Source organism: Polynucleobacter sp. Fuers-14 (assembly GCF_018882045.1).
In the GTDB taxonomy this organism is placed as follows: domain Bacteria; phylum Pseudomonadota; class Gammaproteobacteria; order Burkholderiales; family Burkholderiaceae; genus Polynucleobacter.
Genome location: NZ_JACVPG010000026.1, coordinates 1 through 54,656, shown reverse-complemented (window position 1 = coordinate 54,656; position 54,656 = coordinate 1). Strand labels below are relative to the sequence as shown.

Below are 54,656 nucleotides of genomic sequence, written 5' to 3'. Positions count from 1 at the left end.
CTTAAATATGGGGTTTAGGAATACGACATTAGCGTATAAAGTTGGGCTATGAAAACGCTTGTACTATGCGCTATTTCTGTATTAATTCTATTGGCGATTTTACCTTCAGGGGCTTACGACTTGAAGGGGTTGCCTCAATAGCTTCATTAACGATTTTATCTACATCAATAGCGATTCACGACTCTTGTCGACCAAGAAAATAAATTGTTAGCGCCATGAAAAAAATAATGAAATACCCCACCGTGCTTGAGCCCGTTTATATTGCCGTAGCCGATGATAGGCAATTTCACGTCCTTTATGAGGATGCTTCCATGAGCTCACACAATTCAATTAGTGATGCAGTACTGGCGGCAGCAGAGCAGTGTGCACTTGGGATTTCCGGCAATATCCTAGATTGGGAAGTTTTGGCTTTAACTGTTTAATGATGACGATTACTGCAGTTGGGTCACATAATTCGCCAAATTAATACGATAAATTATCCAATATCAGCATTTAATAAACGGCTTTGCGGTCTTGGCAGCGCCGATATTAATAAATCATTGAGCATTTTCTTGGACTACGTCAGTCCATCATTAGTCCATCAGAGTAAACTGCAGGTATGGCTATTAACCCAGTACGGTTATTTTTAGCATCCCTGAGCATTATTTACCCTCACAGTCCAGTCCTAAAAATTAGGGCGCATAAGATAGGAAACGCTCTATTGCTTGATGTCAAAATTTTCCTCATATGGACCCTCATTTAAGTTAACCGTAAGCGTCCTTGCTAAACATTTTGAGGCTTTAAAAAACCAAGCCCTTGCATCGCTTGAACCAAATGATTACGTAAAGACATAAAGCCTTTAAAAATTACCATTTAATATTATTAAGCAAGCATTTAGATGCTGCCCATCTCCCGCAAATAAGGGGTTAACTTTACTATTACCATCAATTAATGTCTTGGTATGAAATATATTCTTGTTCATCAAAATAATGGACAGCCCGTCTATATAGCACTATCAGATAGGATGAGTTTTGAAGTTGTTTATCTAGGGCAACCCAGAAGCTCTCATAACTCTATTGGCGCTGCTATTCAAAGCGCTACTAACGAATTCCTATGCAATAGTATTACGGCAGAGAGTGACTGGATGCTTATGGGGGATTAACTACCCCATCATTATTCTGAGTCACCCCAAACACTGGAGAGTTGCTAGCAAAAAAGGGGTTGAGAATCCCCTGCATCCAATAGAATCAAATGCAACAGGAGCTTTATTCTTCAATTTGGCTTTAGGGCCTTATTCATAATGCGATCTAAATTTTTACAACGTTCCAATGCTAGCTTAGTCAAAATAACCTGTTTTATGCGACCATCTGTCTCATGATGTTGAGTTGCCAGTAATTTTTTATCCAACAAAAATTTAAATGTCTTATGCAGTGTTGCTTGGGATGCTAGACCCCTTTGAAGAATTAACTCACCAACAGTAATAGACTCGTTAGCAAAGTACCTTCTTGCGGAAAAATCTAATAGCGCTATTTCATGGTGCGTGAGGCCGTATTGAGCATTAATTTTCTGAATTTTCTCTACAAAATATAGGTATTTTTTCATGGTTATTTTGTTTTAGCTAGCAAGTTAAAGATTAAGGCCGGCAAAGTCTTCCTAGAAAATTCATCAATATCTTCTTGACTCCTCCCTCTACTGACAACAGCCAAAAAAAAGAAACCTCCAAATAATAGGCCGATGACTAAAAATCTATTGCGTCATTTAATAAACTTCTTTTAGTGTGATTAATAGATACATCTACACTTATTGTTGCCACTCTATTAGCCCATTAAATAACATGAAATAAAGATATTCATAAGGGAGCCTAAGGATTCGAACACCGCAAATACAGAATTTATCCGCATTTTTAAGTAAGTTAAAAAATCCCCCAACTTTTTAAGGCTGGGTAAATTAAAATAAAGGCCAAAAAGAAACATCGACACATTGTGCGATCTATTATGGTCGTAGTTTTTGATTTAAAAAATCCCTTGAACAAGGGATGTCTGCTTGAAATGCATTCCAATATGCTTTAGAGAGATATCTTATAGATAGGAATGCAAATTGATTAAGACTCTCAAGAGCGTTGCAGCTTCAAGTCCATTTTATATTGCACCATCTAATGATTTGAGTGTTAGCGTTTTTCATGTGGGAAGATTATTAAGTGAAAATATTTCGACTAAGGGGCTTCTTAGGCTATCCCCATTAAACACTAATACATATCCTTTAATCACGCGCCTCGATTGAACACACTTAATTCGAGAGCACTCAATACACTCGGTATACACAGAACTATGGGGCAACCGTTTACTTCTTGTTGACAATTTTTCGGCTTACACTTTAAACACTTAAGTCCGGCGATAGGCCTATGCGAACCAGAAAAAACTACACCTGCAACAAATGTCAAGCTCCGATATTCAATGATTTGCTATTTTGTAAAGTATGCTTAGCATCAAGGCCCAAAGATCTTTTAAGTAGCGAAAGATTGTTTTTTGTATTCATTATTGTATGGGTGTGGGCTATGATCTATTTATTCTGCTAACCCTATTTTAAGCGCGAGATTGTTAGGGAAAGAGTTTTCAAAGAAGCTTTTGATTAATGCCTTTACTAGTATATTTTTCAAATAATAAATAGAGTTTTTTATGGCTGGGGAAATTAATTTAGACCTTCTCCAAAAATATCGATATAAATTTTGCATATCAGGAAAGGATGGTTCCAAAGGTTAGGCCATAGATAAAAAGGTTTTCTAGGTTAATCGCGAAGTAGAGGTTCCCTGAAGTTTATTTATCTCATAACCTGCATATGTTTCGCCTTGCATTGCCACCCTAAATATATGAGAGCAATTTAGTCAAATTGTATGAATTAAATCTGGGGGTATTTTTGGGGGCACTCTTCGAAATTCGTACCTTTTTAGTGGCACTTAACTGTATGATTTTGGGCTAGAAAGTAAGATTTGGTTCGATTCCCGCCGGTCCACCATTTTGAAGTAACAGTCAAACGCCACCTATCTGGGTGGCGTTTTTCTTTGCTTTAGGAATCCATCATTCTTATTAATTGAATTGATAGCTCATGCCAGCTTGGAAATTGAGAGGTGCTCCAGCAAAAATTCCATCAGGACTCCGGCTGGAAATATATCTCTTATTAAATACATTATTAATCACTCCAAACACTTTCCAATCTTTGTTGATGGCGTAGTTAGCACTCCAATTGACTGTTGTAAAGGCAGGAACCTCGCCTAAAGTTCCAATGGCATTTTGCGCAACCGTATTTGCCGAATCCGCATACTGAGTAGAAACATAATTCAGATTGACTAAAGTATTGAAGCCATTCTTTTCGTAGCTAACACCCAAATTTGAGGTTAATTTAGGCGTGTACGGAATGCGATTACCATCTCGCCCCAAAGAGCTCGTGCCAACAAACTTAGCCACCGGGATATAAGTAGCATTACCATTAATGCCCCATCCCCCTCCTAGCGCATAAGCCAAGGACATCTCAGCACCTTGATGCAAACTTTTACCGCCATTGGCTTTAGAAATTCCGGCAGCCAAACTTTGGTTCACAATTTGATTACTGAAGTTCATGCTAAAAATAGCTGAATCATAAGTAAAAGCACCCGAGCGACCACGCAGACCGAGCTCCGTATTGGTTGAGCGTTCTGGGGCTAACTGCTGATCAACCCCTTTGTCATCAATTGCGGTGGCTAACTGTGCTGGCGCAAAACCTTTATAAACACTACCGTACGCCTGCACTTGGGGAACAAGCTGCCAGGTAGCACCAATTTGTGGAATAGTTTCTACATTCTTGGCGCTACCAGCTTTTCCAATAGCGGCATTTGAACGGGTCTGGTTATAACTTTCCACTCGTACCCCAGGAATAAGGGCAAAGTCTTTGCTCAGCAAGAAACGGTTTTGCGCATAGACCGCCACTGAATTAGCCTTGTTATCTTCCTGCGAAGTGAGTCGACCAGAATAGGCTAGAGTTTTGGAACTCACTACTTGATTGATTTGAGATTCGGTATGCATGCGCAATCCAAACTCTGCTTCATTCGAAATCCCCAGAGCCTTATAGGCATGACCTACCCGAGAATCGATACCTAACATTTGAAACTCTCGATTTCGTCCAATCAGACAATCAGCACCTACGTTGCAGACTCTAAAGACTGTCGATTCCTGTGTACGTTTAACAATACTTTGCCGCCAATAATCTCTAGATAACCTGCTCCAATACATCAAAGTATTGATTTTGGTCTCAGGACTAATTTCGATAGCATGATTGAGATCTACTGCATTTCTTTGGGTAATAAAGCGGTCATTTGGCGCTGGATTATCTCTTGAGTGAGTGCTGTACTGATTTGGGCGCAGACCTACATATGAGGTATTGATATTGTTATCGTAATGGGTATATTTGAGACTTAACCACTGATTCTGTGCAATCTCCATTCCCCCTTTCACCAAGATGTCATACATCTTGAAACCATTGCCTTGGTATCCATTGGACTCAGATTGAATCAGATTAATTCCTCCAATGGCGCCATTCGATGATGATTTTCCCCCTGCCTCAAGCTCTGCTAAACGATATCCGTAGTTACCCACTTTGCCGGTTAACTTAAATCCTGGAGCAGGTGTTTTGCTAAGGTAGTTCACCACGCCACCAATATTGGATGGGCCATATTTCAGGCCCGATGCGCCCTTTAAAACTTCAATCCCACCGATTTGCTCTACAGGTGGGCTGTAATAGGAAGCATTGGAAATGAAGAGACTTGGTTGAATGGGAGCGCCATCCTCCAGAAGAAGAACCTTGGAGCTGCGACTGGGATTTAATCCCCGAATACCAATATTCGGAATAGATCCTAGGCCACCCTCATCTCCACGGACATTGACACCAGGAACTGTCTTTAATACGTCTTGTAGCGACTGAGGCTGTAACTCCTCCATCCTCTGTTGGTTGATGACATCAACCGTTCCTGGAATTTTATAAAGGGCATTTTCCTCTCGCCCAACAATATCAATCCTAGGTAACTCAATATCTTGAGCATTAGCCCAAACTGAAAAAGATCCTCCATATAACAATGCAAACGATGAAAACCAGGCCAACCGAATTCGAGGACGAACAACTTCTTGATGCTTCATATACCATCTCCAGTGATAAAAACAAAAAATCGCTGGCTATATGCATATGAAAATGCTCTTGCTGGCTAGTAAGTTAATTCATATTTACTTCGTCAAAATGAGCTTCCCTAATTTAGTGATGCGCAATTGATATGAATGCCCATCATGCAAAATGAAGATCTGTTTTGTTCGCCCCAATAAGATTTCGCTTGGAATTGTTATGGGAAAAATCTGGGTTGATCGAATGCATTTTGAATCAATATCTAAGATATTTTTCTCGCTCAAGTACTAGCCTTCCAAGGTAAATTGAATTGGTGTTTGAAAGCATTGCAAAGAAAGCTGGGTGGGAGTTATTGCAATAGGCGCAAATCTCCACTGAGCCAAAGCCTTGATGACTGAACGATCTAAACCCTGAAAGCCCGAGCTCTGGGTGATGCCAACTTCTTGCACAAGGCCTTGATCGCTGACACATAGTCTTGCAATGACCAAGCCTTGTTCCTTAAGCTGTCTGCTGACTAAGGGGTAATGTGGTTTAGGGCTGTGTATGGCCTGTCTAGCTGCGCCTGCTGCTAGAAGCCCAGCCCCCTTGCTATCACTATGCGCATGGGATTCATTTACAGCACTGGAATTATCAAGCTCACTTTTAGGGGGTGTTTTGACTTGGGATGCAACCAGAGATTTTTGCTGCTGAGGTGACGGGGCACTTTTACCCACAAGATTTACCATCAGAAAATCTGGAGCAGATAAATTAGACCCCGCAAATGATCCCGATAAAAGCATCAATAGCGCTAATAAATGAGAGAAAGTTACCCCCGAAATTAGCAATACATTTCTAGACAATGCACCAGAAAGCAAATGACACCCTTAAAAAATAAATGAGAAAAACTATATTCAACTTACCGAAAAAATGTGTAGTAAGTTAACTACTGCTCTCAATGATTTTAGGGGTGATGTAGTGGATTAACAACCATGATCCCAATGGGGGCGGGGCTTGTAGGGCTATTTAATGTGGTACTACTTTTGGGTTAATCGCCAGAGTGAAGTGACTTCTTTAGATCTCGCCGCATGCAATGCATCAGCTTTATCAAATGCTTTTGGATGTGTTGGTTTGGTATCTAAATGCGCAATCACTTTCAAGCCTGCATGCTCAATCCAAATTAAAAGCTCTTCTCTCGTTCTCAATCCTAAGTGCTCTGCTAAGTCAGAAAGAATGAGCCAACCCTCACCATTTGGTAGTAGATGATCCTTTAATCCACTCAAGAAACCCTTCAGCATCTGACTCTCAGGGTCATATACAGCATGCTCTAGCGAAGAGCTTGGTCTGGCTGGAAGCCAGGGTGGATTACAAACAATGAGTGCAGCTTTTCCTTGAGGGAAAAGATTGGCTTTGTGAATTTGAATTTCAGAATTCAAACCTAAGAGATGAATATTTTCTTTCGCACAAGCAATCGCTCGATCACTTAGATCGGTCGCAATAATTTTCTGAACATCTCGTAGGGCCAAAATAACGGCCAACACTCCGGTGCCCGTCCCAATATCAAAAGCTATAGAGCCTTGTTTTATTGCTTCTGGTAACGGAGCTTTCAGAATCAAGTCAATATATTCACTACGCACAGGAGAGAAAACACCGTAGTGCGGATGAATGCGAACCTCTTCATCATCCCTAGTTAGAACTTGAACACCTGTCTTGCGCCACTCATGAGCGCTAATCACGCCAAGCAACTCACGCAAAGAAATTACATAGGAAGTTTCTTGCGTTCCATAGGCCTCAAGGCAGGCCTGCGCTACATCTGGGGCGCGTCTCAAAGGTATCGTATGGTCAGCATTCAAGTGGATGAGAACCATGCCCAAAATACGTGCGCGCTGAGATTGGGTGAGACGATGTAGATTAAATGCATCCAAGGGACTTTTGATTTTCTCTTTGGAAACTCTGTCAGCTCTAGTAGACTTCTTGGAGGGCTTATCTACCCTTCTTACCAAAGCCTGTAAGAGTTGCCGCGCATTCTGAAAGTCACCCTTATAGAGCATCGCAGTACCTTCACAAGCCAAGCGATAAGCAATATCAGCGGTCAGCGTGTCATCCGCAATCTGAATTTTTTTATGGGGGGCAATGCCATTTTCAGAATGCCATTGAGCACTATGAGTTTGTCCAGCATCCTCCCATTGAAGGGTTGTTGATTGAGTCACCTAGGCAACCACAAACCGATTGTTTTGATAATCATCGATGGCTTGTTCAATTTCAGCGCGAGTATTCATCACAAAAGGGCCGTACTGAACGATGGGCTCATGTAGCGGCAATGCTGCTAGCACGATGAACTGTGCCCCTAGCACTCCAGACCTCGCCTTTAAGCGATCACCATCCCCAAGAACGATGGCTGCCTGCTTTGGGGCAGGCATCATTGGCCCACCTATTTCTAGGGCGCCCTCGTAAACATAAACGAAAGCATTTAGCTCTTTTGGAATACGGTGTTCGAACTCACCATTAGGTGGTAAATGCACATCTAAAAATAGAGGTGCAGTGGTAATCCCCTGAATCGGGCCTTGAACTGCTTTACCGACATAATCGTATGCGCCCGCAATGATCTTGACTGAGCCCCCATTTGCCAAAGCAATCTTCGGAATATCTTCAACCTGGATATCTTTATAGCTAGCCGGCTTCATCTTCTCTTTTGCAGGTAAATTAATCCACAACTGAAAGCCGCGCATGGCACCGCTCACTTGCTGTGGCATCTCAGAATGAATAATGCCGCGCCCTGCGGTCATCCATTGCACGCCACCAGTTTTCAGGTGCCCTTGATTTCCCAAATGATCCTCATGCAACATGTGGCCTTCCAGCATATAGGTCACCGTCTCAAAACCCCGATGGGGATGTGCCGGAAAGCCCGCTACATAATCATTTGGATCATTAGAGGAAAACTCATCGAGCATTAAGAAAGGATCTAATCTGACTTGATTTTGACCGCCCAGACTACGACGCAATTTCACACCCGCACCATCAGAAGTGGCAATGCCAGGAATAATGGTTTGGATGTTGCGGATCATATTGATGAATGCTTTGACTTGGCTTTGGCTAAGTTTTAACTTTAAGCCGGAGGATGATCTTCAGGATTGACGTCGAGGGCTATCAAGAATCGAGAAACCATGTTGTAAGCGGCGATTACCGTGACTAATTCCACGGTATCCGTGCTTCCCAAAGCCTTTTGCAAGCGCTTCATTAATTCAGGATCCACTTTGATATTGCGTGTCATCTGAAAAGTGAGTTCGGCAGCGTCGTTCTCCACCGGGGAGTACAGATCTTTTGGAAAATTCGGTTGCCCAATAAGTCGCAAACCTTGAACCTGCTCCTCAGTGCCACCCGCTTTCTTAAAAGGTGGCGCATGGTGAAAGAATTCATACTCAGCACCATTCAAGACTGCTACACCACACATGGCTAACTCACGCAACTTTGGATCCAAAGAGAGGTTATTTCGAATCTCACCAATAAAGTGATTCCAGCCCTCTGCAATTGGAACGCTATGCAAGAGCATGCGATCTAAATTAATAAACTGACCGCCTCGTCTTTTGCGAATAGCTGCAACCAACTCTGCTGGCTCTGCCAAATCCATTGGCTGATACGGAATTAAACGTTCTGACATGCTTACCTTTTATCAATACTGCTTATCAACAACTCTTACTGAGCAGTTTCTTTAATATTATTTTCAATCACAAACTTGCCCCAGATACCCATTTGCTTGCCGATAAAGTCTTGTGCAGCAACAGGGGTGCCGCCAACAATTTGAATGCCTTGCATTTTGAACTTCTCAGCAACAGCAGGCGTCTTCAGGGCTTTATTTAATGCCCTGTTCATTGCATCGATCACTGCCGGAGATGTCTTACCAGGAGCCAATACCGCCCACCAAGCTGGCGCACTAAAGCCTGGGAAGCCGCTCTCAGAAATCGTCGGCACATTAGGCAGGGATGGTGAACGCTTGGCAGTTGTAATCACTAGCGGAATAACTCCACCGTTATCGATATGAGGCTTCACCAAAAATTCTGAGCCAACAGCCAACTCTACTTGACCGCCCAAAGCATCTTGCATTAAAGGACCGCCACCACGATAAGGAATGTGATTCCAATCAAAGCCCGCTTGTTTTGCCAGACGCGCCATTGCTAAGTGACCCAAGCTACCAATTCCAATGGAGCCGTAACTAAATTGCTTGCCTGTCTTGGAAAGATCCACTAATTGCTTAAAACTGGTGATACCAGATTTTTTGCTGGCAACCAATACCATCGGTGATGTGCCAACCAAAATCACGGGAGCAATATCTTTTATCGTGTCATAGGGAAGTTTGTCTTTGAGACTAGGGTTAACACCATGGGTATCAAATACTACTGCAAAGGTATAGCCATCCGGATCGGACCGAGTCATTGCGGAGGTACCAATTACACCAGAGGCGCCACCAACGTTTTCCACAATCACGTTTTGCTTCAACTCTGCTTGCAAAGCAGGTGCCAATATACGAGCAACCTGGTCAACTGAGCCACCTGGCGGAAAGACCGCAATCAAACGAATTGGCTTTTGGGTGGGCCATGTGCCAACACCCGCATTTTGCGCCAGAGCAACACCGCTTACTCCTAAGGCCATCAAAGTGGCTAATAGGCTGTTTTTAATGGCTTTTTTAGCCATTTTCACTAAATCCTGCATGGACTTGTCTCCTCTAGATAAGACCTCAAGATTAACACCCCCTCAGCCTATTTGCTCGATAATGCTGCTGTAGCCCAGTGAGAGAAAAATGAAGTCGATTCTAAATATTGCCGCCTATTTATTTGTCAGCCTAGATGGCTTGCCAGAGCTGCGCGCCAAAATGCTGGATGAATGTACTGCGCGCCAGCTGAAGGGAACAATTCTTTTGACTGGTGAAGGCATCAATATGTTCCTTGCCGGTAAAACAGATGAGCTACGTGGATTTATGGATTGGCTCCGTACCGACCCCCGTTTTGCCCCACTTCAAGCAAAGGAGAGTTGGTCTGAGGATCAGCCCTTCAAGAAGATGTTGATCAAACTCAAAAATGAAATTATTCGCATGAATCACCCAGCGATTCGTCCTGAGGAAGGCCGCGCTAATTTCATTAGCCCCAAAAAACTGCAGGAGTGGTTAGATCGCGGCACTGACGATATAGGTCGCCCTGTAGTGATGGTTGATACTCGCAACGCCTTTGAAGTCGACTACGGCACTTTTGAGAATGCATTGCATTTCAATATTGAAAAGTTCACCGAGTTTCCAGCGGCAATTTCTGCACATAAAGATGATTTAGCCGATAAGACGCTGGTCAGCTTTTGTACGGGTGGTATTCGCTGTGAAAAATCTGGCTTATATATGCGGGAAATTGGCATGGAGCACAGTTACCAGCTAGAGGGAGGTATTTTGAAATATTTCGAGGAAGTGGGTTCCGCACATTACCAAGGCAGCTGCTTTGTCTTTGATGAACGTGAGGCGCTGGAGCCAAACCTAGACTCCATCCCCGTAGAGCACTCCATTCGAAAGAAAATCAAAGCCAGCCAAGCCTGAGCAGGGCTAACGCTACCAATAGTAAAATAACTTGGCTGTACAAAACCAACTTATAACAATAATTCGGACTCGAGACATGTCTAATACGATCAATCGGCAAAAGCCGATTTTTTTGTCATCCCTTCTCTTTGCTTTTTTGGGATTGGCATTCCATTTCAATGCGCAGGCGCAAAGTGCAGCAGTAGCCTACCCAACCAAACCTATCAAACTGATTGCACCAGTAGCTGCTGGTGGCGGATTAGATAATATTGCACGAGCTGTTGCGGAAAAACTCTCTCGATCTATTGGTCAAACAGTAGTTGTAGAAAATATGGGTGGCGGTGGCGGATCAATTGCTTCACAAGCAACTGCTAAAGCGCCAGCCGATGGCTACACACTCATGATTGCTTATGTAGGGACACACGGCACCAACCCTGCTGTCCGTAAATTACCCTACGATGCCATTAAAGACTTCACACCGATTGGCATGATTGGCGCAACACCTAACGTACTCATCATTAATCCTGATCTGCCTATCAAGAGCTTCAAAGAGTTTGTGGATTACGCAAAAAAGAATCCCGCCAAGTTAAGCTATGGATCTGCTGGCCCCGGAACACTGACACATCTCGGCATGGAGCAATTGAAGCTAGCTGCTGGAATATTTATGGTGCATGTGCCCTATCGTGGCGTAGGTCCTGCTTACACGGATCTACTGGCTGGACAGACCCAGGCAATGTTCCCCACTCTATTTGCAGCATTACCTTATATCACCACCAATAGGGTTCGCGGGCTTGCCGTTACTGGTGGCAAACGCAGCCCAGTAGCGCCTAATATTCCGACCTTCAAAGAGCTTGGCTATAACGGCTTTGATGGCCAACAGTGGTATGGCTTGGTAGGTCCTGCAAATCTTCCACCCGCGATTGTTGCAAAGCTCAATACTGAATTAAACAAAGTTCTAGCATTGCCAGACTTCTCAGAAAAAATGACGAGCGAGGCTTTGACTTTAATGCCAATGACACCTCCTCAATTTACCAATTACATCAAAGAAGATATTGCACGCTGGGCTAAGGTTGCCAAAGACCGTAATATTGAAATCGATTAATTTTCAATATCCACTTATTTAAAAATACTCACACTTATTCATAGGAAATTTATATGTCTCACGCTATTGCTGCAGCAGCTGATCTCAATGCACCACCAGTCACCAAAATTTTGGCGGAGTTTGTTAATACTCATCCAAGTCAAGGATGGACTCCAGAGGTTGAGCACGAAGCGCATCGTACATTCTTAAACTGGCTTGGTTGTGCGATCGGTGCAGCCAATCATGAGAGCGTTGAATCATCATTAGCCGCTATTCGTGAATTTCAACCAGCGCCACAAGCCAGCATCCTCGGCCGCAAAGATAAAGTGGATATGGGTGGAGCGGCATTGATTAACGGCATCAGCTCACATACTTTTGACTTTGACGATACTCACCTCAAAACCGTGATTCATCCAGCGGGTCCAGTAGCATCTGCAATCCTAGCCTTAGGCGAACACATTGGTGCCAACGGTCGTCAAATGATTGACTCTCTAGTTATTGGCATTGATGTTGCCTGCCGCGTTGGTAACGCAATGTATCCAGATCACTACCATCGTGGCTGGCACATCACTGGCTCTACTGGCATGCTGGGATCTGCTGCGGCATGTTCACGCTTAATGGGTCTTGATCTGCAAAAAACAACTATGGCTTTAGGCATTGCAGCCTCACAACCGGTTGGTATGCGCGAGCAATTTGGCACGATGACCAAACCCTTTCATCCGGGTGGCGCAGCACGTGCAGGTCAACTTTCTGCACTGTTGGCAAAACATGGTTTTACTGCAAGTCCTAAAGCACTTGAAGCGGGTCGTGGCTATATGCAAACCGTTTCTACTAAGTGTGACTGGTCAGAAATTGATCGCGCCCTCGGAAAATCTTTTGAGATTTCCTTAAATACCTATAAACCTTTTGCTTGCGGAATTGTAATTCACCCAGCCATTGATGCTTGCGCCCAATTACGCGCCCAAGGCGTGAAGGCAGAAGAGGTTGAACGCATTGAGTTGCGTGTTCACCCACTGGTACTCGAATTAACTGGCAAGAAAACACCTAAAGATGGACTAGAAGGCAAGTTCAGCGTGTATCACGGCTGCGCTGTAGGCTTGATGTTTGGTCAAGCAGGTGAAGGTGAATATGCGGATGACATCGTTAACCGTCCTGATGTCGTAGCTTTGCGCGCTAAAGTGAACGCGACTACCGATACCTCTATTAGCGAAGCATCTGTGGACGTTAAAGCCTTCCTGAAGGATGGTAAAGAAGTGCATATCTTTGTAAAGAATGCGATTGGCTCTGTAGAAAATCCAATGAGCGATGCCAACTTGGAGCAAAAATTTACAAGCTTGGCAGAGCCAGTAATTGGCAAAGAGAAAACGATTCAGTTAATTTCTGCACTCTGGAAATTAGGACAAGCGCCTGATCTCAAGCAAATCCTGAACCTTTGCACACCAGACTAATATTCAACTGAAAGATTTTCATCCATGGCCTCATTACCTAATATCGTTATTCTCGGAGACTATGAGCGTGCGTTGCGCCGTTTTTCTAATTGGGAAAAATTAGATCAACAGGCTAAGCTCAATATTCACCATGAGCCGCTTCGAGATGAGGCCTTATATGAAGCAGTCAAAGATGCTGATGCAATTGCTATCGTAAGAGATCGCTCGCCCTTCAACGAGGCAATGATCGCGCGCTTACCAAAACTCAAGTTTTTAATGTTTACTGGCGAGCGCAATGGCACCCTAGAAGCCTCAGCTCTAGTTTCGAGAAATATCCCCATGGGCTGCACACCAGGAGGACCTTCAAAAGAAACTACCGCCGAACTTACTTGGGCTTTGATTCTGGGCGCATCTAAGCGCCTGATAGAAGAAAATAAACTGATTGCCTCTGGTGGCTGGCGCGATGCATTTTCTCTCCTGCCAATGCTCTCTGGCGAACGCCTGGGCATTATGGGCTTAGGTGCTATTGGCAGTCGTGTGGCGCGCGTTGGTGCTGCCTTTGGTATGGAGGTTGTAGCCTGGAGCCCGCGCATGACCTCAGAACGCGCTGCCGCTGAAAATGCAAAAGCCGTTAGCTTAGATGAGTTACTCAAAACCTCCAAAGTGGTATCCATGCACTTAGTAGCAGGCCCTGGCACTAAAGGATTGATTAGCGCCGATCAATTGGCGCTAATGCGCCCAGATTCGATTCTGATCAATACTTCACGTGCCGCACTCATCAATATGCCCGACCTTCAAAAGGCTCTTGCCGCAGGTAGACCAGGGCAAGCAGCAGTTGATGTATTTGATGTTGAGCCCCTTCCTGAAAATGATGCATTACGCAACACTCCCAATCTTTTAGTGACGCCTCATTTAGGCTTTATTGCTGAACCAATTTTTTCGACCTTCTCAAAAGGCATTACCGAAACACTAGAAGCATGGCTAGAAAATAAACCAGTACCACACCCCTTTAAGCCTCAATAATTTATTAATAAACGGCGTCCTCGATGCATAACCTAACCCCGTCACAGCTATTTATCAGTTTTAGCAAAATTGGCATGTCAGGCTTTGGTGGTGTACTCCCTTGGGCCAGACGAACTCTAGTGGAGCGGGACAAAATTCTGACGTCTGAGGAATTTAGTGCCATCCTTGGCATTTGCCAAATCGTTCCAGGCCCCAATATTGTTAACCTCGCTGTTTGCGTTGGCTCTCGATTTGCGGGAGCAAGGGGAGCAGCTGCTGCGGTCCTTGGTCTGACACTAGGGCCCATTGCCATTGTGCTATTACTTGCCACGCTCTATCAACACTACAGCTATTTGGATACAGTGAAAGGACTATTGCGAGGCATCTCTGCAGTAGGTGTAGGTCTCATCGCTTCAACTGGTTTCAAGATGCTGCGCGATGAGTTTCGCTTTCCTTTGATGCTGTTAGTAGTTGTCATCACTATCTGTGCGGTCACCTACTTTCATCTCGGTCTGGGTTGGGTTGTGCTCGCTGTTTTACCGCTAGCACTGTTCTTGGCGCGCAAGAAAGCGCTTATTTCATGAATATACTTTTAAGCATCTTCCTGAAATTATCCGCCTTCTCGCTAGTTGCGTTTGGCGGTGTCAACGCTTTGCTACCAGAGTTATTGAACTTAGCTGTCTATCAAGAGCATTGGATTGATCTGCAAACTTTTTCAGATTACTTTGCCATAGCGCAAGCAGCACCAGGCCCTAACTTTATGACTGTCACTCTATTGGGTTGGCATATTTATGGCGTACTAGGCGCATTCATTGCCACGCTGGCAATTGCATGGCCCTCATCTATCCTGATTTATTTTTTGCAGCGCTTTATTATGGGCATTCAAGATCCCATCAAGAAAAAATCTATTCAGTACGCAGCGGCAGCGCTAGCTATTGGACTGGTTCTTTCTTCTGCATGGCAAATTGCCATTCAAATTAACCATGGCGCTGCAGCCTTTGCCTTAACCCTTGCAACTATCGGCTTTACATTATTCACACGCTGGCACCCACTCTATCTAATAGTCATAGGTGGAGCCTTAGGCTTTCTAGGATTTATTTAAACATTTTAGGAATTAATATGCGGCTGATTCAATACTCGAACTTCTGCCTATTAATCTTTCTTTCTGTTTTCTGCAGCATATCTTTTGCGCAAAACAACTACCCTAGCAAACCCATCAATTTCATCGTCCCTTATGGTGCCGGTGGTGGCGCAGACTCACGTAGTCGTCAGATTGCCCAAAAAATGAGTGTCATTCTCAAGCAACCCATCATCGTCGATAACAAACCGGGGGCTGGCGGCAACATTGGTACAGAATTCATTTCTAGAGCTGCTCCGGATGGCTACACCATTGGCATGGGCAACTTCGCGCCCATGGCTGTTAATAAAACACTCTTTGGCAATTTGCGCTACGACCCAGAAATAGATCTCACTCCTATCATTTTGATTGAAAAGGGGCCTCTAGTACTGGTGGTCAATCCAAGCTCCCCATACAAAACTGTTCAAGAAATTGTTGCGGTCGCCAAAGCTAAGCCGGGTACTCTTACTTTCTCATCAGGCGGCATTGGAGGAAGCCATCAACTATCCGGTGAGCTCTTTAAACAAAGCGCCAGCATCGATATGATTCACGTCCCGTATAAGAGTGGATCTGCTGGCTTAACCGATCTAATGGCCGGGAACGTCACCATGATGTTTGATCAAATGTATTCAGCGATGCCCAGCATCAAAGCCGATAAGTTACGCCCCATTGCGATTACTAGCAAGAAACGCTCTCCACTTCTACCGAACGTGCCTACTTTTGCTGAGGCAGGCTACCCCAAGGTTGAAGTTCTCAACTGGCAAGGACTCATCGCGCCCAAGGGAACACCTAAGGCCATTATTGATAAATTGAATGCTGCTGCAAATGAGACGCTCAAAGACCCTCAACTACGCGAACTCATGCTCTCTCAAGGGAATGAGATTGGTGGAGGGAGTCCAGCTGAATTTGCTAGCCTGATTAAAGCTGAGAGTGCCAAATGGAGTGCCGTTGTAAAAATAGCCAATATCAAGCCAGAGTGACAAATTCTATATTGAATGGCATTGGGGGCTTAGTGCCCCGAATTTTATTTGAAAGCCTGGTAGGTCAAGATGCCCAAGAAGGTCAGCACAAGTGACCCAACGAGATTGAGTAGTGCCGTACCCAAAGCCCAAGTAAATTCGCCACGTTGCATAAAGCCAACTACTTCAGCAGAAAAGCTTGAGAAGGTGGTTAGACCCCCCAAGAAGCCGGTAACCACTAAGAGTTTCCACTCTGGAGAAAGACTTGGATTGTTGCCAAAGAAAGCAACTGCAATACCAATCAAATATCCACCAACCATATTCGATATAAAAGTACCCAATGGCAGTGAAGAAGCCATCCCTACGGTGGCGTAATTAAAGCCAGCTCTTAATAAAGCGCCGAAGCCTGCTCCAAAAAAGATTGCAAAGATAGGAAGCCACATAATCTGCTCTTGTTATTGAATTGAAAAACCCAGCATACCAATTGAACTCATCTCAATTCCATCTGTATAGATTTTGGCCTGCTCTCCTGCCTCCTGCAAGGCCAAGGTATACAAGGCTGGCCAATAGTGTTCTGCGGTCGGAATAGAGAGGTGCGCTGCATCACCAAAACGCCCCCAGTCAACCAATGCCTCATGATGATTGGCGCGAATTTCTGAAGCAAAAAAATCATTGAACTCTTTTGCCCATGGGTAAGGCTCAGCACCCTCTTGCCAATGGATGGTGCGCAAGTTATGCACCACATTACCACTAGATAAAATCAAAATATTTTCATCGCGCAAGGGGCGTAATTGCTTAGCAAGCTCATAGTGTTCACGTGCTGACATCGCACCATCGAGACTCAGCTGCACCACAGGCACATCCGCATTGGGATACATGTATTTCAGAACCGACCAAGCGCCATGATCAATACCCCATTCATTCTCCTCAAGCACGACAGGGACGCTCAATAATTCTTGCACGCGATCAGCTAATGCAGGGCTGCCTGGCGCCGGATATTGAACATCAAACAGTGCTTGTGGAAAGCCCCCGAAATCATGAATCGTTTTTGGTTTAGTCATTGCAGTAACCCAAACTCCGCGGGTTACCCAATGTGCTGAGATCATCAAAATAGCGTCAGGACGATTTAATGATTTTCCAAGAGCTGACCATGCCGCTGTATAGCGGTTGGGCTCTATGGCATACATTGGACTGCCATGGCCAGCAAATATTGCAGGTTGGCGATGGCTAGTCATTAATACTGATTAACCGAATACGTAACCTGTATGAGCCGCAACCAATGCAAACAAAATAGCCAAGCTAGTAGCAGCGGCCAACATCACGACCAATGTAATGATCTTTTTGTTGATCTCTTCTTTAGATTCGTTATGCCATTCGTTCATGCTAAATCCTCTATAAACACATTATTGAATAGGGTAATTATCCACTATCGACCGCGACCAGCCTTGCGCATCATGCCTTTTCCCCCACCAAAGCCTGCCTGAGGCCTTCCGGCTGGGCCAGAGGGTCCTTTGGGGACGGGTGGACGTGCTGGCGGCTTCGCTGCTAGCGCTTTTGCCGGGGTTTTTGAATCGGGTTTCTTTTCGTCAGTCACTTTGAGCTCCTATGGATATCATATTGCCATGATTACTGACTATTCTATCCAAGCTGTCGCAATTAATGCGATTCCCCTGATTTTTGCCATCACCATCCATGAGGCAGCCCATGGCTACGCAGCTCGCAGGTTTGGCGATAACACCGCCTACATGCTGGGACGGGTGAGCCTCAATCCCGCAAAACATATAGACCCTGTGGGTACCATATTGATTCCACTCGTCTTAATTCTGACGGGGTCTCCTTTTTTGGTGGGGTATGCCAAGCCGGTACCAGTCAATTTTGGGCGACTCAGAAACCCCAGAATTGACTCGATTTGGGTAGCCTTAGCGGGACCGGGATCGAATTTTGTACAGGCAATCATTTGGGCGGTCTTTTGGGTCCTAGTGCAGGGCTTCGGAATTGATGAGCCCTTCCTGACTTCTATGGCAAAAGCAGGGGTAATGTGGAATATCGGTTTACTGGTATTTAATCTGTTTCCACTACCACCCCTCGATGGCGGAAGAATTTTGGCTGGCCTTTTGCCCGCACGCCAATCCATCGCCCTCGGTAGATTAGAGCCCTGGGGATTTTTTATTGTGCTTGGCCTCGTCTTTACTGGAATTATTGGCACTCTGTGGATGGAGCCCCTCAGCAGCTTTTTCCTGGGCATCATCAATCTTCTCATGACCCCCCTCAGAATGATTTTTTAAGCGGGTAAAAACTACTATTCTGGGATATGCTCAAAATAAGCAGTCCAATTGATCAAGGGAGAGCAATCATGAAACTACAGAAATTTGTTTTAGCAGGTACCGCAACCGTTTTAGCCATTGGCGCCGGCGCTGCCTTTGCTCAATTTCAAACTGCAGAAAAAGCAATTGAATATCGTCAAAGCGTCATGACAGTGATTGGCACTCATTTCGGAAGAATTGGTGCTGTTGTTAAAGGTGCGGCACCTTATAACAAAGACGATGTGAGCAAAAATTCAGAGATCGTAGCAATGATGTCTACTTTGCCTTGGCAAGCTTTTGGTCCTGGCACTGAAGGCGGTAAGGCAAAACCTGAGGTGTGGTCAGACAACGCCAAGTTCAAAGCTGCCGCAGACAAAATGCAATTAGCTGTTCTTGATCTCAATAAAACCGCTCAGTCTGGTGACTTAGAAAGTATTAAAAAATCTTTTGGCGCGGCGGGTGCAACCTGCAAAGGCTGCCACGACGATTTCAAAAAGAAATAAGCGATTTTTATTGATCGTTATTTCGTAATTAAGTAACCGACCGCTACCGCGATCACGCTTAAAAGTATCAAAGCGAAACCGCGCTGCAACACTCCATCCTTGGAGTCACGATCCAAGTCAACAGGCAGGTATTTAGCCTCTTCGCTTGGGTCGATTTCTTTATCGCCACTAATCATTGGCTTAATCAGATTCTCACCTTTGAATTTCTTGTAATACCAAATTGCTGCGATATGAATTGCAATCAGGGTGTAAATCACCACTTGATTACCTTCGTGAATCTCCGATAAAAATGAAGATATCGAACCAGACACATATTTTGCTAGTGGCCCTTGAAAGGAGACCTCATCATCAACAAATAAGCCAGTCAGTACTTGAATGCATAAAACAAAAATGAGTGCAAATACAGAAATTGCTCCAATGGGGGTGTGTCCAAGAACGCGGGGTGAACTTCCACTTAAGTAATCAAAAATCGCTTTTTTAGTTGGCAAGAAAGAGGCGAAGCGCGCATGGGTAGATCCAACAAAACCCCAGACAATCCTAAAGATCAACAAGGTCAAAATGCTGTAACCGAAATAAGCATGCCATTGAATGAATTCATCACCCAAATTGATGGTCACAAAGCTACCGACTATACAAACCACTAGCAACCAATGAAATAAGCGGATTGGTAGATCCCACACTCGAATGATTTTCTTCATCCTATAAGGATAATCCTCTTCTCCTCTAAAATGGAGGGATTCATGAATCCCGGCAAAGCTTTTAGAACCCTACTGCTGTATCGCGTTGGCGCAACCCTAAGCTACCAAATTACGATGGTAGCGGTAGGTTGGCATCTTTATGAAATCACTAATAGCGTAGTTTCACTCGGGCTGATAGGTCTTGCAGAGCTCGTTCCCTACTTTGCGCTAGCTCTATATTCGGGTCATGCAGTCGATCACCACTCCCGCAAGTGGATTGCTGCAATCGCCTGCCTCATTCATATTGCGGTTGGATTATTTTTAACAGTCATCGCATTGGGATGGCTTAGCCCACCGATACCATTGATCTACACCGCAGTAGCATTTATTGGCATTGGGCGCGCTTTATTAAGACCTTCTTATCAAGCGCTTTTCGGACAAATCATTCCGAGAGATCAATTGCCTCGTTACACAGCGTATGCATCTTCAGCGTTTCAGATTTGCGTAGTGGCGGGCCCAGGATTAGGCGGACTCATGATTGGCTTTGCTGGTCTTGAATGGACGTATCTGCTCGCCGCCTTTTGTGGAGCAGTTGGTTTATACGGAATTACCTTCATTACTGCTGTGCAAGAAAAATCGAGCAACTTATCTAAGCACTTTCTAAAGAGCTTTTTGGAAGGGTTTCATTACGTCAGAAAACATGAACTCATTTTGAGCATCATGGCGCTCGATATGTTTGCCGTTCTCTTCGGTGGTGCAGTCTCTATTCTTCCAGCCTTTGTGAAGGAGGTGCTCAATGCGGGCCCAGAAACTCTAGGAATACTGCGTGCAGCCCCGGCAGCTGGGGCTGTACTTACTGGAATCTACCTCGCTCGGCGTCCCGTGCTAAATGACTCAGGAAAATATCTTCTGATGTCAGTGGCGGGATTTGGTGCGGCGATTATTGCCTTTGGCATCTCCAGTAATTTGTGGTTCTGCGCATTCTTTCTCTTTATTTCTGGATGCTTTGACTCGATATCAGTAGTGATTCGAGGCAGCATCATGCAGCTCACCACACCAGATCATATGCGCGGCAGAATTAGCGCCATTAATGGCATCTTCATTGGCTCATCCAATGAGTTAGGTGCGCTTGAGTCTGGCATTGCTGCCAGCATGATCGGTTTAGTGCCATCCATCGTATTTGGTGGGGTCGCGACGATTGCTATTGTTCTGATTACTTATCGACTCGCCCCACACCTAGGCAAACTTCATCTGAAAGATATTTCTTAGTGAGCAACTAAACAACTAGTTGCTATTTAATTTCAGGAAGATCTTTCTGAATAATTTTTAGGCCAGCACGTAATGCTTTTTGATAGCGCTCACGTTCAGCCTTAATCGTTTCAGCCGTCCAAGTGAAGAAACCTTCGCCAGTTTTCATACCAAACTTGCCGCTAGCGATGCGATCACTCAAGCACTTCGCTATCGTTGGTGAATTGTTTAAGGTTGGATAGATGGTTGCGCCTCCAGCACCGTGTACCTCAAGGCCAGCATGATCTCGCTGCATAGCTGGGCCTGCCGCGATGTAGCGAAAACCAAAGCCAAAACGAACGGCTTTATCAATATCTTCTGGTGTACAGATGCCTTCATCAACCATTGAAAAAGCCTCACGCGATAAAGCATGCTGCAAACGATTAGCCAAAAATCCTGGAAGATCTTTTTTCACAGTAACAGGCACCATGCCACACGCTGTCATTAAACGTGAGAGGCTTTCACCCACCATTGGCGAAGTCTTTGCCCCATATACCACCTCTACACAAGGCACTAAATGGGCAGGCATAAAGAAATGTAAGCCAATCATGCGGGCAGCTGTTTTTAGGCCGTTGGCAATTTCACTAATTGGGAAGCTCGTACTATTGCTTGCCAATACCGCCTCAGGCTTTGCATATTTTTCCAACTTAGTAAATAGCTCTCGCTTGATATCTAAACGCTCAGGCACGCACTCAATTACTAAATCAATATCAGACCAATCAACCTCTTCGAGCGAACCTGCAACAGACAGTAAATGAATACGATGCTCATAACCGAGATCTGCCATGGTATTTGCAAAGTAATCCGGCAGAAGGGCTCGCCGCTCTGTGGTTGGCTCAACCACCTGGACCGCACAGCCACCGCGTGCACAAACGGCTGCAACGTCTGCACCCATAGTGCCGCCACCGACAATAACTACCTTGGTTTCAGCTGGGGTAAATAACATGAATACTCTCCTAAAAGGGGAAGGACTTTTCTGAAAAATCCTCTTACAATGGGGTCATTATTTCAATAAAAAAGTTAGTGAGACATGATCCCCGTCAATTCGGTGCTACAGGTCGGCCATTTCCCTGAAATTATGCAGGCAGAAATAGATCGGCGCTTTACCCCTTTTCATCATCCCGATCCTCAAGCGCCTACTCCTGCCGGAAACTTTCAGGCGATTTTGATTCGCTCCAATATCAAGCTGCCCGAGGCCCTAGTTAAACAGATTCCCAGTATTCGTATGGTTGCCACTTGTGGGGTTGGTTACGACAACCTTCCTTTGGCTTATCTCAAAGAACAAGGGATTAAAGCAAGCAACACCCCTGGCGTCTTAAACGATGCCGTATGCGAACTGGCCATTGGCATGATGCTAGCCCTACTGCGCCAACTGCCCGAGGCTCAGGAATATGTCAAAAGCACTGCTTGGTCAAAAGCGCCCTTTAGGCTCACCACCACCTTGGCTGGTAAACGAGTGGGTATCGCTGGCATGGGTCGTATTGGGCAAGACCTGGCTAAACGATTAGAGCCATTCAAAGTGGAGATAGCGTATTCAGGGCCCAATAAAAAATCTTTGCCCTACGCCTACTATCCAGATGCTCAAGAATTAGCCAAGGCCTGCGACATCTTATTTTTAGCTTGCCCAGCAACCCCCGACACAGACAATATGATTAATGCCAGGGTTTTAGAAGCCTTGGGTCCATCTGGATATTTAATCAATATTGCCCGCGGAAGTGTGGTCGATGAGGGGGCGCTTTTATATGCACTGCAACATAAAAGGATTGCTGGTGCGGCCTTGGATGTTTTTGAGAACGAACCTACCCCAAGTCATGAATTTTTAACACTTGATAATGTATTGTTAACACCGCACATTGGGAGCGCTACCTCGGAAACACGGATAGCCATGACCAACTTAGCCGTAGATAATTTAGAAGCCTTCTTTAACCAACAAACACTTCCATCTGAAGTAAATAACTAAAAACGGAGCCAGCATGACGATTTCTCTGCACCCTTCCACCTTGCCAGCGGTGTTATCCCCTGTCATCACCCCATTTAAGGCGGACGGCAGTCCAGATGCTCCTAAGTTATTAAAACAATGCCAATGGCTAGAAGCTAATGGTGTTGGGCAGGCTATCTTTGGCACGAATTCAGAAGCAAACTCAATGTCTGCCCCGCAGAAGATGAGCACCTTAACAGCATTAGTCGAAGGCGGATTAAAGCCCGAGCACTTAATGCCAGGTACCGGAGCAACATCGATTGATGCCACTGTGAATATGACTCGTCACGCAGTCAACCATAAGTGCGCGGGGGTATTAATGTTACCGCCCTTCTACTACAAAGATGTTACTGATGATGGTCTATTCGCTTATTTTTCTGAGGTGATTCAAAAAGTAGGTAGCGCAGCTTTGCAGATTTATATCTACAACATTCCACCGGTTACGAAGGTGAACTTAAGTCTCTCTTTGCTTGAGCGCCTAGCAAAAGAGTATCCAAAGACTGTTGTGGGCATGAAAGACAGCTCTGGCGATTGGTCTTACACAGAATCGGTCATTAAATTATTAGCGCCTTCAGGCTTCCGCGTCTATGCAGGTAGCGAAGTATTCCTGATGCGTGCCTTGCGCGCTGGCGGTGTTGGCTGCATCTCCGCTACTGCCAACGTCAATCCAAAAGCGATTGCCGATTTAGCGGCACACTGGAGAGAATCAAATGCTGATGCTCTTCAAGCAAACTTGGATCAAGTGCGTGGAATTTTTGCTAAGTACCAAATGATTGCAGGTATGAAGACTGCTGTAGCCCACTACACCAAGGATTCTGAGTGGCTCAGAGTGCGTCCACCATTGATGCAGTTAAGTGCTGAGCAACAAGCGCAACTGCTCAGCGAGCTCAAAGCAATTAACTTCAGCATGCCAGGTTTGTAATTTACAAAAAATAAAAATAATTAGGAGACAACAATGAAACTACTCAAAGTCATTGCCTTATCGCTTAGCTTTCTTTGTGCGAGTGTTAGCGCTCAAAACATCTCTATCGCCACTGGCGGTACGGGTGGCGTGTACTACCCAATGGGCGGTGGCCTTGCCTCTGTTCTCTCGAGCAAGGTGCCTGGAATGTCTGCTACTGCAGAAGTGACCGGGGGCTCGGTAGATAACTTAAACCTCATCGGTACAGGCAAGCCATACGTTGGTTTCTCGATGGCTGATGCCGCTAAAGATGCTCAGATTGGTGAAGGTAAGTTTGTTGGCAAAAAAGTGGACTTACGTACTCTGGTAGTTCTGTATCCAAACCTGATGCACGTAGTAACCGTTGATTCCACTGGCATCAAATCTATGAAAGACCTCAAGGGCAAGCGCATTAGTACTGGCGCTCCTGGTAGCGCAACAGAAGTGATGGCCTTTCGTTTATTAGAAGCCGCTGGTCTTGATAAGGATAAAGATGTTAAGCGTGAGCGATTAAGCGTTGCCGAATCCGTTAATGCCATTAAAGACCGCAAAATTGATGCATTCTTCTGGGTGGGTGGATTACCAACAGCAGCAGTAACTGATTTAGCTAATACGCCAGGAACCAAGATTGTGATGGTCGACACCGGCGAAGAGGTGGCTGCCATGAATAAAAAATATGGCAACCTTTACTTTGTAACCACCATTCCAAAGGCTACTTATAGCGGCATGGCTAAAGACAATAAAGTCGCAGCAGTCGCCAATATCTTGGTGGTCAATGCCAATATGCCTGACGATCAGGCCTATAAGATTGTTAAGGCGATCTTTGATAACAAATTGGAATTGGTGCGCACTCATCAAGAATTTATGAGCGTCAGCCTAGAAAACCAAAAAACAAAATCAACCCCAGTTGATTTTCATCCAGGCGCACTTAAGTATTTTAAAGAAAAGAACGTCAAACTCAATTAAGTTAATGTTTGTATCGGGGGTGAGTGAATCTCACCCCTTTCGCTTTACGGTAGTGAAAAAATAAAGTAGTACATAAAAATAAATATAGAGGTTGAGACATGAATCAAAACGTTATTGACAACGAAACCCAAGAAAAATTAGACGCCTTTATTAAGCAAGAGGAAGGCGATTCAAATGATTACAAAGGCCTGCTAGCCAAATTCATTACCCTTGTAGCGGTAGGCATGTCGCTCTTTCACTTATATGCCGCGTATTCGATTGTGCCAACGCAAGAGTTGCGCGTCATACACGTTGCTCTAGTTTTATTTTTAGTATTCCTCAGCTTTCCAATAGCTGATCGCTTCAAAAATCGCTTAATGCCCTGGGATATCGTTTTTGCGCTTGTATCCGTTGGAATTGCCTATTACATTCTGAGTGGTGGCGATGATTTTATGGACCGCAATACTGCGCCTAACTCTACCGATGTCATGGTGGGCATTGCATTAATTCTCCTAATCTTAGAAAGTGTGCGCAGAACCAATGGCATGATCTTGGTGACGGTAACGGTCCTGTTTCTGCTCTATGCATTATTTGGCAACTACTTACCAGCACCTTGGACTCACAAGGGTTACGATCTTGATCGTTTGGTAGGCTATATGTATATGACTCTAGAAGGCATCTATGGCACTGCTGTTGATGTTTCTGCAACCCTCATCATTCTTTTCACCATCTTCGGCGCTTTCTTGCAATTTACTGGCGCAGGAAAGTTCTTTATTGATTTCTCATTCGCGGCAATGGGTGGAAAATCTTCTGGGGTTGGCAGAACCATCGTAATGTCCTCCTTCTTGCTCGGCGGACCATCAGGATCCGGTGTAGCAACAACAGTTACCGTGGGCTCAGTTGCAGCACCCATGCTGGACAAAGTGGGTTACGAGAAAAATGCTGCCGGCGGCCTTTTGGCAGCAGGTGGTCTTGGTGCCATTATCTCGCCTCCTGTACTGGGCGCAGCTGCATTCCTAATTGCAGATTTTCTGAAGATTTCGTATTTAGACGTATTGCTGATGGCAACCATCCCAACCATCCTTTTCTATCTTGGCTTATTCGTGATGGTCGAAATTGATGTACGCAAATATGGCATGAAAAATATTCACTTTGAGTCTTCCGAAACAGCTTGGCAGCTCACTAAGAAATATTGGTTTCACTTCTTCTCCCTCATCTCGATTGTGGTGTTTATGCTGATGGGCTTCTCCCCTGTCATGTCCGTATTCTGGGCGACAGTAGTTTCGGCCTTATCCAGCATGTTGCGTGAAGATACTGCCATTATTCCTTGGGCATGGTTTAAAGGTAAAGAACCGATTCTCTCTGGCCTATACAACTCCAACCTGACCAAGGCGCTTGCAACTGGTTCAACTGGTGTCTTAGCTATCGCCGCCACCTGTGCTGGTGCCGGCCTCATTGTGGGTACCGTTACCTTAACCGGTCTTGGCCTAAAATTTAGCTCGATTGTTATTCAGTACGCAGGTGGCTCGCTCTTGCTAACAACCATCTTTACCGCCCTTGTAGTTTGGGTGGTTGGCCTTGCTGTTCCAGTAACTGCTTCTTACATTATTTGTGCGGTAATTGCAGCGCCTGCTTTGATTAATTTAGGCGTGCCTGATTTTGCAGCTCACATGTTTATCTTCTATTACGCTGTACTTTCTGAAGTGTCGCCACCGACTGCACTCTCGCCATTTGCTGCGGCAGCGATTTGTAAAGGTAATCCCTATAAGACTACTTTGCAAACTTGGAAATATGTTGCTCCGGCCATTCTAGTTCCATTTATGTTTGTGTTAGATAAGTCAGGCGTCAGCTTGTTGTTGATGGGATCAACTAGCGCTCTTGAGCAAGCAGACTGGATGCAAATTGCTTGGGTCTGTTTCACGGCCGTTGTTGGAATCATCTGCCTAGCCGGTGGACTACAAGGTTGGTTCATTGAGAAAACCAAGATCTTTGAACGCGTCATTATGGTGTTCTCTGGGGTTGCTCTTGCCTACCCCTCCACAGAGGCGGACTTAGTTGGCTTTGTTGGATTTGGTTTGGTGCTAGTGACTCAAACAATTACCCATTTCAAACTCAATCCCAGATCTTTTTAAGGTACACCTGATAGGTGGGCGGATCTCATCCTCAAAACAATAAGGCCCGCTTGAGCAGGCCTTATTGTTTCTAGCAATTACTTATCTTAAGAGATCTTGGTCCAAGCGGCTTTACCTGCATATTTCTTGACAGCAGATTCATCGAACTCGAAACCTAAACCAGGGGTTTTATGCAAAATCAAGTCCCCATTCTTAAATGTCAGCTGCTTATTGATCAATCTACGGAAGTTCAGCACCTGATCATCTAAGAAGAATTCGACAAAACGTGCATTAGGCGTGGCTGCCACCAATGGTGCATGTAAATCATGCATCCAGTGCGGACAAACTATGACGCCCTTCAAATCAGCGTACGCAGAAATTCTTCTCCACTCGGTAATGCCACCGCAGACAGCCGCATCAGATTGCAGGATGGCAGCACCACCGGCATCAATCAATTCTCTAAAACGCCAGCGTCCCGCTTCCATCTCACCGGTAGCAACGTTGATTTTGGTTTGGCGCGCCAAGGCAGCATGTAAATCAATCGCATCTGGAGAAAAAGGTTCTTCAATCCAATACGGGTTGTATGGTTCAAAGCGACGTACATACTCAAGAGCGGTGGGTAGATCGCGCCAGGCATTATTTGCATCAAGTGTGAGCAATACATCATCGCCCACTGCTTTACGAGCCGCTTTCACGCGCGCCTCTTCTTCCGATGGCGATAAACGCCCCACCTTCATCTTGACTGCCTTAAAGCCCTGTTTTACGTAAGACTCCATTTCTTTGCCTAATTTGGCAGGCGTTTTACCTTCAAGATAGTAACCACCGCTAGCATAAGCTGGCACCCGATCATCAACCACAGAACCCAAGTATTGATGCAAAGGTAAGCCAACTGAGCGTGCATTTAAATCCCACAAAGCCGTATCCAAAATCGAGATGCCACGCATTACAGCACCTGCACGACCTTGGAGGATGGATTCGTTATACATCTCCATCCAGAGACCTTCACTGCGGTGACTATTTTGACCAATGAGTTTGGGGGACAGTAATTGCTCAACAGCAAGTTTGGCAATATCTCCGCCGGCACTGCCGACATAACAAAAGCCTATACCCTCATTACCATCCTTGCCACGAACTTTTACTAGGCAATAGTGGCGCTCAGAAACAGTGCGAGTGGAAAATGAAGTGACTTTATCCAAAGGTACTGCTACTGAGGCAACTTGGATGGATTCAATAATCGGCATCTAAACTCCTTAATCAAAAATTGATTGTATCGAGAATTTAATTTGCCGACAGGTGCCTGAATAAAGAATAATTAATCCACTTCATTACAAATGTACATGACGAAAATGAGCCGAGTTGTTGTTATCCGAACAGGTATCTTGTAAGTTAGATTTGCTGCAAATTGATACATTCACTCTCCAATATTCTCAAACTCCCATGTTGTGTGACAAATTTGGTTAAAAGTGGCAAAACTGGCATTGCTAAAGGCGTCGGTTTTAGACCTTGGCCAGCCGATGAGGCGGCCGCTGTAAAGCAAAATTATGAGTAAAGGCTGAAAGCAGCCTTTGAAGTTCTCAAGCTAGCGCCCGATCAAGATTCAGTCTAATTTGCTGCGGCACAGCATATTTATTCAAAGATGCTCCCACATTATTAGATAATTGAGGGGTGAATAAAAAAGTATCTCTTGGCTCCCTGTTCACTCAGGGGGTAATCATTTTGTCTGGCTGCGCCTTTCTTAGCTCAACCCCGGGCTTGGCGTATGCAGCTCAAGCCCAAAGCACGACCCAAGCACGCAAGAAGATTACCGTTCAAACCAGCAGGCAGGTTGGCTTCAAAGATAAATCAGCGGGTACTGGCTCAAAAACGAATAGCATGAGCCTGAACCCATCGCTATTCCAGCGAAAAGCCCCAGATGAGTTGATGCTCGATAGCGATGCAAACCTTGACTATCGAGCAGCCCAAGGATGTCTAAGACGTAATTTTAATGAAGATAGCCTGCCGGCTAGCGTAGGCATTGATAATCGGCAGTTCGCTGAATTCTTCAAAAATCAGACCAAAACATTTTTTGATCACATGCGTGGAGATTGCATCCCTTACGCGGTTGCATTTGGAAGTCGTAATCGTTTCGACTCATTGAGCATCATGAATGGCCCACTCCAAGATAGTAAAACTGAAGTATGGACATTTACACCGTCAGCTGTTGGTGGGTTTTTAATTCAGCAAGACTATCTCAAAGATGAGTCCAAGCGTTTAACCGAGATTCGCATTCCTTTAAGAGATGTCTTGTATGACACTCGAAAAGTAAGCGATCAATTGCCAGTTGAGCTGGTTTGGGAATTAAATTCCCTGATCAAGCAAATCTATCCTGAAGAAAATAATTCTCTTGAAAATACCAACAGCGTTGTGCGCTTGATTGTTGACTTTGGTGATCGAGAAAGATGGGCGCAAATTTGGGCTGTAGAAATTATTGACCCCGCCACCAAAGACGTTTACGCGAATGCTTTTTGGATGGAGCGCAATGATATTCCTGGGGGCTTCTTTACCGGAACCGGAGAATCACTTGAGCGCTCCTTCTGGACTAACCCATTAAGCTATCGCCGTATTTCTCGGGGAGTTGGCATGGTAAGAGCCTCTTCGAGTAAGCGTAGTAAGAATCCTGTGCCAACAGCTCCAACCCAGGCGCCAGCAACAAAGCAACGCTATCGCGCCCACATGGGGATTGACTATGCTGCCCCAATCGGCACCCCCATTTTTAGTGTTGCTAATGGCAAAGTAGTGCACATAGGCTTTAGCGGTGCATTTGGAAACTTAATTGTTTTAGAGCATCCGGGTAATTACCACACATACTATGCGCATTTGAGCAGTTACAACGTAGAGCTTGAGTTGGGTAACGAAGTGCGGCGCGGCTTGGAAATCGGCTATGTAGGAACAACCGGTAGGTCAACAGGACCACACCTTCATTTTGAATTAAGAAAAAATGGGATTTATGTAGACCCCTATGGCTCCAAAACCCAACTTGATTTATGGTCCATGCGCGATAACGAGAGTGGGCAGCTAACTAGAGAGATGCTTCTGCTAGGTAGCCCTATTAAGCATAACTAAATAAATTCAGGAATACTGCTGAAATAAAAAAGGGTCCACTTGGACCCTTTTAACTTGATACTAGGTAAATTAACCCAGAACTAATACTGGTAATGTGGAATGCACAATGACTTCATGGGTTTCGCTACCCAACAGGATCCCTTTGATACCTGTGCGCTTATGAGACGCCATAACAATCACATCCGCTTTCGCTTTTTTTGCGCCAGCCAAAATACCTTCAGATAGGTTGCTATTTTCAATGTGAAGACTTTTCACTTTAGCGCCAACTCCCAGCGCCGTTGTCGACTTCTTAAATACATCACGTGCGTAAGCTGCGCAAGCTTCTGTGTGCTGTTTCTTTGAGATTCCATAACCCATGGTGCTATCTGAATAAACCATCGGAGGGGTAGGATCGGAAACATATACCAACGTAATTGCAGCGCCATCTGCCTTAGCAAGTGCGGCGACTTTCTTTAAGGATTTTTTGCTGACATCTGAACCATCTACTGGCACCAATAAATGCTTAAACATGTTGACTCCCTTTAAATTGAACTACTCATTTGCTCTTTCCATCATAATACTAATTATTAGCCTATAAAAGAATAAAGGTAACTTAATTGATCAAGAATTTTGCTATCTATCTCTCATTTTTAATTGCCCTCATTGCAATCGATTTAGTGTGGCTTTTGGGAATCGCAAAAAACCTCTATCGCAATGAGATGGGTGACTTAATGGCCAGCGAACCTAAGCTTCTAGCTGGACTAGCGTTCTACCTGATTTACGCCTTGGGCGTCTGTATTTTTGTGATTGTTCCGGCATTATCAAAACAGTCTTGGATATATGCACTGCAATATGGCGCTTTGTTTGGCCTGTTTTGCTACATGACATACGATCTCACCAATCTGGCGGTCGTTAGAAACTTTCCAACACAATTAGCTTTCATTGATATTGCATGGGGTAGTTTTGTTACAGCCTTGTGTGCGAGTTTTGCTTACTGGGTTGGCAACCGCATCTCTTAGGTCAATTAAACATTCATCTTATGTTTTTTCGTCCCCGACTTTTTGACTCATTTTCTGGTTATAGCCGTGCCCTTTTCACTAAGGATGTTTTTGCTGGAATGACGGTTGGCGTTGTTGCGCTCCCATTAGCCATGGCTTTTGCAATTGCCAGCGGACTCAAACCCCAAGCGGGTATTTTTACTGCCATTATTGCTGGCGGGCTCATCTCCTTACTTGGAGGTAGCCGCGTACAAATCGGCGGCCCGGCCGGCGCCTTCATTGTCATTGTTTACGGCATTGTAGAGCGCTATGGCGTTCAAAATTTATTACTCGCAACCGCCATGTCAGGAGTATTTTTATTTCTGATGGGTATATTTCGTCTTGGAACGCTAGTACGCTTCATTCCAATTGCAGTCATTATTGGTTTTACCAATGGCATCGCCTTTTTAATTGGGCTATCTCAAGTCAAAGATTTCTTCGGACTTCAGATTGAAAAAATGCCGGCTCAATTTTTTCAATCAGTGCATGCGCTCTACTTAGCAGCAGACACCTTTAACCCCATTGCGCTTGGTTTAGCTTGTGGGAGTCTTGTCTTACTCATTTTATGGAAGCTATTTCAGAATCGCTTAGGCTGGCTCTCTCATCTTCCTGGCACAGTGGTAGCAATGGTGGTTGCAACGATCGTTACCAGTATTTTTAATTTACCAGTAGATACGATTGGTAGTCGCTTTGGCGGCATCCCTTCAGGGCTCCCCGCTTTTGAATGGATTCCGGTAAGCTGGGATAGCGCTCAATACATGGTGGCACCAGCCTTAACACTTGCCCTATTAGGTGCAATTGAATCCTTACTCTGCGCGCGCATTGCCGATGGCCTCATTCATGATCGCCATGAGTCAAATCAAGAGCTAGTAGCTCAGGGCATTGCTAACTTCACGATTCCATTTTTTGGTGGCATGCCAGCGACCGGAACGATTGCTCGCACGGTTACTAATATAGAGAGTGGCGGCACTACACCTGTCTCTGGACTCGTGCATGCGGCAACTTTACTAGTCATCGTTTTGTTTGCAGCGCCGCTCGCCAAAAACATTCCTTTAGCTAGCCTTGCCGCCATCTTGATGTATGTGGCCTGGAATATGGGTGAGTGGCAGAAGTTCATCGACCTAAAGCAATTCCGATTACCGTATCGAATCACCATCTTGAGCGTCTTTATTCTCACCGTTGTACTAGATCTCACGATTGCAGTAGAAGTAGGCTTACTGCTCGCCTTTATCACCTTCATTTACCGCATCTCCAGTCTATCGCGTTGCGAGACTGCTCTAGCCAGCGATTACCCGGGACTAAATGATCAACAAGGTCGAATTGATGCCTATCGGATTCATGGTGCCATCTTTTTTGGGGCAGTAAAACTCCTCGAAAAGATTGAGGCGAATTTACCCTCGCAAATTCTCTTGCTAGATTTAAAGAACGTAATCTACATTGATACTTCTGGGATGGATACGATCATGGAACTAGCGCACCTGTGCAGGATTTGTAATATTCGATTAATTATTTGCGGCTTAGCGCATCAACCACTCGAAATGGCAGAGCGCAGTGAATTTCTATCGACGCTACCGCATGATTCTTTCTATCCAGATCTGAGCTCCGGCATAGAGGCAGCAACAGCTTAAGAGCAAATTAAGAAATACAGAAGCCGCCTTTTAATAAGGCTTCTGGCAATACCCAGGCACGATATATACCAAAGCCGCCTGCAATCAATAAAAGTGCAGCAGCCAAATACCTCACCCATAGATATTGCCCAAACTGAGTCAGTACCGCAGAAAATTTAGAGATCAGCAATAGGTTAGGCAATGTACCCAAACCAAATGCCAGCATCAGTGCGGCACCAGTTAAAACATCACCAGATAAAAAGGCAAGTGGTAAAACGCTATAGACCAATCCACAGGGCACCAAACCCCATAGCATGCCGCTAAACCAACGTGAAGGGCCGCTAGCCATAGCACCCAAGTATTTAGCCCAATAAGCCGCAATTTTTGCACTTAACCATTTGCCGCCAAGCAGACCTTCTGACTTGCTTATTCTGAGTAGACGCATACCCATCAGAATTAAGATCAGGGACGTTAAAGCAAATAAGGGGCGCTGGATTGGAATGAGGTTTTGCTGCCAAACCACCACCCCTACTGAAGCGGCAAAAGCGCCCAATAAGACATAAGTTGTGACACGGCCCAAATGCATGATTAATTGGAGGTAAAAAAGCTCAGATTTTGGTCTTAAAGGGGTCTCCAGGGCTACGGGCCGCTCTATGGCAGCCGCTATCCCACCGCACATCAGAGCACAGTGCCAGCCACTCACAAGAGCGCCCAGAAAGACCGCAACGAGTAAGCTAGCTGTCAGCATGAAATCAACAGAAAATAGGTAAAAGTCATAATCTTCATACTTATAGAATAAACTGATCCCATAGATCAGCCCTAATATGAACTACAAACCTACCGATAGCCCAACCAGCAAATGCTCTGTATGCGTACTGGGTCAGTTTTGCCTTCCGGTTGGATTAAATAGTAGCGAAGTTTCCCAAATCGATACCTTGGTTAAAGAGCGCGTTCATCTTCAAAAAGGTGAAAGCCTTTATCGTCACGGCGATCCACTTAGTTCTGTATATAGCGTTCGTTTTGGCACCCTTAAAACAGAGTTCTGCCTGCAAGACGGTCGGCAACAAGTGATTGGCTTTCATCTGCCCGGTGAAATTATAGGTCTTGATGGTATTGGCGAGGGTCATTATCAGTCTGATGCAATTGCACTTGAAGAGAGCGAAGTCTGCATTATTCGTTACGATGCTTTTGAAGATTTGGCTCGGCAGATCCCTGTATTGCAAAATCAGTTCCATAAAATCATGAGTCGTGAGCTGACTCAAGATCAGCGTCATCTACTGTCACTTGGCACGATGCGCGCAGAAGAAAGATTGGCAGCCTTTTTATTGAGCCTCTCGCAACGTCTTGCTGCACGCGGCTATTTGAATAATGAGTTCGATTTACGCATGAGTCGTAATGATATTGGTAGCTATCTTGGGATTCAAATTGAAACTGTCAGTCGCATGCTCTCACGCTTTGCAGAGTCAGGCTTAATTCAAATCAAACAACGCCACATCAAACTTATCGATATGAATGGGCTATACGAACTGGCAGGCATTCCAAACCCAGATCGCCACGGCTGCACAAGCCCTGAAATCCTAATCAAACAGGCTTAAATTAAGCCGCGGTCAATTTCCTTGCTATCGGGTGACTCAATCCCAGGCAGGATATAAGCAGTAAGCGCGCTAGAGATCGCACAGAAGGTCCAAATCACGAAGAACCCGATTGTATAAATGCCCTCATCAGAAATATCTGGGTGATAACCAAAAAATAAAAGGTCTTGTGGGTGGATCACAGTAAATAACAGGCCCTCTGCCATGCCAGCCACCAAAAAAGAGGGCCACAAAATCCAGATTAGTAGGCGGTACTTCATTTTGTTGCCTGCGCATCTTTAAGCTGCTCAACTTTTAAACCCTGTTTCACAACGCCATCACGCAATGGTTTATCTGCATACAAATTTATAGCCAAGTAAATAGTGATAGCGCAGCCAATCACGGCGACAGCTGGTCCACTAATTAAAAGCCATGGCCATAGTTGCTTGAACCAGGGTTTAGTAGTTTGTTGTTCTGTCATATCCATCCTCTCCATTGCCTTCTAGCTTAACGGGGAATAATAAAAGTAGATTTCTCTTCGCGAGTTCTCGTAATTAACTCGTCACCTGACATCTCATGGGCAACTACATCAAAATGAATTGGGTAGGTACCAGCCTCATTCGCCCCAACATCGGCGCTCACCTTGATCGGCATCAGAAGATTGCTAGCTGGCCCAACCTCAATCTCGGTAACAATCTGCCCTTGTGAATTAAGCACTTTTAATCCATCCAAACCAAGCGCCTTCACCTGCACATTCATATTATTTTCAGAGGCATTCATGATTTGAATGCGATAAATATTCTCAATCCTTACACCCTCGACTTCGCGCGCCAATGCTCCACGGTCACGCATCACATCAACCCTCAATGGGTTTCTGGTGGCGAGAGAAACTAGAAAAGCGGCTGTAAGCACGGTGATAAAAGCGGTGTAGATCAATACGCGCGGGCGCAATATATGGCGAATCGCACTTTGATTAGACTCTTTATCCTCAATAGCACGCTCAGTCGTATAGCGAATGAGTCCTTTTGGATAATCCACCTTCTCCATCACTTGATCGCATGCATCAATGCAGGCGCCACAACCAATACACATATATTGCAAGCCATCACGAATATCAATGCCAGTAGGGCAAACTTGAACACAAATACTGCAGTCAACGCAATCGCCCAAACCCAGGGAAGTTAGATCTGCGGATTTGCTGCGACTGCCCCTTGGTTCGCCACGCACTTTATCGTATGTCACCAAGAATGTATCTTTATCTACCATCACGCTTTGGAAGCGTGCATATGGGCACATGTATTTACATACTTGTTCACGCATGAACCCTGCGTTACCCCAGGTTGCAAAGCTATAGAAGCACAACCAGAAAGTCTGCCATGGACCCAAAGACAGATGAATTAATGCAGAACCTAAGGTGCTAATTGGGGTGAAATACCCAATAAAAGTAAAGCCTGTCCAGAATGCGATCAATAACCACAGGAAATGCTTCGTAATCTTTAAACGCCATTTACGGAAACCCCAAGGCCACTCTTCGCCATCCAAACGAATACGGGCAAAACGATCTCCCTCGACCTTGCGCTCGATCCACATGAAGATTTCGGTGTAGACGGTCTGGGGACATGCGTAACCGCAGAATAAGCGTCCAGCCACTGCAGTAAATAGAAATAAAGCAAGCGCAGAAAGAATCAATAAGAGGGTGAGATAAATCACATCTTGTGGCCATAACACGAGGCCAAAGATGTAAAACTTACGCTGAATTAAATCAAAAAGAACTGCTTGACGGCCATTCCAACTAACCCATGGCAAGCCATAAAACAGCAGCTGCGTAGCAAATACCAAAATGAAGCGCCAGCGGGCAAAGAGCCCTGATACTGAACGCGGATAAATCTTTCGCCGAACCTCGTAAAGAGACTCCTCAATAACTTCTATCGGAACAGGTTTCCCACCCGGCGAAATATAGGGCACTGATTGCTATTCTTACTTAGCTGTTGCTGGTTGTTTATTATTAGATAAACCCCAGACATAAGCTGCTAACAAATGAATCTTCTCAGGACTCAATACCTTATCTTGAGCAGGCATCATAGCCATACGACCCTTAGTTACCGTTTCAATAATCGTCGCTTCTGAGCCACCATATAACCAAGTTTTATCGGTTAAATTTGGTGCGCCAATAGCAATATTTCCTTTGGCATCAGGACCATGACAGGCTACGCAGTTTGCAGCGAATACTTGTGCGCCACGGGCTGCTTTAGCATCATCCGCCGACAGACCTGAAAGGCTACGTACATAGTTAGCAACATCCACAATTTGATTGCTGTCCAGCTGTGGGAATGGAGGCATCACACCGCCACGACCATAGGTAATGGATGCCTTGATATTTTCTGGTGAACCTCCATAGAGCCAGTCACCATCAGTCAAATTAGGGAAGCCTTTAGCGCCACCAGCATCAGAACCATGACACTGTGAACAAGAATTCAGGAAGAGGCGTTGACCCATTTCGCGGGCTTTAGGATCGGCTGCCACTTGCTCAATGTCCATCTTGACGTATTTCGCATAAACAGGCTTTAGTTCATCATTTGCTTCAGTCATAGAGCTCATCAAAGCACCATCAGTGGTATAGCCCATAATCCCCGGAAATGATCCCAAACCTGGAAACAACACTAAGTAGACCAATGCAAAGATGCAAGAGAGCAAGAACATCCACATCCACCAACGTGGCAATGGATTATTTAACTCACGCAGATCGCCATCCCATACGTGACCCGTATCAGCAACCGCGCCATCGGCCGTATGCACAACCTTAGCCTTCCTCTGGGAGAACAAAAGCCATATACACCAGAAAATTCCAATTAATGCGACTAAGGCGATGTAAGCACTCCAACCGCTGCTAAAAAAGTCACTCATGATTTGTCCTTACTAAATTCATCCGGAAGATCAAATGGAAGATCTGCTGACTCCTGATTTGCTTTCTTGCGACCAGGAGACCAGGCCCACAAAACAATTCCTACAAAAAAGACAAGGCCTATTACTGTAGAAAATGCCGAGAGGTAGGAAGTAATCTGTTCCATTTGATTTAAGTAGTTTTAATTAATAGCCTTGTTAATTACTTCGCTACAACTTCTTCGACAGTAATATAGCGACGCGTAATACCTAAGCCTTGCAGGTAAGCAACTAATGCATCTAATTCCGTCTTACCTTCTAACTCTGCAGGTGCATTTGCAATCATTTCATCAGTGTATGGAACGCCTAAACGACGCATGGCAACCATATGTGACTGAATAGAGCTTGCATCAGCTGCATTTTTTCCGAGCCAAGGATAAGCAGGCATATTGGACTCCGGCACCACATCGCGCGGGTTATTTAGGTGAATCTGATGCCAAGCATCTGAATAGCGTCCACCTACACGAGCTAAATCTGGGCCTGTACGCTTACTACCCCATAGGAATGGATGGTCATATACAGACTCGCCAGCCAATGAATAGGGACCGTAGCGCTCTACTTCAGAACGCAATGTCCGTATCTGCTGTGAATGGCAACCAACACAACCTTCACGTTGATAGATATCGCGACCAGCTAAACGCAAAGCTGTGTATGGAACAACGCCAGGACTAGGCTCAGTCGTAGTGTGCTGGAAAAAGAGGGGAACAATTTGCACCAACCCTGCAATCGATACGACCACGATCGTTGCAATAATTAACCAACCAACGTTTTTCTCAAGCGTTCCGTGGGAAAAGAATTTATTTTCGCTAGACATTTTCTTCTCCTTTTAGTGTTCAGCAACAGCCATTGGAATAGGCGCATTTACAAAAGTTTTACCCTGCACTGTTTTGAAGACGTTGTACGCCATCAAGAACATGCCGCTTAGGTAGCACAAGCCGCCCATCAAACGAATAACATAGAAAGGGAAAGTCGCTTTAACAGACTCGACAAAGCTGTATGTCAAAGTGCCGTCTGGTTCAAACGCTCTCCACATCAAACCTTGCATAACGCCGGCAATCCACATTGCAGCGATATAGAGAACAACACCAATAGTGGCAATCCAGAAATGCAACTCAATCCACTTGGTGTTGTACATTTCTTTTTGACCAACCAAGCGCGGGATCAGATAGTAGAGAGAGCCAATGGTAATCATGGCTACCCAACCCAAAGCACCAGAGTGAACGTGCCCAATAGTCCAGTCTGTGTAGTGAGACAAGCTATTCACTGTCTTGATAGACATCATGGAGCCTTCAAAGGTGGACATGCCGTAGAAAGACAAGGCAACTACCAAGAATTTCAAGATCGGATCACGACGCAATTTATACCAAGCGCCAGACAATGTCATGATGCCGTTGATCATGCCGCCCCAAGAAGGAGCTAGCAAAATTAAGGAGAACACAGTGCCGAGCGACTGAGTCCAGTCAGGCAAAGAAGTGTGTTGCAAGTGGTGAGGGCCTGCCCACATATACGTGAAGTTCAAGGCCCAGAAGTGAACAATCGACAAACGATATGAATAGATTGGACGCTCAGCCTGCTTTGGGATGAAGTAATACATCATGCCCAAGAAGCTAGTAGTCAAGAAGAAGCCTACTGCATTGTGACCATACCACCACTGAACCATCGCGTCTTGTACCCCAGCATATGCAGAGTAGGACTTCCATAATGTTGCGGGCATCTCTAAGTTATTAAAGATATGCAGAATGGCAATAGTCAGAATGTATGCGCCGAAGAACCAGTTCGAAACATAAATATGCTTCGTTTTGCGCTTCATGATGGTGCCAAAGAAAACAACTGCGTAGGCTACCCAAACTACAGTGATCAAAATATCAATCGGCCACTCAAGCTCAGCGTATTCTTTTGAGGTTGATATGCCCAATGGCAATGTCACTGCAGCCAGCAGAATAACTGCCTGCCAACCCCAGAAGGTAAAGGCTGCTAGCTTGTCACAAAACAAACGCGCCTGACATGTACGCTGAACGATGTAATAGGATGTTGCGAATAAGGCTGATCCACCAAAAGCAAAAATCACTGCATTGGTGTGCAAAGGACGCAAGCGACCATAACTCAACCAAGGAATATTAAAGGTGATTTCAGGCCAGATCAACTGGGCTGCGAGGATAACCCCCACGAGCATACCAACAATTCCCCAAAGCACAGTAACGATGGCAAATTGGCTGACAACCTTGTAATTGAAGGTATCTTGATTACTCCCCACGGTAAGCCCCATGGTTTCTCCTTTTTTGTGACCAAACAGCGACATAATCCAAATAGACTGGATTGATTATCAAAGTAGAGCTCTAAAGGGGATTTGATCTATATCAAAAAGGGTAGGGCAAATTCATCCTGCACATCTAAGGGAAACCCTAGATTGCTTGGGCTATTTAAATATATAGCTATTATTGAGGGTGTTTACTAACTTATTTGGATTTTGGAGTGTCATCATCCATCAAAATCGCCTCACCAGGACCGTCTAAATCGTCAAATTGACCACTTTTTATGGACCAGTTCAAAATCCAGACCAAAAGGCCAATTAAAACCAGAGAAATGGGAATGAGAAGAAATAGACTTTCCATTCCTATAGTCTAAGCGTTTCGTAAACGCCAGGCATTTAAAGTCACGGCTAATGAAGAAAGCGACATTCCGATCCCGGCAACCCAGGGATTTACCAAACCCATCATTGCAGCAGGTATAGCAAGCAAATTATAAGCCAAGGCCCACCATAAGTTTTCTTTAATGATTGCGTGAGTTTTATCAGCTAGCAACAAAGTTTTTGCTAATGGCTCTAAAGAGCTAGCCGTCAGAATTGCATCGGCTCCAGCAGCAGCTAAAGGTGCACCAGCACCAACCGCAATAGAGATATCTGCACGAGCAAGCAAGGGCGCATCGTTCACACCATCGCCGATGGCCCATACAAAACGACCTTCTTTTTGCAACCTTTCGATGTAGTCATACTTATCTTCAGGCGTACAGCCGCCTTGATAGTATTCGATACCCACATGATGAGCCCACCACGCAACCGTAGCGCGATCATCACCAGAAACTAAATGCACTGCAATCTTTCTAGACTTCACTACTTTTAGGAATTGCTCTAACCCTGCTCTAGGCGTGTCCAAAAATACAAAGCTGGCTATCAATCCTTGTGCATCCGCTAAATGCACCTGACCGTATTGCCCTAATTGCGCACTCTGCTCTACCCCCAGCCACAAGGCGCTTCCCAAGCGACACTCGCCCGAACTTAAACCTTTTCCCAGTTGATTAATCACTGGTTCACTCAATGTAGGTAAAGATAAATTTTCAGCAGTAGCGGCACGCATCAAAGAAAGTGCCAACGGATGCCTTTGCCCCGCCTCTAATGCCGTAGCTAAAGCCAAAGCATCTTCACGTCGATAGCCCGTACGCAAATTAATGACCTCTTGCAATTCTGGCTGACCCATCGTTAATGTGCCGGTCTTATCCAACACTAAGTCAGTTGCCTTTACTAAACCTTCCATCACATGACCACGCACAATCAGTAAACCTAATTTAGTTACCGCGCCTTGCGCTGCTGCCATAGCGGTTGGAACTGCTAGCGATAAAGCACAAGGGCAACTGGCAACTAGAACAGAAACTAAAACTGTCCACGCACGACTAGGGTCAAAGTACAGCCAAATAGCGGACGAAGCAAACGCACCGAATAGTAAAAAGGCAACAAAATAAGCAGTCCACTTTTCAGCAAGACTCACCATGACTGGTTTAGCAAGTAATGCTTGATCTAATAAGGAAGCAATTCCGGCGATACGGGTTGATTGCCCCACTGCCTCAATTCGCATGAACAATGGATTCAGTATGTTGTGAGTACCAGCGTACACACGGTCACCAATCTTTTTCTCAACCGGCTTAGATTCGCCTGTGAGCAAAGACTCGTCTAAGGCACTCACATTTTCAATCAGGACACCGTCAGCCGGCACCACTTCCCCTGGAGAAACTCGCAATACTTCTCCAGGATTGCAATTAACCACGGGAACCACTTCAATTTCTTGTGATGCTGGATAGTTCAATGCTCGCTCACATGTTGCAGGCAGTTGTTTAGCTAAGGCCTCTGCCCCACCCTGCGCATCTTGTCTTGCTAATAGCTCCACATATCTGGCCGCCAAGATAAATGCCACAAACATGGTGATGGAATCAAAATAAGTATGCCCAACACCGGTAACTAAATTAATAGTGCCCGCAGTAAATGCCAAAGCTAAAGCCAATGCGATAGGAACATCCATTCCCAACATATGCGTTTGCTTAAAAGACTGCACACTTCGCCAAGCCGACTGGAATATAGGGCCTGCTGAGTAGACCATCACAGGAACAGTCAATAACCAGCTAGTCCAACCTAAAAGAATCTCAAATTCCGGAGTAATGTCAGCGCCGACATACGTAGGCCAGGCATACATCATGACCTGCATCATGCCGAGCATTGCTACACTAAGGCGCAAAAGAAGGTGGCGCCTTTCCTTTTTAGCGCGATCTAATGATTGGGAGGGTTCAAATGGCCAAGCCTCATAACCAATGCGTTCAATTTCAAAAAGCAGTCTTGCTAAGCTCGTTTTATCTGGAGAAAAACGCACCATTACTTTTTGAGTAACGTAATTAATTTGCACATCCTGAACACCTGCATTACGACGTAAATGTTGCTCGCACAGCCAAACACAAGCTGCACATCGAATTTTTTCTAAACGTAGAGTGGTTTCAAGATCACCCTCCCCTCCAGATGAACGGGTGAAACGGCCTCGCAATGAAGGATCGTCATAAGGCTTGAGCTTCACCGGAATCTCATCACTTGCAAGATAGGCTGCTGGCTTATCACCCGACTGAGAACGCCTAGCATAAAAAACTTCTAGGCCTTCTCCATGAATTGTTTGCGCAATTGCCATACAACCTGGACAACAGAATGGACGCGTCTCACCACCCAGTTCCGCCTCAGTTAATTCCCCTGGGAGAATCTGGCTTGAACAGTGATAGCAAACTAAAGCATTCTTTTTGTTCATCTGCTCATTTATCTGATTACTCATGCGCGCACAGAGCTACCCCAACCCCTACGTCGTTCGTAAATCACAAATAGAACGCCCCACATGACTACGGCAACGTATGCCCATACCCAGGCACCTTGTGAAGTACGAGAACCAGAAATATCCAAGACGAAACCAAAAATAGCGGGGCCCAATAGGCCGCCACTAAAGCCCATCAATGAGTGCAGGCCCATTGCTGCGCCCTTGATATTTTCTTGCGCACTAATCACCAAGCCTGCAGTGAGCGTTGAAGAATCTGCCATGATGAATATGGTATGCCCAATAGCCAGAGCAACAATCAACCACCACGACTGGCCAGTTGAGCAAGCAAATGCAATCCCTAATACCGCACTAGTCAGCATCACAATGCACACCCATTTTTGACGTCCTACTCTCAAAGCAATTTCATTACCCAATATAGAGGAGGGCACGCCAAAGAAATTAATCACTCCAGCTAAAGTGGTTGCAGTTAGAAAGAAATCTTCGCCAGAAGCAACTGCACAAAAAGCAAAGAAGGCAACAATCCAGCTCCTTGAAGCAAAGAGCTCTAAAGTATGAGCGGTATATCCAAAAATAAAGCCTGATGCATTTTTGTCTTGTAAAACTAATTTCCATTTATCCACTGGAAATATATCGTGCAGACGAATATTCATTGACCCTTGCCATTTTTCATGCTGAAGCGCTGGAATTAGCAACAAGACAATCAGAAATGCGCTAAATGGGCCCAATGCAATCAAACCAAATACATAGTGCCAACCAAGCGCACTCAAAATCCAACCAGAACACAAATACGAAAATCCAGTGCCGATACCAAAGAAGGCGGTATAGAACGCAATATGTCTAGTTAACTCTCCCGATTGGATGCGGTCTGACAAAATCTTGAGGCCGGGCATATAAGTACCAGCAAGACCAGCACCATTCAAAGCCATAAAAAGTAGAGCTGTCCAAAAGTTATAAGCCAACAGACTCATACACAAAAGACCGCAGCTTGCTGTGAGACCGCCTATTAAATATACCTTACGCGCGTCTACCCGATCTGTTAACGCTGTAGCTAATGGAACGGCAAGCATGTAACCAAAGAAAAAAGCACTCGCAATCAGGCCCGACTGCAAATTACTGAGATGCCACTCCTCTTGCAAAGTCGTTAACACGACGGCATAGCAAGCAAAACCCAATAAAGCACAGGTTTGTGCCAGAAGCATAAGAGGGGTATAGCCAGCCGAACGAAAGCGCATAGTTAGTCAGTAGAAACGTGAACTCATTCTACTCGCCCAGAACGAATTAGACCCGCTACACTACTGAAAACAAGACGGAGACAGCATGAATAGCAAATCTTTGATAGCTCGCTTATTGCAGATCGGGGCCGGCCTCATCATTAGCTTCACAAGTACCCTGGCATCAGCGGATAGCTACCCCTCCAAACCCATTAAAGCGATTGTTCCTTTTGCACCCGGTAGCACAACCGATCAAATTGGACGCGCTTTTGCGGCAAAAATGTCTGAGTCATTAGGTCAGCCCGTAGTTGTTGAAAATCGCCCTGGCGCAAATGGCCTAATTGGTGCAGATTTTGTGGCCAAGGCCCCCGCAGACGGCTATACGATTCTGTTCGGAACCAATAGCACTAATGCCGCCCTGAAGAGCTTGGTTAAAAATTTACCCTATAACCAAGACACTGCCTTTACTCCCATTGGATTTTTTGGATCTGCTCCACTCATTATTGCCATCAATAATGATGTGCCCGCTAAATCACTGAATGGGTTTGTTTCTCTAGCCAAAGCCAATCCAGGAAAGACGACTTTTGCTTATGCAAGTACATCACAGCGCGTTTCATCAGAAATGCTGGCAAGCTTTGCTGATATCAAAATGATTGGGGTCTCATACAAGAGCGGCCCCAATGCTATGACTGATTTAATTGGCGGTCAGGTGAATATGTTCACATCTGACTTTGGAGTCTCATTACCTCAGGTACAAGCAGGCAAAATCCGTGGCTTAGCTGTCACCTCCTTAAAGCGCTCGTCAGCTATTCCAGAGTTACCTACGGTAAATGAAGCATTAGGTATCAAAGGCTATGAACTGATCGCCTTCTTTGCGGCATTTGGTCCTGCAGGCATGCCAAAAGACGCTGTTCTCAAGCTCAATCAAGCCATTAACAATGCAGCTAAATCAAAAGACCTAGTAGAGCGACTCTCTGCAAATGGTTTTGAAACTCAGCCAGGAACGCCTGAAGCCCTTGGTCAAAAGATCAAACTAGAAACTGCTAAGTGGGCAAAAGCGATTAAAGAAGCTGGCATGGAGCCAGAGTAAATCAGCTGGCTTATTGCTGACTTCGATTTGGAGAGTCTTGGAAACCATTTGAGCGGTAGGTAAGAACCAAGGTATCTCGATAGCCATATTTTGCTAATGGCTGAATTGGGGTTGATTCATGAATCATGCGCTGATCATTCATTAACAAAAGAGACCAAGGTTGCGTGAGAGTGAAACGCAATCCTGCGGAGCCAGAGGTATCAAATATTCTGGTCTCGCCACCTTTAATACCCTCTCGACCCAATAAGAAGACCGCTACAAAATCAACACCATCGCGATGAGCACCTTCAGGCGTTGGACGTCCGATACCATCAGTAGTATCAATTCGAAATTGATGCGCTTCAACAAACCAAGTATTCACAGGCTTTAGGCTATTCAAGATATGTGCAAGCCCGAGCAAGACAGATTGCCAAGCAGTATTACTTAATAACTCACCTTGAATGGGCTCAAACCAGCGCTCAATTCCACCATGCAATGCGTTGTAATCCAGTGATTGCCAGTGTGCACGATGTGGAACCAATGTGAGCTCATCACCTTTAATCTCATAGCTAGCATGTCGACGAAAGCGATAGCGCCCACCATCTTTTAAATAAGGGTCGCGGGGCAAGTTTTCCCAATACTTCGTGAGATCTTGAAGCTTGAATAGATCTACATTGCTAATCTTGGCAACCGTCTCGGCGGATACCACAGCAAAGCCATCATCACGCAAAGCTTGATCGATCTGCTTTAAGGGGGTCAGTGTAGGCGCAAGGCCAGTAATCGTCATAGGCTTATTTTAGGACAAATGATGAAGTTAGTGCACTAAGCTCAAACGATGACGCACTTCACCCACATGCCCCTTGAGATCGTACAGCTCTTTAGCATCCAACATGGATACCTTAATGTTTCCAACGCGCCTCTCGATATCCTCAAGATCTTTGAAATTCTTTTCTTTTAAGGCGGGATTTTGAGCATTCTTCTCAATCACCTTGAGCTCCTCATACACCTGCGCCAACTTCAATCGCAATAAGAAATTTTTGGTAGTTGGAATATAGGTAAATAATGGAATCAAAATTACTAGTAATGGAATAACAATTTTGACAAAACGTCCTGCCCATACCGCAGTCCAAAACGGCAAGTGACGATGCAAGAATGAAGGGCCATCCTTTAGGTAAATCTCCGCATCCGTATGCAATGGGAAATCTAGTCCAGAACCGGAAGGAAACTCGCCCACCTTTTGTAATCGTGAATAGGATTTCAAAATATCGTAAGAAGCACTCAATAAGAGTGAAACCATTGCCGGACTTACATTGTCATGGGCTACCAATGTAGCAGCGGCAGCCATCACCTGAATATCCTGACGAGGTTGATCATGCTGAATACTCAATAAACCTCTGGGCACGGTCACCTTGGATAAATAACTAAGATTTCGGGTGTATGCATCCGCCTGGTCAAAATCCATCAAGCGAATACCAGGAATAGAGTAAAACTTTTTCAAGATGGGGGCCTCTGCGGCTGCCACTACAAATACTGCATCTAATTCGCTATTATTTAACTTAACGATAGCCTCATCAGGATTTAATTTCTGCGCGCCAATCTCCTTATCTGTAATACCGCTAGCCTGCAACAAATTCTGAGTGAGTACTAAGGTGCCACTCCCATCATTGCCGATGGAGACGCGCTTACCTTTTAGCTGACTTAAAATCTTGAGTTGGCCACCATCATTTTTAAATGCATCTTCACGATACCAAACCCAAATGGGCTCGTAAAACATTCCGGCTATTGAAACCAAGTTTGGATATTCAGCAACATTAGCAACACCACCCTGCACCATTGCAAAATCAACCCCAGAATTGGGGTCATTCAAAAGAGCTAAGTTATCTAAAGTTCCGCCTGTGGATCGCACATTGAGATCAACACCCTCCTTAGCTATTTCCGATTTCAGGCGCTCGCCAAACTGGTAATACAGTCCCGTAGGAAATCCCGTAGCCATCTCGATTGACTTTGGCGGCGGCGGGACTAAAACCCACAGAACACCAAAAAGGATTGTTAATAGAACAAAAAAGGCTGCTGTTATAGCCAAGGGGTTATAAATTTGTTTTTTGATGAAATTCATGGAAATCTCTTGTGTTTTTTGCATTATGCCCCGAGCAAAGCAATAGGCAAAGGTTTCAAAACAGGCCTAATAAATCACGATAAGATGATGCTTTTAAGCAGCCCTAAAGAATATGATGAATTCAGCAAAAACTAAGGTAGCCCTAGTAACTGGTGCAGGAACTGGTATTGGGCGGGCGGCTGCCAAAGCCCTTCTCAAGGGAGGCTATCAAGTGGTCCTAACTGGACGCAATCTAGATAGATTAGAAAAGGCTATTGCTGATATCGGCGGTAATCAAAGTAACTGTCTAGCGGTCGCTTGCGATGTTGGCAAACCCGATGAAGTCAAAAAGCTATTTACAGCACTTAGCCATAAATTTGGCCGCATTGATTTGCTCTTCAATAACGCTGGTATGGGAGCCCCTGCCATTCCAATGGAAGACCTGAGTTATGAGCAATGGATGAATGTAGTGAATAGCAACCTCTGTGGTGCGTTCTTGTGTTCACAGGAAGCGATTCGTATGATGAAGGCGCAATCTCCACAGGGCGGCAGAATTATCAATAATGGCTCAATCTCTGCACACGCACCTCGTCCAATGTCAGCGCCCTACACGGCAACCAAACATGCCATCAGCGGCTTAACCAAAACCATTGCATTAGATGGACGTCCTTTTAATATCGCGTGCGGTCAAATCGATATCGGCAATGCTGCAACAGAGATGACTGAACGTATGGCTGCTGGGATCCTACAGGCAGATCAATCCACTAAGGTGGAGCCACGCATGGATGTTAATCATGTTGGTGAGGCCGTACTGCATATGGCCCAACTACCACTCGAAAGCAATATTCTGTCGATGACCATTATGGCAACCAATATGCCGTTTGTGGGTAGAGGCTAAAACCTTACTGGCGAACTTGGTCGACTAGTAGGCGAACATTGGTTGTGCCGACTTTAATTGTCTGCACTGAAGAGATTAAATCCCCCGCTTCCGGTTTCGCCATCCCAGTCTTAGAAATGCGCACCTCGACACTCGCCTCAGATAGTTGAGACAGAGGCGCACTGGGATTCATAGCCAATGAATCATTCAATATAAAGCCCATTGGAAAGTCAGTTGCAGATGCCTTCAAGACAGCAACAGGCATACGCTCACCAGGTTTGCGTGCAATCACCATCACAATGTCGCCAGGCTTAATTTTAGATTTAAGGTCAGCAGACAATTCAATCTTGCCGCTAATGCCTTTTCCGGTTGGAGCAACCGGCGCTGAAGTAGTCAGACCACCTTTAGAGCGCGCCTCAGCAATAGATCCTTGAATGGCACGCGCCTCATCCGTATTAGGCGGAAGTTGTTGCGCAAGCTTCTCCCAGGACTGCACCGCTGCCTTGTAATTTTTAGCGCTATAGGATGCAGTACCTGAGAGCCAAAGTGCCATCATGTTATTGGGGTCCAGCTTTAATGCCTGATTAATCAACTGCGAAGGCTTCCCAACAAAACTCCCATTTGCATTGCTTGCCAATACATCCGCATAGTCGGCTAACAATTGCGGATCAGAATCAATAAAGCTACCAGCACGTGCATATGCTTTAGCGGCATCCTCATCGCGGCCCAAGATTCGGTAGGAGCGAGCTAACATCGCCCAGCCTTTTAAGTTACCAGGATCTTTTTCCATTTTGATGGCAAATTCAGCCACCATTTTTTCGACACCTTCTTGGGTGACTGGTTTTTCAGAATTGTTTTGGGCTACCCGAACAACATCCCCCAAGGAGAAATACAGCGCCGATGAGAGCAGGACGATAAAGATACACAAACCGAGTGCAGTCTTCTTTGAGGAGCCAGTAACCTCTCTGTCATCCCCTTCAATAGTGTCTTGAAAGAGTCGCTGACGCATTTCTGCATGCGCAATTTCATAATCAATAGAAGTAATTGCACCAGCCGTATGTTCAGCCTCTAATTTATCCAACTCTTCTCGGTATATGGTGGCATTCATCTGACGACGCGATGTCGACGAGCTCTTCGCAGGAAAGATGAAGGGGCGCAGCAACAGAAGCATTACCAGCACCAGGAGCAGAAAAGCGGGGATCAAAAAGCTAGTCACTTATTTCATCCCTCTTTCTTATCGCTTGCATTTAATAGTGCATCGATTTTTTGATTATCAGCATCAGTCAGCATGACATTAGGCACGCTGCTATCTCTACGTCTTAAATACATTAATAAACCAGCAATACCCAGACCCAAAATAACAAATGGGCCAATCCATAGCAACCAGGTCACCGGCTTCACTGGTGGGCGATAGAGTACAAAATCGCCATAGCGCTCGACCATAAACGAGCGGATTTGATCATCGCTCTTACCTTCTTTGATCAATACCCGAATTTCACGACGCAAATCATTGGCCAAATCGGAGCGTGAGCCAGCTAATGACTCGTTCTGACACACTAAGCAGCGCATCTCTTCAGAAATGCTAATAAGACGCTGCTCTGTTATTGGATCATCCGCGAGTGGTGCAGCATCTTTGGCAAACACGTTTCCTAAACTAAATACGAAAACGGCGATTAATAAAATCCGCCTCATGATTTCTTTAACTCACTCAACATAGGATAAATTTTTTGATTCAATAAATCCACTGTTAATGGACCAATGTGCTTAAAGCGAATCACTCCTGCCTTATCAATGATGTAAGTCTCAGGCACGCCATAGACGCCGTAATCAATACCAACACGCCCATTGCCATCAAAAGCGGAGAGTGAATAAGGATTGCCTTGTTTTGCCAGCATTACTACAGCATCTTCACGCTTATCTTTGTAGTCCAAACCAATCACTGGCGCTATTTGGGACTTTGCAAGCTCAACCAATACCGGATGTTCTTCGCGACAAGCTACGCACCAGGACGCCCAAACATTCAGAATCCACACCTGTCCCTTCATACTTGCCGGTGAAAATGTTTTATTAGCATCAGCCAATTGAGATACTTCAAATGCAGGGGCAGACTTGTTAATTAGTGGTGAAGGCACTTCATGTGGATCACGATTTAAGCCAATAGCCAAAAAGACTACCAAACCCACAAACAAGATCAAGGGGATTAAAAATTTTGCTTTCATATGAACTTGCTCTTTAATTTCAGTCGATAGCGCTTATCAGACATAGCGAACACGCCACCTAAAGCCATCAACAAGCAACCGCCCCAAATCCAATCCACAAAAGGCTTGTAGTAAACACGTACAGCCCAGGATTGATCGCTGAGTGCTTCACCTAGTGATACATAAATATCGCGGGTGAGTCCAGCATTAATCGCTGCTTCAGTCATCGGCATCGTCGAAGAAAAGTAACTTCTCTTTTCTGGATAAAGACCTCTCTCAGCAATACCATTTTTGGAGAGCTGGAAAGCACCTCGTATCGCTTGATAATTTGGGCCAAGTACTGTATTCACTCCCTGCATCTGGATTTGATATCCACCAACACTCACTGTATCGCCAGGGGACATGCGCACATCTTTTTCTTCTTGGTATGCACCCACCATTGTTACGCCAATCACAAACACCGCAATGCCCAAATGCGCCACCTGCATACCAATAAAAGAACGGGTTGGTTTACCGGCTTTGGCTTGGCGAATAATTTGCATGCAGCCCGAAGCTATCACCCAAAATGCCAACATGAAGCCCATGCCTGCAAGCCAAGTAAATTGGCCCATGATTAAGGGGGTTCCAACGCCTGCAATCAGAGCGACTGCGCCTGCGATCCATAAACGCTTGACGATGCTAATTAAATTACTCTGCTTCCAACTTGCCCATGGACCGATACCCATCAATACCAGTAATGGAACCATGATGGGAACAAATACGCTATTGAAATAAGGAGGGCCTACAGAAATCTTACCTAGATGCAAAGCATCAATCAGCAATGGGTATAGGGTGCCTAGCAAAACAGATCCGGCAGAAACCACTAAAAAGACATTGCCAAGCAAAATCAATGTTTCTCTGGAGCTCAAACTAAATTTGCCGCCCATCGAACTCTTAGGTGCACGCCATGCGTAAAGCATCAGAGACGAACCAACGACGAGTGATAAGAAGATCAGAATAAAGATGCCGCGCCTTGGATCGGTTGCAAATGCATGAACCGAAGTTAGGACACCCGAACGAACTAAGAAGGTTCCTAGTAGCGACAAAGAGAAGGCGGTAATTGCCAAGAGCACAGTCCAACTCTTAAAGCCGCCACGCTTTTCGGTAACCGCTAAAGAATGTAATAAGGCGGTGCCCACGAGCCAAGGAATAAACGACGCATTTTCAACGGGATCCCAGAACCACCAACCACCCCAACCCAATTCGTAATAGGCCCACCATGAACCCAAAGCAATACCGAGGGTCAGGAAAACCCAAGCAGCGGTTGTCCAAGGACGCGACCAACGAGCCCAAGCAGCATCTAATCTTCCAGACAATAAAGAGGCGATTGCAAATGCAAAAGCCACTGAAAAACCAACGTAACCCATGTATAACATTGGCGGATGAAATACTAAGCCCGGATCTTGCAAGAGTGGATTTAATGAGCGGCCATCTTGAGCAGCAGGCAATAAACGCTCAAACGGATTTGAGGTTGTTAAAACAAACAGGAGTAAGCCACTAGTGACCAGCCCCAAAACACCAATTACTCGCGCCACCATAAAGTCATCTAATGCTTTAGAAAGTTGAGCAACCAAAATGGTCCAGGTAGCCAGCAAGAAAATCCACAATAAGAGAGATCCTTCATGTCCACCCCATACTGCGCCTAATCGATAAATCACCGGCAGCTGTGAATTAGAGTGCTCAGCAACATAAAGCACAGAAAAATCATTGGCGTAAAAACTCCAGGCCAAGACTCCAAAAGCAATCGCCAACAATAAGAAGGCCGTTTGCGCGGCAGGCCTTGCTAGCACCAACCAATCACGTCGGCCATAATGCGCGCCTAGCAATAGCAAAACCCCCTGAATGAGAGCAATGCAAAGCGCCAGAACTAGTGCGTAATGCCCAAACTCAGGAATCATTTATTTGTTCCGTTTTTTTGAGCTTGCTCTAAAGCATGTTTTGCTTCAGGAGGCATGTAGTTCTCGTCATGTTTAGCCAATACTTCACTGGCAATAAATTCACCATTGGCATTCATGCGGCCTTGGATTACAGCACCTTTACCTTCTTTAAACAAATCAGGAAGGATGCCGGTATAGGCCACGGGAATATCTTTAACCAAATCAGTAATCACAAAGTGCACGGTTAAGCCATCGCGCTTTAAAGAGCCATCCTTCACCATGCCACCAATTCGGAAAGCCTGACCTTGAGGCGCTTTGCCTGCTGACACTTCACTTGGAGTGACGTATAAAGCAATATTGCTATTGAGCGCATTCAAAATTAAGAGTGCAGCTACACCAATTACGATCAGCGCTGCAACAATCATCAATGCACGTTTATGTCTAGGCTTCACTTACTAATCTCTTTATCAAACTGCTCAGCTAATTGCTCTTGCTTCAACCGACCTACGATTGCTCTAAAGCGAGCACGCGCCATGAGGGGCTCCAATATCAATACCAGCGCACAAACACCAAAACTACTCCACACATAGATTGCGTAGCCGCCCATGGCAAAAAACTCAGAAGGGCTATTCCACATCAGATTTTCACCTCAATTGATTGTCTCACCCAATCAGCATGGGCTTCACGCTCCAAAATGATTGCCCTCACTCGCATTAAGGTGACTGCAATGGTGTACATCCATAGACATAAGGCCATCAACAGCATTCCCCAGAGCATGGTTTGTGCCATCGCCGGGGCTTTTGTGAGGGAAACGGAGGCGCCTTGATGCAAGGTGTTCCACCATTTCACCGAGAAATAAATGATCGGTACGTTTACAACACCTACCAAAGCCAAAATGGCGCTCGCCTTATCGGCACGGCGAGGATCATCAATAGATGCTCGCAAGGCAATAAAGCCCAAATACAGAAAGAGAAGAATTAACTCTGAAGTAAGGCGAGCATCCCAAACCCACCAGGCACCCCACATGGGCTTGCCCCAGAATGCACCGGTCCACAAGGATAGAAATGCCATCCAAGCACCTATAGGGGCAAGAGCCTGCGCCATCATGGCAGACAAACGTGTATTAAAGACCAGTCCTAATCCTGCCCATGCAGCCATGACTAAATAAATAAACATCGACATCCAGGATGCGGGCACATGAATAAAAATGATGCGATAGCCCTGCCCTTGCACGGCATCGACGGGCGCAACAAAGAAGCTAACCCACAAACCAGCAGTGCCAAATAAAAAAGTCAAGACCCAGAAGAATGGGATGAGCTTACCCGCCAACGGATAAAAAGTGCTGGGGCTAGATAACTTAAACCAGTTAACTAAGCGGTGATTAGAAAAAGTATTTATCGGATTCATTCAATTGCAATCTTTACAGCAGCACTACTTACCCAAGGAACAAATGCTAAAGCCAAAATCAATAATGCGCCTAGCAATGAAAAATGGCCTGACGTATCCAAACCCACACTATTAGCATATACGGCGCCAGCGCCAAAAATGAGAACCGGAATATATAAAGGCAATATCAATAAGCTCAATAACACGCTACCGCCTCTGACACCCAAGGTTAAGGCCGCACCTATGGATCCCAGTAAGGATAGCACCGGGGTACCTAATAATAGGGTTCCCATCAGTACATACAAAGAACTAGCATCCAGATCAAACTGAATACCAATGATCGGTGCCAAGAGCACGAGCGGTAGTCCACTCACAATCCAATGGGCAACAATTTTTCCAGTTACTAACAAGACCATAGGCTGCGGCGACAAGGCAAGCTGCTCTAAAGCGCCATCTTGATAATCGGCAGCAAACATCCGATGCAAGCCTAATAAGGTAGACAGTAAGGCTGCAACCCAGAGAACCCCAGGAGCAATCTTGCGAAGTAAAGCAGCATCCGCACCAATACCCAATGGAAACAAACTAGTCACTACGACAAAAAAGAAGAGGGCTGTGAGCACCTCGCTCTTGCGGCGCATGACCAAGAGCAAATCACGGCGAATGATTGCGAGCAGAGCGTTCACAGGTCTAGCGCCCTCACACGCGGAAGATCCACCGCTTGATGGCTAGTCAGTACCACTAGACCACCTTGCTCCACATGCTCTGCTATTAATCCTTGCAAATCTTGAACGGCATGAATATCCAGCGCATTAAATGGCTCATCCAAGATCCACAACTTGGCTTGACGTGTCAACATGCGAGCCATTAAGACTCGACGCTTTTGTCCAGCCGATAAACAACTGACCGGTAGGTTCTCGCGCCCACGCAAACCAAAACGCCAGAGCGCTGCTAAAGCCTTATCACCTGGCAAATGAATGTCGTCCAGGACTGCATACAGCTGCAGATTTTCCAAGGCAGTCAGATCTTCCTTCAGAGCATCACGATGCCCCAGGAATAAAAGTTCCCGATGATATATAGAAGGATCTTTAGCGATTGATTGATGATTCCAAAGAACCTCCCCCGCCTCTGGTTTAGAAAGTCCCGTCAGGAGTCTTAAGAGGCTAGTTTTTCCGACCCCGTTCTCACCGCGCACATGCAGGCACTCTCCAGCCGCCACTGTCAGATTCAGATTCAGAAATAATTGTCGCTCCCCACGAATACAAGTCAGCGCACGAGCTTCAAGCATCAAATGCGGTGTATTGGAGGAGGAATGAGTATCAACTGTCATGAGGGCTTGGGGCTTGAATCAACCACCCATGGCATTGTCCAAGAGCCTCTAAGAGCTGTCAAACCAGCAAAAGTGGAATTAAAGGAATAATCCCTTTTAATTCAATTACTTATGTAATTATAAACCGAGTCGGCCGAGAATGAAAAACCACCCGTATGAACTGACCCCCAAAAGTTGGACAGTTTAGTTAGGTTAGCACGAGGGATTGAGTTCGGTATTGCACCGGGCTTAATCCCTTTAGTTTTTGTTTGATCCGATCATGGTTGTAGTAGTGGATATATTCCT

The 54,656-nt window shown here is 45.3% G+C and carries 60 protein-coding genes; 21 read left to right on the top strand and 39 right to left on the bottom strand.

What is annotated here, in order from left to right:
• The first annotated feature begins 215 nt into the window (after positions 1 to 215).
• Positions 216 to 422 (top strand): hypothetical protein, encoded by a 207-nt coding sequence (locus ICN40_RS11490; protein WP_216244105.1) that lies wholly within the window; start codon positions 216 to 218, stop codon positions 420 to 422.
• A gap of 829 nt (positions 423 to 1,251) precedes the next feature.
• On the opposite strand, the gene ICN40_RS11485 is transcribed toward ICN40_RS11490, so the two are convergent.
• The 8 genes from ICN40_RS11485 to ICN40_RS11450 all read right to left on the bottom strand — a co-directional run bounded on the left by ICN40_RS11485 (position 1,252) and on the right by ICN40_RS11450 (position 9,804).
• Entirely contained in the window at positions 1,252 to 1,581 is a 330-nt protein-coding gene (locus ICN40_RS11485; protein WP_216244103.1) for a hypothetical protein, read from the bottom strand.
• A 1,481-nt stretch (positions 1,582 to 3,062) separates the two neighbouring features.
• Positions 3,063 to 5,141, bottom strand: coding sequence for a TonB-dependent receptor domain-containing protein (locus ICN40_RS11480; RefSeq protein ID WP_216244100.1), 2,079 nt, complete (start codon positions 5,139 to 5,141; stop codon positions 3,063 to 3,065).
• 84 nt (positions 5,142 to 5,225) lie between these two features.
• Positions 5,226 to 5,405 (bottom strand): hemin uptake protein HemP, encoded by a 180-nt coding sequence (gene hemP, locus ICN40_RS11475; RefSeq protein ID WP_072583679.1) that lies wholly within the window; start codon positions 5,403 to 5,405, stop codon positions 5,226 to 5,228.
• A gap of 3 nt (positions 5,406 to 5,408) precedes the next feature.
• Positions 5,409 to 5,900, bottom strand: a complete 492-nt coding sequence (locus tag ICN40_RS11470; RefSeq protein ID WP_216244099.1) for an energy transducer TonB — start codon at positions 5,898 to 5,900, stop codon at positions 5,409 to 5,411.
• Between the two features lie 234 nt (positions 5,901 to 6,134).
• On the bottom strand, positions 6,135 to 7,307 hold the full coding sequence (locus tag ICN40_RS11465; protein ID WP_216244097.1) for a class I SAM-dependent methyltransferase: 1,173 nt from the start codon (positions 7,305 to 7,307) through the stop codon (positions 6,135 to 6,137).
• Positions 7,308 to 8,162 carry a pirin family protein gene (locus tag ICN40_RS11460; protein ID WP_216244095.1) on the bottom strand — a complete coding sequence of 285 codons (855 nt, stop codon included), beginning with the start codon at positions 8,160 to 8,162 and terminating at the stop codon, positions 7,308 to 7,310.
• A 41-nt stretch (positions 8,163 to 8,203) separates the two neighbouring features.
• Complete coding sequence (locus ICN40_RS11455; RefSeq protein WP_072583683.1) at positions 8,204 to 8,755, bottom strand: carboxymuconolactone decarboxylase family protein; 552 nt, start codon at positions 8,753 to 8,755, stop codon at positions 8,204 to 8,206.
• Between the two features lie 35 nt (positions 8,756 to 8,790).
• A complete protein-coding gene (locus ICN40_RS11450; protein WP_216244093.1) occupies positions 8,791 to 9,804 on the bottom strand; it encodes a tripartite tricarboxylate transporter substrate binding protein in 1,014 nt (337 codons plus the stop codon).
• Positions 9,805 to 9,892: 88 nt separating this feature from the next.
• Between ICN40_RS11450 and ICN40_RS11445 the strand changes: the two genes are divergently transcribed.
• From ICN40_RS11445 to ICN40_RS11415, 7 genes are all read left to right on the top strand, one after another.
• Positions 9,893 to 10,669: a sulfurtransferase gene (locus ICN40_RS11445; protein WP_216244091.1), complete on the top strand. Its 777-nt coding sequence runs from the start codon at positions 9,893 to 9,895 to the stop codon at positions 10,667 to 10,669.
• A 76-nt stretch (positions 10,670 to 10,745) separates the two neighbouring features.
• On the top strand, positions 10,746 to 11,750 hold the full coding sequence (locus ICN40_RS11440) for a tripartite tricarboxylate transporter substrate binding protein (protein ID WP_255561330.1): 1,005 nt from the start codon (positions 10,746 to 10,748) through the stop codon (positions 11,748 to 11,750).
• A 53-nt stretch (positions 11,751 to 11,803) separates the two neighbouring features.
• Positions 11,804 to 13,177: an MmgE/PrpD family protein gene (locus ICN40_RS11435; RefSeq protein WP_216244089.1), complete on the top strand. Its 1,374-nt coding sequence runs from the start codon at positions 11,804 to 11,806 to the stop codon at positions 13,175 to 13,177.
• A gap of 24 nt (positions 13,178 to 13,201) precedes the next feature.
• A complete protein-coding gene (locus ICN40_RS11430) occupies positions 13,202 to 14,179 on the top strand; it encodes a D-2-hydroxyacid dehydrogenase family protein (RefSeq protein ID WP_216244087.1) in 978 nt (325 codons plus the stop codon).
• A 23-nt stretch (positions 14,180 to 14,202) separates the two neighbouring features.
• A complete protein-coding gene (locus ICN40_RS11425) occupies positions 14,203 to 14,742 on the top strand; it encodes a chromate transporter (RefSeq protein WP_216244085.1) in 540 nt (179 codons plus the stop codon).
• On the top strand, positions 14,739 to 15,260 hold the full coding sequence (locus tag ICN40_RS11420) for a chromate transporter (protein WP_216244083.1): 522 nt from the start codon (positions 14,739 to 14,741) through the stop codon (positions 15,258 to 15,260). The genes ICN40_RS11425 and ICN40_RS11420 overlap by 4 nt, the downstream gene beginning before the upstream one ends.
• Positions 15,261 to 15,277: 17 nt before the next feature.
• The gene (locus ICN40_RS11415; RefSeq protein WP_216244081.1) at positions 15,278 to 16,255 is read left to right on the top strand and encodes a tripartite tricarboxylate transporter substrate binding protein; all 978 of its coding nucleotides are present in this window, start codon (positions 15,278 to 15,280) and stop codon (positions 16,253 to 16,255) included.
• 44 nt (positions 16,256 to 16,299) lie between these two features.
• Here the strand turns inward: ICN40_RS11415 and crcB are convergent, their stop codons facing one another.
• The 4 genes from crcB to ICN40_RS11395 are packed head-to-tail and all read right to left on the bottom strand — an operon-like array spanning position 16,300 to position 17,828.
• The gene (crcB, locus tag ICN40_RS11410) at positions 16,300 to 16,677 is read right to left on the bottom strand and encodes a fluoride efflux transporter CrcB (protein WP_216244079.1); all 378 of its coding nucleotides are present in this window, start codon (positions 16,675 to 16,677) and stop codon (positions 16,300 to 16,302) included.
• 12 nt (positions 16,678 to 16,689) lie between these two features.
• Positions 16,690 to 17,469 (bottom strand): 4,5-DOPA dioxygenase extradiol, encoded by a 780-nt coding sequence (gene ygiD, locus ICN40_RS11405; protein WP_216244078.1) that lies wholly within the window; start codon positions 17,467 to 17,469, stop codon positions 16,690 to 16,692.
• A gap of 9 nt (positions 17,470 to 17,478) precedes the next feature.
• Positions 17,479 to 17,616 (bottom strand): hypothetical protein, encoded by a 138-nt coding sequence (locus ICN40_RS11400; protein ID WP_169709848.1) that lies wholly within the window; start codon positions 17,614 to 17,616, stop codon positions 17,479 to 17,481.
• Positions 17,617 to 17,660: 44 nt separating this feature from the next.
• Complete coding sequence (locus tag ICN40_RS11395) at positions 17,661 to 17,828, bottom strand: hypothetical protein (RefSeq protein WP_158009059.1); 168 nt, start codon at positions 17,826 to 17,828, stop codon at positions 17,661 to 17,663.
• A 28-nt stretch (positions 17,829 to 17,856) separates the two neighbouring features.
• Here ICN40_RS11395 and ICN40_RS11390 point away from each other — a divergent pair, with 28 nt between their 5' ends.
• Both ICN40_RS11390 and ICN40_RS11385 read left to right on the top strand, forming a co-directional pair.
• Positions 17,857 to 18,519: a site-2 protease family protein gene (locus ICN40_RS11390; protein WP_216244075.1), complete on the top strand. Its 663-nt coding sequence runs from the start codon at positions 17,857 to 17,859 to the stop codon at positions 18,517 to 18,519.
• 68 nt (positions 18,520 to 18,587) lie between these two features.
• Positions 18,588 to 19,040: a cytochrome c gene (locus ICN40_RS11385; RefSeq protein WP_216244072.1), complete on the top strand. Its 453-nt coding sequence runs from the start codon at positions 18,588 to 18,590 to the stop codon at positions 19,038 to 19,040.
• 17 nt (positions 19,041 to 19,057) lie between these two features.
• Here ICN40_RS11385 and ICN40_RS11380 read toward each other — a convergent pair whose 3' ends face one another.
• On the bottom strand, positions 19,058 to 19,738 hold the full coding sequence (locus ICN40_RS11380; protein ID WP_216244070.1) for a cytochrome b/b6 domain-containing protein: 681 nt from the start codon (positions 19,736 to 19,738) through the stop codon (positions 19,058 to 19,060).
• Between the two features lie 42 nt (positions 19,739 to 19,780).
• Here ICN40_RS11380 and ICN40_RS11375 point away from each other — a divergent pair, with 42 nt between their 5' ends.
• On the top strand, positions 19,781 to 20,986 hold the full coding sequence (locus ICN40_RS11375) for an MFS transporter (protein WP_216244068.1): 1,206 nt from the start codon (positions 19,781 to 19,783) through the stop codon (positions 20,984 to 20,986).
• A gap of 22 nt (positions 20,987 to 21,008) precedes the next feature.
• On the opposite strand, the gene ICN40_RS11370 is transcribed toward ICN40_RS11375, so the two are convergent.
• Positions 21,009 to 21,950, bottom strand: a complete 942-nt coding sequence (locus ICN40_RS11370; RefSeq protein ID WP_216244066.1) for a 3-hydroxyacyl-CoA dehydrogenase family protein — start codon at positions 21,948 to 21,950, stop codon at positions 21,009 to 21,011.
• A gap of 84 nt (positions 21,951 to 22,034) precedes the next feature.
• Between ICN40_RS11370 and ICN40_RS11365 the strand changes: the two genes are divergently transcribed.
• The 4 genes from ICN40_RS11365 to ICN40_RS11350 all read left to right on the top strand — a co-directional run bounded on the left by ICN40_RS11365 (position 22,035) and on the right by ICN40_RS11350 (position 26,999).
• The gene (locus ICN40_RS11365; RefSeq protein ID WP_216244064.1) at positions 22,035 to 22,964 is read left to right on the top strand and encodes a 2-hydroxyacid dehydrogenase; all 930 of its coding nucleotides are present in this window, start codon (positions 22,035 to 22,037) and stop codon (positions 22,962 to 22,964) included.
• Between the two features lie 13 nt (positions 22,965 to 22,977).
• Positions 22,978 to 23,904, top strand: coding sequence for a dihydrodipicolinate synthase family protein (locus ICN40_RS11360; RefSeq protein ID WP_216244062.1), 927 nt, complete (start codon positions 22,978 to 22,980; stop codon positions 23,902 to 23,904).
• 33 nt (positions 23,905 to 23,937) lie between these two features.
• On the top strand, positions 23,938 to 24,888 hold the full coding sequence (locus ICN40_RS11355) for a TAXI family TRAP transporter solute-binding subunit (RefSeq protein WP_216244059.1): 951 nt from the start codon (positions 23,938 to 23,940) through the stop codon (positions 24,886 to 24,888).
• Between the two features lie 98 nt (positions 24,889 to 24,986).
• The gene (locus ICN40_RS11350) at positions 24,987 to 26,999 is read left to right on the top strand and encodes a TRAP transporter fused permease subunit (RefSeq protein WP_216244057.1); all 2,013 of its coding nucleotides are present in this window, start codon (positions 24,987 to 24,989) and stop codon (positions 26,997 to 26,999) included.
• A gap of 86 nt (positions 27,000 to 27,085) precedes the next feature.
• Here ICN40_RS11350 and ICN40_RS11345 read toward each other — a convergent pair whose 3' ends face one another.
• Positions 27,086 to 28,219: a mandelate racemase/muconate lactonizing enzyme family protein gene (locus ICN40_RS11345; RefSeq protein WP_216244055.1), complete on the bottom strand. Its 1,134-nt coding sequence runs from the start codon at positions 28,217 to 28,219 to the stop codon at positions 27,086 to 27,088.
• A gap of 424 nt (positions 28,220 to 28,643) precedes the next feature.
• Between ICN40_RS11345 and ICN40_RS11340 the strand changes: the two genes are divergently transcribed.
• The gene (locus ICN40_RS11340; RefSeq protein ID WP_308281785.1) at positions 28,644 to 30,080 is read left to right on the top strand and encodes a M23 family metallopeptidase; all 1,437 of its coding nucleotides are present in this window, start codon (positions 28,644 to 28,646) and stop codon (positions 30,078 to 30,080) included.
• Between the two features lie 69 nt (positions 30,081 to 30,149).
• Here the strand turns inward: ICN40_RS11340 and ICN40_RS11335 are convergent, their stop codons facing one another.
• Positions 30,150 to 30,590: a universal stress protein gene (locus ICN40_RS11335; RefSeq protein WP_072583703.1), complete on the bottom strand. Its 441-nt coding sequence runs from the start codon at positions 30,588 to 30,590 to the stop codon at positions 30,150 to 30,152.
• An 86-nt stretch (positions 30,591 to 30,676) separates the two neighbouring features.
• Here ICN40_RS11335 and ICN40_RS11330 point away from each other — a divergent pair, with 86 nt between their 5' ends.
• Together ICN40_RS11330 and ICN40_RS11325 are read left to right on the top strand one after the other, a co-directional pair.
• Entirely contained in the window at positions 30,677 to 31,078 is a 402-nt protein-coding gene (locus ICN40_RS11330; protein WP_072583704.1) for a DUF2177 family protein, read from the top strand.
• Between the two features lie 20 nt (positions 31,079 to 31,098).
• A complete protein-coding gene (locus ICN40_RS11325) occupies positions 31,099 to 32,724 on the top strand; it encodes a SulP family inorganic anion transporter (RefSeq protein ID WP_216244053.1) in 1,626 nt (541 codons plus the stop codon).
• 7 nt (positions 32,725 to 32,731) lie between these two features.
• Here the strand turns inward: ICN40_RS11325 and ICN40_RS11320 are convergent, their stop codons facing one another.
• On the bottom strand, positions 32,732 to 33,451 hold the full coding sequence (locus tag ICN40_RS11320; protein WP_216244052.1) for a sulfite exporter TauE/SafE family protein: 720 nt from the start codon (positions 33,449 to 33,451) through the stop codon (positions 32,732 to 32,734).
• 76 nt (positions 33,452 to 33,527) lie between these two features.
• Here ICN40_RS11320 and fnr point away from each other — a divergent pair, with 76 nt between their 5' ends.
• Complete coding sequence (fnr, locus tag ICN40_RS11315) at positions 33,528 to 34,298, top strand: fumarate/nitrate reduction transcriptional regulator Fnr (RefSeq protein WP_216244050.1); 771 nt, start codon at positions 33,528 to 33,530, stop codon at positions 34,296 to 34,298.
• Here the strand turns inward: fnr and ICN40_RS11310 are convergent.
• From ICN40_RS11310 to ICN40_RS11265, 10 genes are all read right to left on the bottom strand, one after another.
• Positions 34,295 to 34,555 carry a hypothetical protein gene (locus ICN40_RS11310; protein WP_216244048.1) on the bottom strand — a complete coding sequence of 87 codons (261 nt, stop codon included), beginning with the start codon at positions 34,553 to 34,555 and terminating at the stop codon, positions 34,295 to 34,297. The genes fnr and ICN40_RS11310 overlap by 4 nt on opposite strands.
• Positions 34,552 to 34,755 carry a FixH family protein gene (locus ICN40_RS11305; RefSeq protein ID WP_216244046.1) on the bottom strand — a complete coding sequence of 68 codons (204 nt, stop codon included), beginning with the start codon at positions 34,753 to 34,755 and terminating at the stop codon, positions 34,552 to 34,554. The genes ICN40_RS11310 and ICN40_RS11305 overlap by 4 nt, the downstream gene beginning before the upstream one ends.
• A gap of 26 nt (positions 34,756 to 34,781) precedes the next feature.
• Positions 34,782 to 36,239, bottom strand: coding sequence for a cytochrome c oxidase accessory protein CcoG (ccoG, locus tag ICN40_RS11300; protein WP_216244045.1), 1,458 nt, complete (start codon positions 36,237 to 36,239; stop codon positions 34,782 to 34,784).
• Positions 36,240 to 36,251: 12 nt separating this feature from the next.
• Positions 36,252 to 37,178, bottom strand: a complete 927-nt coding sequence (ccoP, locus tag ICN40_RS11295) for a cytochrome-c oxidase, cbb3-type subunit III (protein WP_216244043.1) — start codon at positions 37,176 to 37,178, stop codon at positions 36,252 to 36,254.
• Positions 37,175 to 37,342: a cbb3-type cytochrome c oxidase subunit 3 gene (locus ICN40_RS11290; protein WP_216244041.1), complete on the bottom strand. Its 168-nt coding sequence runs from the start codon at positions 37,340 to 37,342 to the stop codon at positions 37,175 to 37,177. Before ICN40_RS11290 ends, ccoP begins: the two co-directional genes overlap by 4 nt.
• A gap of 35 nt (positions 37,343 to 37,377) precedes the next feature.
• Positions 37,378 to 38,028, bottom strand: a complete 651-nt coding sequence (ccoO, locus tag ICN40_RS11285) for a cytochrome-c oxidase, cbb3-type subunit II (protein ID WP_215320652.1) — start codon at positions 38,026 to 38,028, stop codon at positions 37,378 to 37,380.
• A 12-nt stretch (positions 38,029 to 38,040) separates the two neighbouring features.
• The gene (gene ccoN / locus ICN40_RS11280) at positions 38,041 to 39,480 is read right to left on the bottom strand and encodes a cytochrome-c oxidase, cbb3-type subunit I (RefSeq protein WP_216244039.1); all 1,440 of its coding nucleotides are present in this window, start codon (positions 39,478 to 39,480) and stop codon (positions 38,041 to 38,043) included.
• A 190-nt stretch (positions 39,481 to 39,670) separates the two neighbouring features.
• Positions 39,671 to 39,826 carry a cbb3-type cytochrome oxidase assembly protein CcoS gene (ccoS, locus tag ICN40_RS11275; protein WP_216223553.1) on the bottom strand — a complete coding sequence of 52 codons (156 nt, stop codon included), beginning with the start codon at positions 39,824 to 39,826 and terminating at the stop codon, positions 39,671 to 39,673.
• Between the two features lie 9 nt (positions 39,827 to 39,835).
• The gene (locus ICN40_RS11270) at positions 39,836 to 42,268 is read right to left on the bottom strand and encodes a heavy metal translocating P-type ATPase (protein WP_216244037.1); all 2,433 of its coding nucleotides are present in this window, start codon (positions 42,266 to 42,268) and stop codon (positions 39,836 to 39,838) included.
• Positions 42,269 to 42,288: 20 nt separating this feature from the next.
• Positions 42,289 to 43,491 (bottom strand): nitrate/nitrite transporter, encoded by a 1,203-nt coding sequence (locus tag ICN40_RS11265; RefSeq protein ID WP_255561329.1) that lies wholly within the window; start codon positions 43,489 to 43,491, stop codon positions 42,289 to 42,291.
• A gap of 118 nt (positions 43,492 to 43,609) precedes the next feature.
• Between ICN40_RS11265 and ICN40_RS11260 the strand changes: the two genes are divergently transcribed.
• A complete protein-coding gene (locus tag ICN40_RS11260; protein WP_216244032.1) occupies positions 43,610 to 44,593 on the top strand; it encodes a tripartite tricarboxylate transporter substrate binding protein in 984 nt (327 codons plus the stop codon).
• 10 nt (positions 44,594 to 44,603) lie between these two features.
• Here ICN40_RS11260 and ICN40_RS11255 read toward each other — a convergent pair whose 3' ends face one another.
• On the bottom strand, positions 44,604 to 45,359 hold the full coding sequence (locus ICN40_RS11255) for a 2OG-Fe dioxygenase family protein (protein ID WP_216244030.1): 756 nt from the start codon (positions 45,357 to 45,359) through the stop codon (positions 44,604 to 44,606).
• Positions 45,360 to 45,386: 27 nt separating this feature from the next.
• On the bottom strand, positions 45,387 to 46,688 hold the full coding sequence (locus ICN40_RS11250) for a TAXI family TRAP transporter solute-binding subunit (RefSeq protein WP_216244028.1): 1,302 nt from the start codon (positions 46,686 to 46,688) through the stop codon (positions 45,387 to 45,389).
• Between the two features lie 115 nt (positions 46,689 to 46,803).
• Between ICN40_RS11250 and ICN40_RS11245 the strand changes: the two genes are divergently transcribed.
• Positions 46,804 to 47,565 carry an SDR family oxidoreductase gene (locus tag ICN40_RS11245; protein WP_216244108.1) on the top strand — a complete coding sequence of 254 codons (762 nt, stop codon included), beginning with the start codon at positions 46,804 to 46,806 and terminating at the stop codon, positions 47,563 to 47,565.
• 4 nt (positions 47,566 to 47,569) lie between these two features.
• Here ICN40_RS11245 and ccmI read toward each other — a convergent pair whose 3' ends face one another.
• From ccmI to ICN40_RS11195, 10 genes are all read right to left on the bottom strand, one after another.
• A complete protein-coding gene (gene ccmI, locus ICN40_RS11240; RefSeq protein WP_216244027.1) occupies positions 47,570 to 48,760 on the bottom strand; it encodes a c-type cytochrome biogenesis protein CcmI in 1,191 nt (396 codons plus the stop codon).
• Between the two features lie 5 nt (positions 48,761 to 48,765).
• Positions 48,766 to 49,236, bottom strand: coding sequence for a cytochrome c-type biogenesis protein (locus ICN40_RS11235; RefSeq protein WP_216244026.1), 471 nt, complete (start codon positions 49,234 to 49,236; stop codon positions 48,766 to 48,768).
• Positions 49,233 to 49,763, bottom strand: coding sequence for a DsbE family thiol:disulfide interchange protein (locus ICN40_RS11230; RefSeq protein WP_216244025.1), 531 nt, complete (start codon positions 49,761 to 49,763; stop codon positions 49,233 to 49,235). Before ICN40_RS11230 ends, ICN40_RS11235 begins: the two co-directional genes overlap by 4 nt.
• On the bottom strand, positions 49,760 to 51,679 hold the full coding sequence (locus ICN40_RS11225) for a heme lyase CcmF/NrfE family subunit (RefSeq protein ID WP_216244024.1): 1,920 nt from the start codon (positions 51,677 to 51,679) through the stop codon (positions 49,760 to 49,762). Before ICN40_RS11225 ends, ICN40_RS11230 begins: the two co-directional genes overlap by 4 nt.
• Entirely contained in the window at positions 51,676 to 52,110 is a 435-nt protein-coding gene (ccmE, locus tag ICN40_RS11220) for a cytochrome c maturation protein CcmE (protein ID WP_072583721.1), read from the bottom strand. Before ccmE ends, ICN40_RS11225 begins: the two co-directional genes overlap by 4 nt.
• A complete protein-coding gene (gene ccmD / locus ICN40_RS11215) occupies positions 52,107 to 52,295 on the bottom strand; it encodes a heme exporter protein CcmD (RefSeq protein ID WP_216244023.1) in 189 nt (62 codons plus the stop codon). Before ccmD ends, ccmE begins: the two co-directional genes overlap by 4 nt.
• Positions 52,295 to 53,065, bottom strand: a complete 771-nt coding sequence (gene ccmC / locus ICN40_RS11210) for a heme ABC transporter permease CcmC (RefSeq protein WP_216244022.1) — start codon at positions 53,063 to 53,065, stop codon at positions 52,295 to 52,297. The genes ccmD and ccmC overlap by 1 nt, the downstream gene beginning before the upstream one ends.
• Positions 53,062 to 53,727: a heme exporter protein CcmB gene (ccmB, locus tag ICN40_RS11205; RefSeq protein ID WP_216244021.1), complete on the bottom strand. Its 666-nt coding sequence runs from the start codon at positions 53,725 to 53,727 to the stop codon at positions 53,062 to 53,064. The genes ccmC and ccmB overlap by 4 nt, the downstream gene beginning before the upstream one ends.
• On the bottom strand, positions 53,724 to 54,371 hold the full coding sequence (ccmA, locus tag ICN40_RS11200) for a cytochrome c biogenesis heme-transporting ATPase CcmA (protein WP_255561328.1): 648 nt from the start codon (positions 54,369 to 54,371) through the stop codon (positions 53,724 to 53,726). Before ccmA ends, ccmB begins: the two co-directional genes overlap by 4 nt.
• 187 nt (positions 54,372 to 54,558) lie before the next feature.
• The coding region (locus ICN40_RS11195; protein WP_216123889.1) for an IS3 family transposase at positions 54,559 to 54,656 on the bottom strand (98 nt) is incomplete at its 5' end.

What these genes read in the sequence shown, in the direction of transcription:
- ICN40_RS11450 (WP_216244093.1), bottom strand. Translation starts at nt 9,804, where the DNA reads ATGCAGGATTTAGTGAAAATGGCTAAAAAAGCCATTAAAAACAGCCTA.
- ccoP (WP_216244043.1), bottom strand. Translation starts at nt 37,178, where the DNA reads ATGAGTGACTTTTTTAGCAGCGGTTGGAGTGCTTACATCGCCTTAGTC.
- ICN40_RS11435 (WP_216244089.1), top strand. Translation starts at nt 11,804, where the DNA reads ATGTCTCACGCTATTGCTGCAGCAGCTGATCTCAATGCACCACCAGTC.
- ccmC (WP_216244022.1), bottom strand. Translation starts at nt 53,065, where the DNA reads ATGAATCCGATAAATACTTTTTCTAATCACCGCTTAGTTAACTGGTTT.
- ICN40_RS11385 (WP_216244072.1), top strand. Translation starts at nt 18,588, where the DNA reads ATGAAACTACAGAAATTTGTTTTAGCAGGTACCGCAACCGTTTTAGCC.
- ICN40_RS11350 (WP_216244057.1), top strand. Translation starts at nt 24,987, where the DNA reads ATGAATCAAAACGTTATTGACAACGAAACCCAAGAAAAATTAGACGCC.
- ccmA (WP_255561328.1), bottom strand. Translation starts at nt 54,371, where the DNA reads ATGACAGTTGATACTCATTCCTCCTCCAATACACCGCATTTGATGCTT.
- ICN40_RS11270 (WP_216244037.1), bottom strand. Translation starts at nt 42,268, where the DNA reads ATGAACAAAAAGAATGCTTTAGTTTGCTATCACTGTTCAAGCCAGATT.
- ICN40_RS11325 (WP_216244053.1), top strand. Translation starts at nt 31,099, where the DNA reads ATGTTTTTTCGTCCCCGACTTTTTGACTCATTTTCTGGTTATAGCCGT.
- ICN40_RS11230 (WP_216244025.1), bottom strand. Translation starts at nt 49,763, where the DNA reads ATGAAAGCAAAATTTTTAATCCCCTTGATCTTGTTTGTGGGTTTGGTA.
- ICN40_RS11415 (WP_216244081.1), top strand. Translation starts at nt 15,278, where the DNA reads ATGCGGCTGATTCAATACTCGAACTTCTGCCTATTAATCTTTCTTTCT.
- ICN40_RS11490 (WP_216244105.1), top strand. Translation starts at nt 216, where the DNA reads ATGAAAAAAATAATGAAATACCCCACCGTGCTTGAGCCCGTTTATATT.
- ICN40_RS11290 (WP_216244041.1), bottom strand. Translation starts at nt 37,342, where the DNA reads ATGGAACAGATTACTTCCTACCTCTCGGCATTTTCTACAGTAATAGGC.
- ICN40_RS11305 (WP_216244046.1), bottom strand. Translation starts at nt 34,755, where the DNA reads ATGACAGAACAACAAACTACTAAACCCTGGTTCAAGCAACTATGGCCA.
- ICN40_RS11355 (WP_216244059.1), top strand. Translation starts at nt 23,938, where the DNA reads ATGAAACTACTCAAAGTCATTGCCTTATCGCTTAGCTTTCTTTGTGCG.
- ICN40_RS11425 (WP_216244085.1), top strand. Translation starts at nt 14,203, where the DNA reads ATGCATAACCTAACCCCGTCACAGCTATTTATCAGTTTTAGCAAAATT.
- ICN40_RS11400 (WP_169709848.1), bottom strand. Translation starts at nt 17,616, where the DNA reads ATGAACGAATGGCATAACGAATCTAAAGAAGAGATCAACAAAAAGATC.
- ICN40_RS11460 (WP_216244095.1), bottom strand. Translation starts at nt 8,162, where the DNA reads ATGATCCGCAACATCCAAACCATTATTCCTGGCATTGCCACTTCTGAT.
- ICN40_RS11470 (WP_216244099.1), bottom strand. Translation starts at nt 5,900, where the DNA reads ATGCTTTTATCGGGATCATTTGCGGGGTCTAATTTATCTGCTCCAGAT.
- ICN40_RS11335 (WP_072583703.1), bottom strand. Translation starts at nt 30,590, where the DNA reads ATGTTTAAGCATTTATTGGTGCCAGTAGATGGTTCAGATGTCAGCAAA.
- ICN40_RS11420 (WP_216244083.1), top strand. Translation starts at nt 14,739, where the DNA reads ATGAATATACTTTTAAGCATCTTCCTGAAATTATCCGCCTTCTCGCTA.
- fnr (WP_216244050.1), top strand. Translation starts at nt 33,528, where the DNA reads ATGAACTACAAACCTACCGATAGCCCAACCAGCAAATGCTCTGTATGC.
- ICN40_RS11360 (WP_216244062.1), top strand. Translation starts at nt 22,978, where the DNA reads ATGACGATTTCTCTGCACCCTTCCACCTTGCCAGCGGTGTTATCCCCT.
- ICN40_RS11310 (WP_216244048.1), bottom strand. Translation starts at nt 34,555, where the DNA reads ATGAAGTACCGCCTACTAATCTGGATTTTGTGGCCCTCTTTTTTGGTG.
- ICN40_RS11480 (WP_216244100.1), bottom strand. Translation starts at nt 5,141, where the DNA reads ATGAAGCATCAAGAAGTTGTTCGTCCTCGAATTCGGTTGGCCTGGTTT.
- ICN40_RS11265 (WP_255561329.1), bottom strand. Translation starts at nt 43,491, where the DNA reads ATGCTTCTGGCACAAACCTGTGCTTTATTGGGTTTTGCTTGCTATGCC.
- ICN40_RS11245 (WP_216244108.1), top strand. Translation starts at nt 46,804, where the DNA reads ATGAATTCAGCAAAAACTAAGGTAGCCCTAGTAACTGGTGCAGGAACT.
- ICN40_RS11455 (WP_072583683.1), bottom strand. Translation starts at nt 8,755, where the DNA reads ATGTCAGAACGTTTAATTCCGTATCAGCCAATGGATTTGGCAGAGCCA.
- ICN40_RS11235 (WP_216244026.1), bottom strand. Translation starts at nt 49,236, where the DNA reads ATGAGGCGGATTTTATTAATCGCCGTTTTCGTATTTAGTTTAGGAAAC.
- crcB (WP_216244079.1), bottom strand. Translation starts at nt 16,677, where the DNA reads ATGTGGCTTCCTATCTTTGCAATCTTTTTTGGAGCAGGCTTCGGCGCT.
- ICN40_RS11430 (WP_216244087.1), top strand. Translation starts at nt 13,202, where the DNA reads ATGGCCTCATTACCTAATATCGTTATTCTCGGAGACTATGAGCGTGCG.
- ccmD (WP_216244023.1), bottom strand. Translation starts at nt 52,295, where the DNA reads ATGTGGAATAGCCCTTCTGAGTTTTTTGCCATGGGCGGCTACGCAATC.
- ICN40_RS11390 (WP_216244075.1), top strand. Translation starts at nt 17,857, where the DNA reads ATGATTACTGACTATTCTATCCAAGCTGTCGCAATTAATGCGATTCCC.
- ICN40_RS11375 (WP_216244068.1), top strand. Translation starts at nt 19,781, where the DNA reads ATGAATCCCGGCAAAGCTTTTAGAACCCTACTGCTGTATCGCGTTGGC.
- ICN40_RS11345 (WP_216244055.1), bottom strand. Translation starts at nt 28,219, where the DNA reads ATGCCGATTATTGAATCCATCCAAGTTGCCTCAGTAGCAGTACCTTTG.
- ICN40_RS11225 (WP_216244024.1), bottom strand. Translation starts at nt 51,679, where the DNA reads ATGATTCCTGAGTTTGGGCATTACGCACTAGTTCTGGCGCTTTGCATT.
- ccoO (WP_215320652.1), bottom strand. Translation starts at nt 38,028, where the DNA reads ATGTCTAGCGAAAATAAATTCTTTTCCCACGGAACGCTTGAGAAAAAC.
- ICN40_RS11485 (WP_216244103.1), bottom strand. Translation starts at nt 1,581, where the DNA reads ATGAAAAAATACCTATATTTTGTAGAGAAAATTCAGAAAATTAATGCT.
- ICN40_RS11440 (WP_255561330.1), top strand. Translation starts at nt 10,746, where the DNA reads ATGTCTAATACGATCAATCGGCAAAAGCCGATTTTTTTGTCATCCCTT.
- ICN40_RS11320 (WP_216244052.1), bottom strand. Translation starts at nt 33,451, where the DNA reads ATGCTGACAGCTAGCTTACTCGTTGCGGTCTTTCTGGGCGCTCTTGTG.
- ICN40_RS11380 (WP_216244070.1), bottom strand. Translation starts at nt 19,738, where the DNA reads ATGAAGAAAATCATTCGAGTGTGGGATCTACCAATCCGCTTATTTCAT.
- ygiD (WP_216244078.1), bottom strand. Translation starts at nt 17,469, where the DNA reads ATGACTAGCCATCGCCAACCTGCAATATTTGCTGGCCATGGCAGTCCA.
- ICN40_RS11260 (WP_216244032.1), top strand. Translation starts at nt 43,610, where the DNA reads ATGAATAGCAAATCTTTGATAGCTCGCTTATTGCAGATCGGGGCCGGC.
- ICN40_RS11445 (WP_216244091.1), top strand. Translation starts at nt 9,893, where the DNA reads ATGAAGTCGATTCTAAATATTGCCGCCTATTTATTTGTCAGCCTAGAT.
- ccoN (WP_216244039.1), bottom strand. Translation starts at nt 39,480, where the DNA reads ATGGGGCTTACCGTGGGGAGTAATCAAGATACCTTCAATTACAAGGTT.
- ICN40_RS11250 (WP_216244028.1), bottom strand. Translation starts at nt 46,688, where the DNA reads ATGAATTTCATCAAAAAACAAATTTATAACCCCTTGGCTATAACAGCA.
- ccoS (WP_216223553.1), bottom strand. Translation starts at nt 39,826, where the DNA reads ATGGAAAGTCTATTTCTTCTCATTCCCATTTCTCTGGTTTTAATTGGC.
- ICN40_RS11365 (WP_216244064.1), top strand. Translation starts at nt 22,035, where the DNA reads ATGATCCCCGTCAATTCGGTGCTACAGGTCGGCCATTTCCCTGAAATT.
- ICN40_RS11255 (WP_216244030.1), bottom strand. Translation starts at nt 45,359, where the DNA reads ATGACGATTACTGGCCTTGCGCCTACACTGACCCCCTTAAAGCAGATC.
- ICN40_RS11370 (WP_216244066.1), bottom strand. Translation starts at nt 21,950, where the DNA reads ATGTTATTTACCCCAGCTGAAACCAAGGTAGTTATTGTCGGTGGCGGC.